The sequence below is a fragment of the Noviherbaspirillum sp. Root189 genome (genome assembly GCF_001428545.1).
Classification (GTDB): Bacteria; Pseudomonadota; Gammaproteobacteria; order Burkholderiales; family Burkholderiaceae_D; genus Noviherbaspirillum.
Map to the genome: position 1 here is coordinate 885 of NZ_LMHZ01000029.1, position 46,018 is coordinate 46,902.

A 46,018-nucleotide genomic window follows, 5' to 3' on the forward strand; every position below is an offset into this window, starting at 1 on the left:
AGACCCACATCACCCAGCTCACGCCTTACCTGACCAAGAACAAGGACGTCATCGCGCTGGTGCAAGCGGGCTTTGTCGGCGGCTGGGGCGAGTGGGCTTACAGCACMAGCTTTGGCAACAGCGCCAGCCTGAGCTCGCAGAACCTGGCCGACCGCAAGGCGGTGGTCGACAAGCTGCTGCAGGCAGTACCGGTTGATCGTACGGTGGCRGTGCGTACSCCATCGCTCAAGCGCACGTTCTACGGTTCGACCGCGYTGAGCGCCAGCGAAGCGTACAACGGCTCGGCAAGGGCGCGCGTGGCACACCATAACGACTGCTTCCTGGCSTCGGCAAGCGACTACGGCACGTACAACAATACCTCGGTCGAGTATCCGTACCTGGCTGCCGATACCAACTATGTGCCGACAGGTGGTGAGACCTGCAACCACAAATCCCGTCGTGCTGCCTGCCAGACCGCCTTACGTGAAATGGCCATGTTTCATTGGTCCTATCTGAATCAGGATTACAAGCCGGAAGTTCTGAACTTATGGCGGAGCGAAGGTTGCTTTACCCAGGTGGAACAGAAGCTGGGTTACCGCTTCGTGCTGCAGAACGGTTCGTACTCGTCGAGCGCCAAGCCGGGTGGCGGCTTCACGGTGAGCTTCACGGTAGCCAACCAGGGCTGGGCAGCACCGTTCAACAAGCGTGATGTGGAACTGGTATTGCGCAATACGGCCACCGGCGCGCTGTACCGCTTTGCATTGAACACGGATCCGCGCCAGTGGGCTCCGGGCAAGGCAACGACGGTGAGCCAGACGGTGAGCTTGCCGGCCGATATGCCCAANTTGCGCAATACGGCCACCGGCGCGCTGTACCGCTTTGCATTGAACACGGATCCGCGCCAGTGGGCTCCGGGCAAGGCAACGACGGTGAGCCAGACGGTGAGCTTGCCGGCCGATATGCCCAATGGTAACTATGCGGCGATGCTGAACCTGCCGGATCCGGAAAGCACACTGCGCAGCCGCCCCGAGTATGCCATCCAGCTGGCCAATACAGGTATATGGGAATCCAGTACAGGCTTGAATGATCTCTTTCACAGTGTCGACGTCGAGCGGCGCAGCCGGCATGACTTGGAGCGAGCAGCGCACGCAGAACAACAGGAGCTGCGATTGAGATAGGCATCTGAAAGCAACCCCAGATATCAGTCGGACAGACAGCAGGCAAAAGGGCGAATCAGATCATCACACATGCCGGCGCCAGTGTGCATCACAAATATGATGCATCAATGATGACCGGCTATTAATACCAATCCCAACCCATAACGCACCATGAGATCGCGTCTTTTTCCGCCTGCCTGCGTTGCACTCGTCGTCAATAGCCCGCTATTGACTCCTCCTGCGATCGATCTCATTTGTCACGTTACAGCTTGGGATTGATATAAGGGGCCATGCATGCTCACGCACACATTTCGGCAACCAACTATCCTTAGTCTCGCTGTCATATTGGTTCTGCAGGCCGGGCTTTACGGGTGCGGCGGTTCAGGAAGCTCAGGTAATCCGGATAATTTAAGTAGCGCAGGTAGCCCTGCGCAGCTTGCAACTAAAATCGCGCCGGAGGTCTTTCAAGGCATCGCCTATCGTCCCGCGGAAGGTCGCATTGCTAACCCGGAGCGGGGAATGTATCGCCAGGTCGACTGCAACGCACGCCTGGATGCCCCGACCTTGCAGGCATTGCGCCTTACTCAGGACGTTACTTTGGTTCTCTGTCTATTTAAGCTCAAGCCCTTCACGACCTCACCGATCACTCCGGATGCGCTCGCGCTATTTCAGCATCAGATGGATGCGATCCGCCTCGCGGGACTGAAAGCCATCGTACGCTTTGCCTACAGCGACACCGAATCCCCTGAAGATGCGGCGCCGGCACAAGTGATGTTGCACTTGGATCAACTCGCGTTCTACCTCGCGGCCAACAAGGATGTGATTGCAACGGTGCAGGCTGGATTTGTAGGAAGCTGGGGTGAATGGGACAATAGTACGCATTTCGGCATGAGCATCCGCGCTTCAGCGCAAAATTTTTTCGACAGGGCGGCACTGATAGACAAGCTCTTGAGCGTTCTTCCGGTCGAACGGATGGTGCAACTTCGCGCGCCGCAGATCAAGCGTTCCTATCTGTCGACAAGTCTCCCTCTCACGATTGCCGAATCCTACACCGGTTCCCCAAAAGCCCGCCTTGGTTATCACAACGATTGTTTTCTCGCGTCTTCCAGTGACCTCGGAACGTACGATGATATCAACATCGATTACCCCTATCTCGGTGCCGAATCATTACATGTTCCGGTCGGCGGTGAGACCTGCGCGTATGTGCAGCCGCGCGCGGATTGTCCGACTGCCCTGGCAGAACTCACCGCCTTTCACTGGTCTTATATAAGCCTTGACTATCATCCGTCTGTCATTGACGCCTGGAAGAAACAGGGCTGCTGGGCAAGCATCGAACAGCACCTCGGATACCGTTTTGTTCTCGAGGACGGTAGTTATGCCGTAACTGCGGAAGCTGGAGGCAACTTCGCCTTGACCCTTAACTTGCGCAATGATGGCTGGGCAGCACCGTACAACGGGCGGAACGTTGAACTGGTGTTGCGGCATACCCAGTCGGGAGCGCTATATCGCTTCAGGATTCCAGCGGATCCGCGTATGTGGCTTCCCGGACAACGTGTAAGTCTAGCTCAATCCCTCACCCTGCCGACCAACATGGAAGCAGGAAATTACCTGCTCCTTCTTAATCTGCCGGATCCTGAGGTGGAACTGAGTGACAGGCCGGAATATTCCGTCCGGTTTGCTAACGACGGTGTATTCGAAGCAGCAACCGGATTTAACAGTCTTCAGCACGAAGTTGCCATCGGACCAGCAAGTTGATGTTGTGTTGCAGCGGCGTATTGCCACGGGCCAGGGCAATACGCCGCTGCACGGAGGCAGCCGATCGGACTATGCTGGTTGACCCATGTGATCCAGCAATGAATACCTGGAGAGCAGATTCTGCATCTTCCGCAAGTCATTGAACATCAGCACATCAATGATCGACAGCAGTGGGACGAACTCATTGCCAAACTGCGAATAGCAGATATCGTCGATCTGATGAAACTTCAACACGATACCGTGTTCCAGAAAGCGTTCAGGAGAGTACAGCTTCATGCCGCCGATCAGGTTGATGTAAACGTCGCCACCCAGCTTTTTCTGCGTAAGGATCACACGCTCCTGCTTGTCGGCCACCTCGCCGATGACAAGATCCGACGCAACCAGGATCGGAGTCTCGATACGCATGTAATCGCACAGCCGCCGCAAAGATCTGATCGTAAACTTTGCCAGATTCTTTTCGTCATACATCAGTATGTCTTCGAGCAGCGGATAAACGCTTTCGAAGCAGGGCGCCTTACGATAAGAGGAAAAAATAATCCGCAGGAGATGTTCCATCTCCTGGATGAAGTTATCGGAAAAGTAGCGCTGGTTAATATTTAGATGATGGCTGTCCTTCTTGAGAGGAAAGGTCACGAGCTTATCTTTTCCATTTACCAGGATTCTGTTCCGATTGATCCAGGATTCCTTCACATACTGCAAATCGTCTCCGAGAACAAAGATATCTACTGCCGCCATCAACTGGAAATAACCCAGATAAGGAAACAGGTAAGGCTGCATCATTCCTATCTTCTTGCCCATATTCTTCACTTTTCACTGTCGCTTCCTGCGACAGGTGGTTCATCACCGCTTTACCTGTAATACCAATCCCAACCCATTACGCACCATGAGATCGCGTCTTTTTTCGGGGGCGCCGAGCCGCCTGCCGGCGTTGCACTCGTCGTCAATAGCTCGCTATTGACTCCTCCTGCGCCTTGTCATTTGTCACGTTATAGCTTGGGATTGGTATAACACAAGCCTGGAGGACATTAACAATGTTTAGCGTTCTTCCTGTTCCAGACTTTTTCCCTTCATCAGAATGATCGTACGCGCATTGGGATGCCATCCCTCCTTGCCCCACACGATCCGGTATCCAAAGCTCGTCATGACATCGAGGTCTACCGGGTTGTTGTAGACAATCACTGGTGCTATCGGATTGAGCGCAGCCATGACGCTTTGCAGAATTGCTGCACTGAAGGGGTTGTAAAGGTAGACGATAAGCTTGTTTCCATGCTCTCCGTAATTGAAGGTTCTTGCGTCGGCGTGCACGAAACGAATGGAAGGCGCACCCGGAACGTCAGAGCCTGCACCGATGATCTTTCGGTTGCGGATCGCACCCGTGATGCAAGGGCCATGCACGTCGATACCGATCATCGGCTGATCGAGGCCTGCACGCCTGAGGAGCTTGGTCCAGGCGAGCACGACCTTGCCCTTTCCGCAGCCGATGTCGACAAATGTGTATCGTTCAAAATCCCGTCCGAGTATTTGTCTGAGTGCTGCAAATGCCTTGTTCACTTCACCGGTCCAGGAGCAGCGGTAGGGCCGTTCATAGTCCTGAAGACCGAGTGGTTTGACTGTCGACCCTTCAATGATCGTAGCGGTATGGGTATCTGTGCCGTTAACCAGATCGAACAGATGCGCCTGCAAAAAATAATCAATTGGAAGGCGGATGCCCTTTGCCCGGAACATGCGCCAATAGTCCCCGATTCCAAAACCGTTTTCTCTTGTGATGACTTGCGTAGTATGCATGTTCAGATTTCCTTCCCTTGATTTTTCGACGTCCTTCATGGCGGCGCAATCGGCGCGGAGCCCGCATAGTTCCGTACCATTCTCGCGTTCTGGCTGTACAAGGGGTGTCATATCAGGGAAATTCATTTCAGCATCTGCATCAGGTAACGGCCATAATCGTTTTTAGCTAACGGTGCTGCAAGGCGCTCGACGTCATTCGCCGAAATCCATTTCTGGTGGTATGCGATCTCTTCCGGGCAGGCTACCATCAATCCCTGGCGCTTTTGCAATGTGGCAATCAGCTGTCCGGCTTCCAGAAGGGACTCATGGGTACCCGTGTCGAGCCAGGCGATGCCGCGCCCCAGGACTTTGACATTCAACATTTCCATCTCCATGTAAATCTTGTTCACGGTCGTGATCTCCAGTTCGCCGCGTGGTGATGGTTGTATGCTTGCCGCGATATCGCACACTTGGTGATCGTAGAAATACAACCCTGTGACTGCGTAGTTGGAACGCGGAACAGGCGGCTTTTCTTCAATCGACACTGCACGATAGTTCTCGTCGAAGCTCACCACGCCATAACGTTCCGGATCATGCACATGATAAGCAAAGATATGGGCGCCGCCGTCCTGCGCATTAATTTTTCGCAAAAGACTAAAGAGTTCGTGGCCGTAAAAAATATTATCTCCCAGGACCAGTGCGCTTGGGCCGCCATCGATAAAGTCTTTGCCGATCAGGAATGCCTGGGCGAGGCCTTCCGGCTTGGGCTGCACTGCGTATTGAATGTTCATGCCCCACTGATGTCCGTCACCCAGCAGGCCTTCAAAGCGCGGCGTGTCTTCCGGTGTCGAGATCAGCAGCACATCGCGTATGCCCGATAGCATCAGCGTCGACAGCGGATAGTAGACCATCGGTTTGTCATAGACCGGCAGCAGCTGTTTCGATATCATCCGCGTCATCGGATACAAGCGCGTGCCGGAGCCACCGGCCAGTATGATTCCCCTGCGCTGGGGTGTGTTCTTGATCATCGTTACATACCTGTCATTGGTGGTTGAATAGTCCTGAATGCGTTAGTCGCATTCAGGTGCCGTACTGCTGTTGCATCCAGTTCCGGTAGCCGCCGCTGGTGACGTTCTCTACCCAGTCTTTGTTGTCGAGGTACCAGCCCACTGTTTTCCTTATCGCGTTGTCGAAGGTTTCTACCGGCTCCCAGTCCAGTTCGCGCCGGATCTTGTCCGCGTCGATCGCATACCGGCGGTCGTGGCCGGGTCTGTCCTTTACAAAGCTGATTTGCGCGGTGTACGACTTGCCGTCCGGACGCGGGCGCAGTTCGTCCAGCACCTGGCAGATTGTGCTGACGACGTCCAGGTTCGCCATCTCGTTCCAGCCGCCCACGTTATAGGTTTCTCCGGGCTGGCCAGCCTGCAACACGCGCCTGAGGGCGCTACAGTGATCCTTCACGTAAAGCCAGTCACGTATCTGCATGCCGTCGCCGTATATGGGCAGGGACTTTCCGGCCAGTGCGTTCTGGATGCAGAGTGGAATCAGCTTTTCCGGGAACTGGTATGGGCCGTAGTTGTTGCTGCAGTTAGTGATCAGGATCGGCAACCCATAGGTGTGGTGCCAGGCGCGCACAAGGTGATCGCTTGCCGCCTTGCTGGCGCTGTAGGGACTGTTAGGCTGGTAGCGCGCAGATTCTGCAAAAGGCGGATCGGTTTCAGCGGCGGAACCGAAGACTTCGTCGGTAGAAACATGCAGAAACCGGAAACCATCGTGTGTCGGCTGTGGCAGCCCGGACCAATATATGCGGGCTGCTTCGAGAAGATGGAAGGTGCCGAGGATATTAGTACGAATGAAATCATCTGGCCCATGGATGGAACGGTCCACATGGGATTCGGCGGCAAAATGCACAATTGCTCGAGGGCGATAGTTTTGTAAAAGGTCGCTGACGAGTTTACGATCGCCGATGTCGCCTTGAATGAAGATATGGCGTAAGTCGTAACGGTGCGGGTGCAGTGAATCGATATTGCCGGCATAGGTCAGCTTGTCCACGTTGATGACGGGTTCGTCTCCGGCTGCCAGCCAGTCAAGTACAAAGTTCGCACCGATAAAGCCAGCACCGCCTGTTACTAGTATCACGACGTTCTCCTTAAGTCATTCGGTCTCGAAAGGGTTTCTGACTTCAAATTTCAATTTTTCAATTCATAGTCAATTTGCACCGGCACCTTCATTTCCGGCGCTGTGGCAGTACCTGTGGTCCAACGCCATGCGGCTCGGGGGCGATATGGATATCTGCCGTGCACTGCGCATAAATCTGCTGGGTCTGTTGCACCATTCTTTCTGCGCTGAAATGCGCGAGAAAGCGTTGCCTGGCGTGTATGCCCATCGCGCGACGCCTTGGCGGATCTGAAATCAGGCTACGCAATGCATCGGCAAGCGCACCGGCATCATTGCGTTCGAGTAGGATCCCGGTTACGCCGTCCTCCACCGCTTCGGGTACTCCGCCTACCCGGCTCGCAATGACAGGGAGTCCGGCGCGCATCGCTTCGAGGATGCTGATTGGCAAACCTTCCCAGCGGCTCAGCAGGACAAATATGTCGGCGTCCGACAGAAGGGCGGCAACGTCGCTTCTTGCGCCGTGAAAGATCACACGGTCTTCTACGCCGAGCTCCTTTGCAAGACTCCGGCTCGCAACAAGGTCGGGCCCGTCGCCAACGCATTCAACGCGTAAATCCTGCGGCTGGAAGAGCGCTGCTGCACGAAGCAGAGTCTCGTAGTCCTTTGGTGCGGCAAAGCGCGCGACCATGACGATGCGGGGAACCGCATTAAGTACTGGTGCTACCGGTGGGGCGATGTCCGGGATGCCATTGTGAACCGTAACCATCTGGGCGGCGTCGCCGACACCCTTGCGTAGCGCGAGCGATCGGTCATAGTCGGAGACACATATGATTTTCTTTGCAAGTGGAGCGACCATTTTTTCAACCACCGTTGCAATCTGCGCCTGCCGTCGGGACACACCTTCGGTAAAAGCCCAGCCATGTGCAGTAAACACGGCGGGTATCCCGGCGAGCGTGGCGGCGGCACGTCCAATGACACCTGCTTTCGAGGAATTTGCATGTACCAGGTCAGGCCGTTCGCGGCGAAGCAATGCATAAACGTCAGTGAGAGCGGCGAGGTCCTTGCGCGGACTGATCGGATGGACCAGGCTGTCGCATACGTGAACGCGGATATTCATGGATCCGGCAAATTCGGTCAGATACCCTCTGTCGCCTGTCACCAGCATGAATTGTGCATTTGCTATCTGTGACATCAGGATGCGAATATATTCCTGCCCGCCGCCAAACTCGGATTTGGTCACCATCATCGCGATTTTCTTCAATTTGCTTCCTCGCAGCCGTTTATCAACTTTGTGTGCTCCGCACACTTGCCTGCAAGTTGATGTGTTATTCGCTCGCGCGATTAATCCGAAGCAAAGTGAGCGGATTCTTCGCTTCCTGAAAAACGTCCCTGGTACATTTGCAGCCAACGCTCGACGACTGCTTCCATCGAATAGTGAGCAAGTACGCGCTCGCGGCCGATGCGTCCCTGGATTTCCCTGTCATGCCTGTCGAGGGATAAGGCGTGCAGCATGGCGTTTGCCAGGGCATTGGCATCCATCACAGGCACGATATGGCCAGCGTCGCCCAGCCATTCGCGTATTCCCCCCGCATCGGTGGATACCACTAAGCGCTCACAGGCAAGCGCTTCGCCAACGACGAGTGGCAAGCCTTCCCATGCCGAAGAAAGCACGAACAGGTCGGCGGCACTCATGAGATCGGGTATGTCTCTTCTCAGGCCGAGAAAGCGTACGCGTGAGGCAATACCCAGCGAGCGGGCCTGCGACTCATGGACCGATCTCAGTTCACCGTCACCTGCAATGCAAAGCATGCAATTCCGGCGTTGTGCAAGCACGTTCGACATGGCCTGGAGAAGATTGCCATAGTCCTTCGCCTCGGTCATGCGGCCGACGGCAAGTATCAACTGCATTCCTTCAGGCACATCGAGCGATTGCCGGATACGTTCACGTGCCGAAGCGCTGAAGCGAAACAACTGGCAATCGATACCGTTATGCACGGTACTGATCTTGTGCGGGCGGGCGGCGCGCTGCTGTATATAAATGTTCATGCCGATGTCGGAAACCGAGGTTGTCATGTCGGCCAGCCAATCGGTCAGCCTGTAGGCCAACATACGTGCGTTGCCGCCTTCGTTGATGCTGTGTGCGGTGCAAATCAGGCGAGGCATATCGGTCGTTAGTCGCAAAAGCCGTGCAAAGACATTGGCATGCACCATGTGGCTGTGGACCACGTCAGCCTTGAATTCACGCAGATAATGACGCGCGCAGCGATAGGCAGACACAAAACCCTTGACGGTCTTGGGCATGTCGAGCGACTGTATGCGGACCGCCGGGCTGCGAGGCAGGACGAAGCTGTTACCGGTCATGGAAATCACCAGCACACGGTGCCCAAGGGATGCGAAACGATCGGCCAGGCCGACCACCTGGTTTTCCGCCCCGCCCATGCCAAGACCGGTCACGATAAAAGCAATATTCATCATTCCCCCACAGCGAGTAATTCATGCAATTCCGTCTGCCTGTGCGATTGCTTCTCCAGCCATGCCTGGAACATGAGGACATCCCAGAGGTGGTATTCCCAATTGTGACTGCCGCTCAGGTGCTCGTTCCATTTGCTGCGGATGGCAGCAGCATGAAAGAATCCCTCGCTGCGCAAACGGGCAGGGTCGAGCAATTCTTCCGCCCACTCCCTGAGCGGGCCTCTGAGCCATGCGCCGACCGGAACGGCAAAGCCCATTTTGGGACGGTCGATCAGCGCGCGGGGCACGTAGCGGTACAGCACCTGTCGAAGCACCCATTTGCTTTGGCCATCGCATAATTTCAAGGTGTTGGGAAGTTGCCAGGCAAACTCGACGACGCGATGATCGAGGAAAGGTGCTCGGGTTTCCAGCGAAACTGCCATGGCGGCACGGTCGACCTTGACGAGGATATCGTCCGGCAGATAGCTCAGTGTATCCAGCGCCATCATCCGTTCAATGAGTCCGAGCCGGTCGAGTGACGGCGTGTCCGCGCTCAGGACGGTTGCCGGTTCGCGGCCATTAATCACGACAGCGGTGGGATCGTGCCAGTGTGACATCACACTGCGATACATGGCGTTGCTGGACGTGCTGGAAAGTACGCCGGCGCCCTTGTGCAATTTATGACCCAGATTTGCAGGTTGTGTGCGCCGCAAAAACGCCGTGGAGAGGACGCCGCCAATCCGGTCCCAAACCTGAGGCGACAGGCCCGTGATGCCGCGCGCCATCAGCTTGCGCAGCGGCAGCGGCGCAGGTGCGATCTTTGCCCACAGTGCAGCCATGCTGGCAGCGGCCTGATAACGCTCATATCCGCAGAACAGTTCGTCTCCGCCGTCTCCGCTGAGGGACACGGTGACATGGCGACGCGCCATGGCGGATACCAGGTAAGTAGGAATCTGCGACTGGTCCGAGAAGGGCTCGTCGTAGATATCCGGCAGGCGCGGAATCACATCCATGGCCTGGCTCGCCGAGACATAGAGCTCGGTATGGTCGGTGCCGAGATGGCGTGCCACCGCCTTGGCGTATTCAGCTTCGTTGTATGCCTGCTCTTCAAAGCCGATGGAGAAGGTTTTGACGGGGCGTGTGGACTGGGCCTGCATCAACGCAACGACCAGGGACGAATCAATGCCGCCTGAAAGAAATGCACCCAACGGTACATCAGCAACCATCTGACCGTGGACGGCTTGGCGCAGTACGGCATCCAGGCTGTCGATCGCATCGGGTGCATTTCCTGTAAAAGCCTGGGCCGCACCCGATCGAGCCACGTCCGCCGCGGACCAGTAGGTACGCACGGCTGGTTCAGTGCGTGTCAGCGACACTGTCAGGATGGTGCCGGGCATCAGTTTAAAAATGCCCTCATAGATCGAATGCGGCGCCGCAATCGCGTTATGCCGAAGCAGCAGGCAGATAGCGTCGCGGTTAATCCTTGCCTCGCATGCAGGATGTGCCCGCAACGCTTTGAGCTCGGATGCGAACAGGAAGGCGGCATTCCGGCCTTGTCCCTGCCAGCCATAGTAGAGCGGCTTTTCACCCAGGCGGTCACGCACCAGAGTCAGGGCCTGCGCATGGCGGTCCCATACGGCGAACGCGAACATGCCGACCGATTCTTTTACCGCGCATTCAATTCCCCACGCATCGAAGCAGGCTAGAAGCGTCTCGGTGTCCGAGTGGCCGCGCCAGCCGGCAGCCCGACCGGCGGCTTCGAGTCGCTTACGTAACGCCAGATGATTGTAGATCTCGCCATTGAAGACGAGGACATAACGACCACTTGCGGACTCCATCGGCTGGCGGCCTGCGTCGGAAAGATCGACAATGGCAAGACGTCGATGACCGAGCGCGATACGGCAATCGGCATCGTTCCAGCCGCCGCCGTCGTCTGGACCGCGATAGGCAATGGCATCGGTCATGCGTTTGAGCATGCGCTGCCGGGTGGATGCTTCGACGGATTCGCCGCCGAGAAAGCCTGCTATGCCGCACATAATTTGACTATCTTTCTCTCAGGACTTTGGAAGCCGACTGCAGATTCCCGCCAAATGCGGGAATAGCACCTACCGCTGCAAAGACCTCATCCCAGGCCGACAACACCGAATGCAGACTGTATCGCGCGAGTACAGACTGGCGCGCATACCCACCGAGCGACATGCGCAGCGGCGCATTGTCAACCAGGCTGCTCAGCGCTTCGATCATGGCCGCCCGGTTGCCGACCGGGACCAGCAAGGCATCTTTCCCATTGCGGGTCATCTCACGCGGACCGCTCTCGCAGTCTGCCGCGATACAGGGCAAGCCGGCTGCCATGGCTTCCAGCAGGGCATTGGGGAAACCTTCGTACTTCGACGCCATCATGAAGGCATCAGCGCCGGCCATTACCTTTGCGCTTTCTTTGGTCGCCCCCTTCAGGAACGCCCGGTCTTGCAATCCGAGTCGCCGGATTCTTGCGGCGAGTGCTGGCTTCTCCGGACCATCGCCGTAGATGTGCAAATCCCAGTCGCTTGCCTGGCCGGCAACCTCGGCGAACGCATCGATGATCTGGTCTACCTGCTTTTCAGGTGACAACCGCCCCAGGCTTAGAAGTATCTTGCGCGTACCGCCGCTCTTTCGAAGCGGGAGGATGGTCGGCGGTAGAGGATTGGGAATGCAGCGCACTGCGCGCAGGCCGGGATAGATGCCAGTCACCTTGCTTGCCACATTCTCTGTCTGAACGATCAGCATGTCCGCAAAGCGATATGTCGCCTTGCAGCACATTTCCCAGAAATCACGGGGCGAGCGTGCCGATGGATCGCTTCGCTCGCAAACCACTACTGGAATGCCCAGCATCGCGGTCGCTGCAATGGCTGCGACATTGACATTGGGAAGAAAAGATACGACGACATCCGGTTTTCTGGCGGCGATCAGTTTTCTGAGTGTCAGCAGGCGATGGAAATAACTTCCAATGTTCTTCTGCCTGCTGCCGACGACATCGGCGAGAAAGATCGTTTCGACGGAGGGCGATATGTCATAGAAGGCTTTGCCGCCACCGGAAAACGTGGCGATGAGGGATACTTCGTCTCCTCTTTCCGCCCATGCATTGCACAGAATCGAGGCGACCCGTTCCGCTCCGCCGCGACCGAGACAACTGGTAAGCATGACAATTTTCATAATGAAGATAATCCCTACTGAAGCCAGAAATACCATTGCACCGCCATATATCCGATGAACGCGAATATCATTGCGGGCCTGACAGTCCGGTTAAGACAAAAGATCGCAGAGGCGATAAACGGATACGTCGCGGCGATGAAACGCACGCCGTTGATGCCGAAGGCCGTGCTCGCCGCAAACGTGGCCAGTGCGGCGACGGCCAGGATATGTGCATCGATATCGTAGAAGGACAGCTTCTGCAGCGGAATGACGATCATCAGCAGTACCCAGAATGAGGCATACAACAGCGTCGCCGGCCGCATTTCATATTCGGCGCGCCTGTCGCCAATGGCGGAAAGAATTGCGTCGCGCAATGGTCCGATACACAACGCCACCGTAAATCCAATCCCGATGAGCACACCGCCGATGACTGCCGGCGACATGCGTTTTTGGGCCATGTGTCGCGCAATGAACCAGCCTGCCAGGTACATGCCCGCAAAGAGAATGGTCGCCGTATGGATATAGCAGGCGACAATGACAGGAATGATTGCCCACTTTTTGTTCTTTGCTTCGAACAGTGGCATCGTGATGGCCATCGCCAGGGCCAGCCGCAACTGGGAAAACGCAAAGTCAATCACCAGAGGATTGAACAGGAACAGCAGGGACACCATTCCGTGCCGTTTCACCAGAAAACGCGCAAAGCTGAAAAGACAAAGGAAGGAAACGACCGCAAGCACCGCAAGCACGGACATATCGAAAGTATGTGTAGCTTGCCGGACTAGAACGTCCCATAAAGCCTCGTTGAGAAAGAAATCCACGTGGCTGGTGATCTCTTTTTCATCAATGACCGATTCAAGTTCCAGAAAGCGTTCGAGATAGACTTCCTTATCTTCAAACTGTCGGCCGGCGACTTCTTCCCAGGGAATGGAAACCATCCCGAGTGAGAACAGTAACGCGGCGATGCTCGCGCCGAAACCTGAGATGCCGGTTCGCCTCGATTGATCTACGACGGCATGTTGTGTAATTGTATTCAAACCTGCACCTCAGCCGATCCGGCGTTATCAAAGGCAGTACGCAGCGTGGTGTTGCGGTTTGCCAGGAAGACCTTGAGGATCAAAGCGATATCCTTGGGCGAGGGAATGCTGCGGCAGGCCAGCAACGTCTTGAAATATTCCCATTTGAGTGGATAGCGCAGATACGTTCGCACCATCAGTTCAAGGATGCATTGGGCGGCGAAGTACTTGCGCAGTTCCGGGTTGGTCGGAATCAGGCTCTGCATCATATCGAGCGTGCCCATGCCGGTAATCACGCTTCCCTTGCATCGGGTCAGCGTGTTCTCATGCGCAAAGAACCGATAGACGCCGTAAGGTTCTTCGATGTAAGAGGCATAACCGCCATCCAGGACAAAGGACAATGAAAAGAAATAGTCGAGGGTCTCTTCCTTGCGCGCAAAAATCTTTCTCGCCGAGGCGCGGTACATGCTGCCTGAATGACAGCCGGTGATGCCATAGTATTTGGCAAGATCGGCGGCATTGAGCTTATTCGTAGGAATGAAATGGCTTATCGGCGTCACCGGCATCCCCACGGCGGTCTGACCACGTTCATTGATGATCAGCATGCGATGCCAGACAATTCTGCAATCCTCATGTGCGTCCAGAAAGGACGCCAGTGCGGTCAGTTTTCCGGGAAGGCAGTAGTCGTCGCCGTCGAGGTGCGCAATATAGGGTGCGCGTGCGAGATTGTGGACCTGCAGATAGTTCTGCGTAGGGCCGACGTTACGCCGCTGATGAAGCGGCCGCACAATATCAGGATATCTCTCGGCGAATTCCTGGACGATGTATGCGGTGTTGTCCGTTGAACAGTCATCACCGACAATGACTTCAAAATCGAAATCGGTCTGCTGGTCCACAATACTTTGCAGACACGCGCGAATGTACTTTTCCTGGTTGTATGTCACTACACATACCGAGACCTTAGGGGTTTTGCTATTTAGAGTCATTATCCTATCCCGCAAGTTGAGAATGTTTTTTCAGTCCGACCAGATCGCGCGCCCATGAAGAACCCGCCGCTGTCAAAGCAAGCAGGAAAAGACCCGACACGATGATGATTGCAGCTACCGACATGCGCGAGTGCGGCCATGAGATCCACCATTGCAACGCCGCCGCGCCGGCCAACCCGGTCACCGCAATCGCGCCGACGTCCCTTGTCATCCAATCCAGATGCAGGCCTCTCAGGAAGCGCCGATGCACCAGGGGCACCCACATGAAAAAGTACAAGGTATTGGCGGCGATCCAGGCATAGCCTGCACCGGTTGCACCATAGCGGAGAGTGGCCCAGAGCAGCCCAGGGATCAGGAGCAGCAGGAAGACCAGGCTGCCGAGCAAATGCAGCTTGAGATCGCCCTTGGCGACCTGCAGGTAATACGGAAAGGAACCAATCGCGAGAACACAATTACCGATCGCGTAAAGCCGGAGCACGGGAGCGGCCTGCCGGGAAAGTTCGGCATTTCCGGTCCATACCCACAGTACCTGTTCTGAGAATAACGCGAGCACCAGTGCAGCGGGTACCGCGATCACAGCCACCATCTGGGTAGCATTACGATAAAGATCGACCACGCCGGAGTCGTTGCCCGCTGCGACCAATCGGGTCAGCCTGGGCACCAGTGCGACACTGATTGGTCCAGCTACCAGCGTGACGGCACTGGCAACCAGAACCCCGAGTGTGAAATAACCATAATCGGTCAGGGGCAGGTATTTGGACAACACCAGCTTGTCGGTTTGCGTCAGCAAGACCCAGACCCAGTTGGTCAGAGCAACGCTGACGGCAAAGCCGAGGACCGTCCTCACTGGTGCCCATTCCCATGTGATTCCCGCCTTACCGCTTAAAGGCGGCAGCAGGCGATACGTTTTGATTACCAGGACACCGAGCTCAACGATGGCAACGCCGAACTGAAATAGGAAGAACTCGGTAGGGCTTGTGCCTACATAGACAAAGAAAGGAATCACCAGAATAAATCGAATGCTGGCGATGACTACATTGAAACCGCCCAGCCAGACCTGACGCTCAAAGGCACCGATGGCGCCGCGATACAAACCGCTTATCCAGCGTAAGGCGACAATCAATGCCATAAGCATGAGGGCATGATCTACTTCTTCCAGCGGGAGCTTCTGTACATTCAGCCAACTTCCTGCCACGGTATGTGAATTGATGATGAGTATGCCGGCGCCGACAAGGCCTATCGCACAAAATATTCCTTCAAGCGAACGCAGGAGTCGGCGCAAGGAATTTGCGTCGATTGCGCCGCCGCGAAACCGGGCGGTCTCACGTGCGAGAGTCGGCGTCATGCCCATGTCGAGTAGCTGGAACCACATCTGCAGCATCGTAAAGAAGCCGACCAGGCCAAATGCCTCCGCACCCATATAGGCGACATACTGTGGCAGAACGGCAATGCCGATCAGCGTCACATAGAGCTGACTGGCATAGTTTGCGGCGACGTTGTTTCTGAACGAGATGGCCATCGTTATCAACAGTGCCTCGCGTAATGAGCCTGATCGGAAACCGGCGGCTGGGCCGCGATCGTCAATTCCATCAGATAGCCTTGAGGTTCTTCCTGAACCACCCAGAATCCCAGGCTGCGATACAGCCGAAACGCACGGTCGTTACCGTGGTCGATGCGCAGTTGTAGAATCTTGAACCGCCGGCGCTGGAGATACTCGATGGCGGTCTGGATCAATCCTGATACCAAGCGTAACCGACGATACTCCGGCAAGGCGGCAGCGAGCGTCATGTACGCAATGCGACATGACGGATCGTTGCAATAGATTGCGGTCATCGCGACCATTTTCCCGGCGTCATAGCTCGCGAAGACGGCGGCATTTCGTGCCATCTTTTCAGCATATACAGCGAGATCCGTTCGCGCGGAGCCTGGCGGGGTGAAGTCATTATCTGTCTCTTCCAGGAACGTTTTGATTTGATGGATCAGGGATGTAGTCATGTCATCAAGCCTTCTCTGCGTACAGGTGGATGTTGATAAGCACGAAAATCCGGTTTGAGCATTTCCCTGACTTCTTCCCTGTCATGGAACATCAATACATCGATGATGGAAAGCGCAGGGTGAAAGGTCGGCGAAAACTGCTGATACTCCACCAGATTGGGTTCGACGAAGCACAACTCCACACCATGGCTCAAAAAGCTGGCTTCGTCGTAAAGATCCCGCCCGCCTGGTGCGTTGTAGTACTTTTTTGCCTTCTCGCGCAGGCATATATCGATCACTCTGGCTGGTCCGGCAAGGTCGGCATTGCCGTAAATGGCAGAAGATTCAACAAATTTGGTATCGAGTTCGAGATACTGGGAAATCAGCATTACGCTGCGTGCAGCGAGCGGCGCGATACGCTCATCTCCATACGACACTATTTCCCGTATCAACTGCAATACCGGGCTGAAATAGGGTGCCTTTGCATAGGCATAGCGTATGCTTTCAAGCAGACGGAATTCCCATTCTCCATCCTGGTGAATGCGGATCTCGTTAATCTTCGCAAACTGGCTCGCGTGGGAAAGCGGTACCGTCAGATAGTGTGGTCGCCCGTTCAGTAAAACGCGGTTGCGGTTGATCCATCCCCTCTTGATAAAGTTGACATCGTCATAGAAGACAAATTTGTCCGCGTTGGCGACGAGCTGGTAATAGCCCAGATAGGGGAAGAAATAGGGCTGCATGATTGCGAGCTTCATCTGGCGCAGTCCGCAATGACAGCCACGATGGTATTAAGCTGATCCATTTCAAGCCCGGGATAGATAGGAAGGCACAAAACACGGCGCGCCACGTCAGAAGCGACCGGCAGGTTGGCCGGGCTGGCAGAGGGCAGCCCGCGGTACATTGGGAATTCCGAAATCAGCGGGAAAAAGTAACGGCGAGCATAGATTTGCGATTCTCTCAGGCTTGCGTAAAGTGCATCCCGACTGATCGGGAAGTCGCCGTTCACCAGAATGGGAAAATACGAGTAGTTCGCGGTGGTCTCGCCTGCCATCTTCACACATTCAATGCCTCGAATGCCGGCGAGCATTTCACGGTAGGTATGGTCAATGCTCTTGCGACGCGTGAGCGCCTCGTCGATATATCGCAGTTGCAGCATGCCGAAGGCTGCGTTGACTTCACTCATTTTTCCATTGATGCCCGTTGCGACAACGGTCGTCTCATCGACAAACCCGAAGTTCTTCAGGTGGTCAATGCGCTGCTTTGTCTTGGCGTCAGGGCAGACGATGGCTCCGCCTTCAAAGGTATTGAAAACCTTGGTCGCATGGAAGCTTAAAACCGACAAGTCGCCGCAGCGCAACACGCTGCCGTTTTCGTTACGTACACCGAAGGCATGCGCGGCATCGTAAATAACCCTGAGGTTATAGTTGTCGGCAATGCGCTGGATCGCATCCACATCGCAGGGATGGCCATAACAATGCACCGGCATGATGGCGGTCGTCTGCGGCGTGATGGCGGCTTCGATACGTTCCGGGTCCAGGTTGAGGGTCTTCGGGTCGATGTCGACAAATACCGGTTTTATCCCGTTCCACAGCAGAGAGTGCGCGGTTGCCACAAAAGAATACGGCGTCGTGATGACTTCGCCTGTTATACGTAGCGACTGCAAGGCGGTCACCAATGCCAGCGTTCCGTTAGCAAACAGAGCGATATGGTCGACGTCAAGGTACTCGCAGAGCGCCTTTTCAAGCTGCTGATGAAACGATCCGCCATTGGTGAGAACCTTGCTTTCCCAAATCTCTTCGAGATAGGGAATGAATTCGGCGAGCGGCGGTAGATAAGGCTGGGTAACGTAAGTGGGTGACGCCGCCCGCGCACGCAGGGAATACAGTGGATCGCGCTTATTCATGAATTCCTCTTTGCTTTTATGGTGTTCGGTACTCGGTTTAATCGTCACTGATAATTGCAGTACGCCCTAAGCCGCGGGATTCCTCTGTGCCTTCTGCAGATACCACGGCATAGCTGCTTCCAATCCTTTGCGCAAATCATGGGTTGGCGTATATCCAAGCGCCGTAATTGCTTTTCCAATGTCAGCTTGCGAGTGCATGACGTCGCCTTTGCGAAAATCGATGTGAATGGGTCCGCGCTTAGTTGCCACGCGGTGCGCGGCGAGAATGTCCTTCAAGTGATCGAAAAGCTGGTTCAACGTGGTCGACCCGCCGACCGCTACGTTGTAGACCTCGTTTTTCTTGTCATCGGACACGGTGGCGGCCAGCAGATTGGCCTGCACCGCGTTATCGATGTAGCAGAAGTCGCGGCTGGTGGTGCCATCACCATTGATGGTCACCGTGTCGCCCCGGATCATCGAGGCAATCCATTTAGGAATAACCGCGGCATATGCGCCATCGGGATCCTGGCGTTTGCCAAAAACATTGAAATAGCGAAGCCCGATCGTCCTAAATCCATAGCATCGCGCAAACACATCGGCATAAAGTTCATCGACATACTTGGTGACGGCATAGGGCGACAAGGGCCGTCCGATCCTGCTCTCGATTTTTGGCAGGCCAGGATGATCGCCATAGGTGGAACTGGATGCCGCGTACACGAAAGAGGCAACTCCGGCGTCGCGCGCAGCGACCAGCATGTTCAGGAAACCGCCGACATTCACGGCATTTACCGTGATCGGATCTTCCACCGAACGGGGTACCGACCCCAGTGCTGCCTGGTGGAGCACATGTTCGACGCCATGAACCGCTTCCCGACAGGCGTTGATGTCACGGATGTCTGCGCGGACAAGCTGAAATCGTGAGAACCGCTCGCTGCCAACCGCCTCATGTACCTCATCGAGGTTGTGCTGGTGCCCCGTCGCAAAGTTGTCCAGGCCGACGACGGTCTGGTTGAGTCTCAGCAAAGCTTCCAGCAAGTTGGATCCGATAAATCCGGCACAGCCCGTCACAAGCCACTTCCGCGGGCGCACTTTCAGATCTTGCCTAACAAGAGAAATCAGCGATGTGTTCGGAGGGTTCACGTGGTTCGCCATGGCATAATGATTAAAGACGGAGATCGGCGTCCGCCTTTGGCAGGACGTATTTCAGATCGAACAACACATGTCTTTCCTTGCCAAAGCTGCGCAAGGTCGTCGTGCCCATCTGCTGGAATTCACGATGCGCGACCGCCAGCACGATGGCGTCATATGCCCCGGTTTCGGGATATTGAATCGGGGTAATCCCGTATTCGTGTTCGGCGCTTGCCGGGTCCGCCCAGGGGTCGTAGACATCCACCTGGATGTTGTAATCCTTTAAGGCATTAATGCTGTCGACAACCTTGGTATTACGCAGATCCGGGCAGTTTTCCTTAAATGCCAGGCCCATGATCAGCACCCGTGCATTCTCGATCGGCACATGGCTTTTGATCATTTTCTTGATCAGCTGACCAACCACATATCCGCCCATGTTGTCGTTGATTCTTCGTCCGGCCAGAATGACTTGCGGGTGATAGCCGATTTCTTCCGCCTTGTGCGTCAGGTAGTAAGGGTCGACCCCGATGCAATGGCCGCCGACGAGGCCTGGGCGAAATGGCAGAAAGTTCCATTTCGTGCCGGCAGCCATCAAGACGTCTTCCGTATCGATACCCAGCTTGCGGAAGATGATGCACAGCTCGTTCATCAGCGCAATGTTCAGGTCGCGCTGCGTGTTTTCGATCACCTTTGCCGCTTCCGCTACCTTGATCGATGCGGCACGGTGTGTGCCGGCTTCGATAATCGATCCGTACACGCTGTCGATAAACTCGGCTGATTCCGGTGTCGAGCCGGAAGTGACCTTGGTAATAGAGGACAAACGGTGTAGTTTGTCGCCCGGATTGATGCGTTCAGGACTGTAGCCTACAAAAAAATCCTCATTGAATTTCAGTCCTGAAGTTTTTTCGAGCAAGGGCACGCAATACTCTTCGGTCGCACCAGGATAAACGGTCGATTCATAGACGACGATGTCCCCCTTCTTAAGGACCATGCCGACAGTTTCGGATGCACCGCGCAGGGGACTCAGGTCCGGTTTCTTATGCCGGTCGACCGGGGTAGGTACAGCGACGATGTAAAACGTTGCACGCCGCAGGTCATCCAGACTGGTGGAAAAGCTGAGGCGCTCCGCAGCCGTCAATTCTTCCCGATCCACTTCGCGGGTGTAGTCGATACCATCACGCAGTTCCTGCACACGTTTTCTATTGATATCGAAACCCAAGGTCGGAAATTTTCTGCCGAAAGCAACAGCCAATGGAAGGCCGACATAACCGAGGCCGATTACCGCGATGCTGGTATTGATGGAGACTTTCATGATCGAGGTTTTAATGTAGGTAGTAATCGGTTAAGAAATCCGCGCGAGTTCTTTATCGTGCTTCCTTGACGGCTGAGTCGGGACGAATTCCAAGAGCAAGAACGGGATTCAGACGCCAGCGTCCGCGCACGAGGCGGGTATATACAGTGATATAGATAGCGACATTGGCAAGAACGACCAGGGCCGGTGCATCTGAACCGAAGATCACGGCAATGACTGTCATTCCGCCGATCCAGACGGCAGTCACACATGAGACAGCTGCGTTGCGAACCCAAGGCTTGCTGTCGTTACGAGGAATGAAGCGCCATACCAGGCGGCGATAGATCAGCATGTGCAAATGCAGGCGATCGGGAAGTCCGGGGCTCATCTTGCGGATCACCTTTTTCCGGTACATGCTGTACAGCACTTCGATGATCGGGTAGGAACAGATCGCCAGTACTTGCCATGCGTTGATCGACGGATTGCGGACAATGAGGAGCACGGCGACTTCGGCGACCCAGAAGCCGAGAAGATAGGCACCGCCATCACCCATGAACAGGCGGCCGGTCGGGAAATTAATCAGAAAGAAACCGAGCGTCGCGCCTATACCAACCGCAATGATCTTCAGGACGAAATAATCTCCCGCAGACCAGGAAAGCATTCCCAGACCACCAAGGATAATCACCACAGTTGTCGCGGCGAGGCCGTGGAAACCGTCGATGATATTAATGGAATTGGCTACGCCGGCGACCGCGAACGCGGTAAAGGCAACTGCTACGAAAGGCAGTGTTGCGAATACGTAGTCGATTGCACTGACGTCCACCCGCGGCAGCGATGCATCAACGAGCCAGCTTGCCAGGAGCGCGCTGGCAAAGGTGGCCGCCAGGCGCGATTTGACGGATGTGCGTTTGGTTATGTCCTCGATCAACCCGGTTATGAATGCGGGGACACCAGCAAGCAGCAGCAGCAGAATCTTGCCCGTGCCTCCTTCGGAAGGTGGCTTCGGATAATCGAGCGCTTGATACAGCAGGGCAGCCAGCAAGGCAATGGAGAGGGCCATGCCGCCAATCCGGGGCACCGGCGTCTTATGAAATTTCTGTGCACCACTCAGGTCTACATCTAGCGAAAGACGTCCATGCAGTTTCTGCGTGAGAACGATCAGTATGCTTAGGAAGAAACTCACGCAGGCAGCAACTACTCCGGCGCTTAGCACACCAGTTGAAGACATCATGTTTGCACCTCGATCAGTTCACGGGATAGTAAAGAGATGGCGCAGTGACAGCCCTTTACTCATTAGCACGTGAAGCGCCCACACAAACGGTCTTGAGCAGTGTTTTCTCCTGCCCAGTCATATAGGTCAATAAGCGTCGCTACAGGCCGATACATGAATGGCCCGCCAAGCAAGTTCATACCTATTTTTCTACCAATGCATAAGCGACTTCCCGGCGTCGCGGCTTTGTCTCCGCTCCAAGACACTCTAAGAGTTAATGAACAAAAAAATAAGTATGAAATTTCGCTTGATCGATATGTTCTATGCATTAATTCATCACTTTTTTTAATCGATGAATCGAACCTGGTGACGGGATGATATTTATCATTGACGCGGATGCGCCTTGGAGGGACGGAGACGTTAATCCTATGCGCGCATGACAGAAAAGTTAGATCGATTTTGGAGGCTGGTGTCGATACACATCGCGCATCTTGATAGAACGTTCGATTGTCCTTGCCAAGCTTCTCGCTAAAGGCATGAGCGGTAGTAGTTCCAACAGACTGAAAAATGAACCCTGATGCAGTGCGAACAGATCAGGAAAGTGCCATCAAAACCGAAATGCGGAAAAATCGATTACGGCAAGGTGCGCAGGCCCTAAATGCGCTTTTAATAGCGCCTGTCAAAATGCCGCTTGTGATGCCGCTTGGGGCCGCCGAGATCTCCTTGCCATTGTCATTTTTTTCATTTTGACAGAGGCTTTAAGAAAGCATGTACGACGTTAGATCGAGGGCGCGCGTTTAACCTTTTGTCAGCGGTAGCGGAAAGAGCAATCGACCCGGATATGGGTAGGCGAAAAGCGTTGCGAAAAATCGACGCATACCCGAAAACTGCATGAAAGTGATGAAGGTGTAGATGAGGAGGCAGTACGACGCTCAATGCAGGACTCCCTTCTGACGTCCATAATTGCCTGGTACATCAGTAGGGATTCCTTTCGAACCAATCGAATCAATGTTGCTTATCGGGTTTGATCATGCATAGGCACCACCATATCCGTAGCGGCTATGCCGTGCTTTCGAATCATTCAGGACCAATCCCGTCACCGTATGCCCGGCTTGATTGAGATATTTTGTTGCCTCTTCGACTTCATGCGCAGTGCTCTTTCCTCCCCTGACGATGTTGTAGATGGCGCCGGCATGTGGCGCAACCGATAAGGCATCCGATACCTCAAGTATCGGTGCCGTATCAATCAAGACATAATCGTAACGTGTGGACAGGAGTTGAAGCAGCTTGCCATAGTTTTCGTTAGCGAGAAGTTCAGCCGGCTTGTCGGTCGGGCTGCCGTTGGCGATGAAGTCGACGTTCTCTGCCACGTCATGATGGATCGCATGATTCAGCATGGTTTTGCCGGTAACGACATCGGCCAGGCCACCTTCCCGTCGAACACCAAAATAATGATGCAGATGTCCGGATCTCAGGTCGGAATCGACCACGAGCACCTTTTTGCCGATCGACGCCAGCACTACGGCAAAGTTGGCAGAGACGAAGGATTTGCCAACGCCGGACGTTGCTCCCGTGATCATGATGATGTTGGACTTGGCGTTCACCATGGAATGCTGCAGGAAGTTACGGAAGCGGCGAAGGCTTTCGGCGGTATCGTTGGCCGCATCGTTCAACGGAAGGATCGGAGGCCTGGAGTTGGACCTTCCAATCAGTTTCGGTGAAACCATACTATGTGGAATATTGGCAGCAACGGGCATGCCTAACAGCTGTTCTATATCCTGCGGCGCATCGATTTGACGATAGAGGGTCTTCCTGCCGATTGCGGCAAGAATACCAAGCAGGATTCCGCCTATCCCCGCAGCGCCAAGAATAAGTGCTCCCTTCGGTTTCACTGGCTTATGTGGAACAACTGCCGAATCGAGAAGACGAGCAGTACCGACTTTGCTTTCCGATGCGACGCGCAATTGTTGTGCGGTGCTGAGCAGTGAGGTATAAAGTTCTGTATTGATCCGGACGTCCCGGTTAAGACGAACTACGTTCTGCTCTACCTCGGGCAGGCGCTTGATGCGTGCGTCGACCGTGGCCAGATCGCGCTTCAGTTCGCGCATCTGCTGATTGATTGTTTCAACGGCAGGGTGCGTTTCTTCAAATCTGTTGAGCAGTTCTTCCTTGCGCTGACGCAATTCAACCATCTTGGTTTGGGTATAGACGGATTGCTGCAGCATGGACTTTGCCTCTTCTCCCAGATCGACCGTGCCTCGGCTGTTACGCAGGCTGTTGTACTTGGATTCTGATTGTTCCAAGTCCTGCTTAAGTTGAGGCAGCTGGGTATTGAGGAAGGCAAGCATCTTCTCGGCTTCTTCTGATTTCTGGTACACGTTCTGACGGACATATTCGCGGCTGACACCATCAAGAATCCGCATGGTAAGGTGCGGGTTGGGCCCGTCCAGGGTGGCTTCAATAATGCCTGATTGCTTTCCTTTTTCAGAAATCTTTAATCCTTCCTGCAGCCGCTCTATAGTATCGGCCCTGGTATAGCGTATGGCAGTGAACTCGGCTTCAGGCCTGGCGTTGAGCTGGTCTACCATCAGAACAATCGATTTGTCGCCGAAAGGAAAGCGCTGAGATACGCCGACTCGTCCACTTCCAATGACGCCGTGGTCGGGTGACGTAAGTTCATACTTGCCATCCGCAAGCGCCTTTAGCGTAAATGCGTGACCTTCCAGTTCCTCCGGGACGTCAAACTGTGAAACGGTTGCCTCTTCTTTTCCCCATACATAGCCGCCGTATCCGAGTAACCCGGGCTCGGAAAGCCCCTTGTTTCGCTTCGCGAGCCATCTGCCAAAAACCGGCAAATATTTTGGACGCACATCGATATAAAACTTGCCGGCATCCACCGCCTTCGATACGACTGCTCTGGATCTCAATACCTCCATCTCAGCGGCGACGGCTGATTTAATATCGAAGTTCATGTCCGACGGACTGGCGAGATCGCCGAGAACGTTCTTGGCACGACCGGTCCCAGGATCGACCTTGATCAGGATATTGGCTCGATAGATTGGCGTAGCTGAAATCGTGTAAACAAGTCCTGCGATAATGGCGAGACATGTGCAGGCAATGATAAGCCAGCGGCTGTCATAGAGGACGGATAAGTATTTTGCGACGTCCAGTGTTTCCTTTTCTTTCGGACTCGAAGAGGTAAGTTGCAGGGTAGCTTGATTCATGGGCTTCACTGAAATAAGAAAACAAAATGATCTTGACGGACGCTTTCCCGTGCCACGTTATACAGACTGCGTCACAGGTAGCTTTAATGTACTATTCACTTTCCTAAAGAATAAGTACGGAATTTCGATAGAAATTCGATTTATCGAGCTTTTGCGCACAGATTTTTAGATCACTAATGAATTGGTGACCGCGACACTGCACTAACACGATAAAAATTCGATGATTTGGTGTCCGCTTTGCGGCGCTGAGCATTAATTAAGTTGGGATGGCTTGTCTCCTTCTGCCCGGGCGATCTTTGAGAGACCTAATTGTCTGGATCTTGAAAGATACGCTCTCTGCACTGACGTTAATTTCCTCTTGGAATATTTTCTGCGCTTAAGCATCGCGCTTGAATGCATGCCAACGCTTGCTTGCCTATGCTTTGATTAATGCGGATATCTTCGACGGGTTATTGCGGTACGCTCGTGCCCTGCATAGTTATAGTTATAGGAAGAATGCGAATGCCGCTTGTCAGACTACTGATTGACGACCGATACCACAGGCTGCGCTTTATCGCCGCTTTGCTTATCTATCTGGCCGTACTGGTTTTCGGATCGATCCCTGGAGCCCGTGCGGAGATAGGTGAATTCGCCTCGGGTCTTATTCTTCATTTCATTACGTATTCGGTGATCGCATTTCTTTTGTTCACGGGTTTCCATAACGCGTATTCGGCAAAGGGCCTCACTACCGTGGTGATGATTGCGTTAATGGGGGCGCTGGACGAGTATGTCCAAACTTTTTTTCCGTATCGACGAGGAGCAATAGGGGACTGGTATGTCGACGCGAGTGCCGGCATACTCATGTCAAGCCTGCTATGGGTATGTCTGGAGACGAAGCGGCGCCGCATTCGGACGCCATAATGAAAGCCGGGCCAAGCCCGGCTTCTGCAAGACGAATGGTCTTGTATCTTGAGGAGGGTTCTTCGTTCAGTTATTCAAAACGTTTAAGCCGGTCCGGACTTCTGCCTAGCCATGTCCGGGCGGGCATGCACAACTCTGCGGCGCTGGTATCGTCGTCATTGAGACGATACATTTTCGCCCAGATGTTAATGCATCGAGATACATCCTCACGCGTTAGCTTTTCAGGACGATTCGACTTGTCAGTATCGAACAAGGCAGGAGTGCTGGAAGAAATATCGCCGACAGGGATTGCCTTGAGCGGCGACGAACGAGAAACGAATTTTTGCATGTTGACCTCGCTACAGTGCAGTGCACAAGAATCAGTATATGCCTGCGCAGGGTCGGTGTAAAACGCGTTGTGCAGATTTTTCTTGTGCGGCGTGGTAGCCGTTGGCATAGCGAGACAAAGCTGTTTAAACCGTCCTGCGGGGCAATAAAAATCAACGCAAATTTCCCCAGATTTCGCTCTGGGGAAACAAATCATCGACTGGGGCGCCAATACCAAACTCGCGATAACCATAACGGCATATCGCTGCGCCGATTTCTATAAAGCGCTCAAGTTCGGATGGACCAAGTTTGGAAGAGATCTCTTCAAGCCGCTCCGCAAGTAATGCAGCAATGCAATAGAGATCGGTATCGACTGCGTCGTCCCGGTCCCTCATCATGCGTTCAAGAATCCGGTACTTATCCACGTCTACCTCCGTAACTACAATGAGCACAGTATAAGCTTCTGACAGCCGCGAACAAGTCGCAGTGCAGTATGGATGCAAGTCAATATGCGGTCTTGTATCGGAAGTTTTCTCAAAAAATAGATTACGTTTGAAGGCTACCTTATGTCACGGCTAAGTTGCCGGCTAAGAGTGGCGCATTCAGCCGGATGACCCGTGCGGTGTGCTTCCGGTAGACGACTACTGTGGAAAAAATAGATGAAAAATAACGATGGTGATAACGATGGGTGTACAGCGCTTAGAGGATGTGGCTTAACACGTCACCTGGATATTCGGGTGAATATTCCGGCAGGAAAGTCCGTTCAAGAATACTTGCCGCCAATTCCACTTTGTGGCGACGAGTACTTATTATCGGTGTCAGAGAGCATTGATGAAGCTTAACAAGCCAGCTTGACTGGCTTGTTAAGCTTTACAGGATTTATTTATTAAAAGTGTCTTTCACATTGCCGACTGTTTTTTGCACCTGACCTTCGGCCTGCTTTTCAATACCCTTTTCCTGCTGCTTTTCATTGTGCATCATTTCACCGGCTTTCTGCTGCACCTTGCCTGCGGCGTCCTTGACGCTGCCTTTGACTTGATCCTGGTTCATGATGTGTCCTTTCCGTTGTCAACAATGATTCAGTTAACAATAAGAGCCGTTCGGTTTGAGAAAGTTTCATCAGGCGGCTGGGTATCCGGTGGAACGAGAAGCACCTGTTCCCAAGCAATCATTACTGTGCAATTACTGCGTGTTCAAACTCAGGTTCTGAAAGCATTTATGGAAGAACACGCAAAACACGCCTTGTTTGCGCACGCTCAACCGGCACCCAAAAAACGCAGACGGTGAACATTGACATGCACTGGCCACACGCCAACACTGAAGCGCGTGGCATGAATACGCATAGGGCCGTGAGCAATCAGATTATTCTGCAAACCTCCTTAACGCCTTCGCCAACGCGCCTATCCATTTACGCTCTAGTCCAACACGAGTTCCTTCCCATCAAGGAGAAAAAATCATGGCCGATACAGCCGGGATGACACCCGATATGGAAGCACTGAAGACACGCCTGAAGGCAACATGGATGTCGGGCGACTACGGACATTTCGCCAAATACCTTGAGCCTGGCGCCCTTGAGTTTTACCAGCGGCTTGAAGTAGCCCCTGAAACGCGCATGCTTGATGTTGCGTGCGGTGCAGGCCAGATTGCCATTCCAGCTGCCCGTGCCGGAGTGAAGGTCACAGGCATTGACCTTGCGACGAATCTTGTGGAGCAGGCAAGGGCGCGCGCCAAGGCGGAAAACGTCAATGCACGCTTTGATGAGGGAGATGCCGAAATGCTGCCGTATCCGGATGCCTCTTTCGACCTGGTAGTCAGCTTGATCGGCGCCATGTTTGCTCCACGCCCTACGCATGTGGCCGCCGAGTTGATACGTGTCTGCCGTCCGGGCGGTCGGGTGGCGATGGCCAACTGGACACCCGAGGGGCACGTAGGACAAATGTTTAAGATCATTGGCAAGCATGTTCCACCCCCGCCCATCATGCCGTCGCCTTTGCAATGGGGCGACGACGCCATCGTGCGCGAACGTTTGCGGAATGGCAGTTCGAGCATGAAAACGGCGCGACGCATGTATCCCATGCACTATCCATTTCCTCCTGCCGAGGTTGTGGAATTTTTCTTCAGCTTTTATGGGCCGACACTACGCGCCAAGGCGGCGCTGGGCACTACTGAACAGGAGGCGTTGCGGCGTGATCTGGAAGAGCTTTGGGAAGCAAATAATCGCGCAACGGATGGAACAACCAAGGTCGATGCAGAATATCTGGAGGTTATTGCAGTCCGTGGGTAAACGTACCGGTTCCTGGTGAATACAGGGACAGGCGCTTTCAGGCAATCAATCCGGCTGCGGCCCGTGGCCCGGCATCGTTCGGGCTTGCGAAGTGCAATTCCTGTCTGTGTCGTAAACGCAAAATCGCACAGGTTCACGGCCGTGAGCCGAGCCTCTTTCCGAGATAAACGCTAAACACCACCGCTGCGCCAAAGCCCATGGTAAGCGGATCGAGTTTCTCGCCTAGCAATGGCACTGAGAAAGCCATTGCAAAGAAAGGCTGCAGTAATTGGACCTGGCTGACGCGCACCGACCCACCAAGCGCGAGCGCACGGTACCAGGCAAAGAATGCAACCCACATTGAGAATAGACCGACGTACGCAAAACCTAGCCAGGCAGTGCCTGTGACGGACGTGGCTGGCCAGGTCAGCAAAGCTCCGGGAAGCGTGACAGGGAGAGAAATAACAGTCACCCAGCAGATCACGCGCTCCGCGCCCAATGCAGGAGTCACCAGTGCGCCCTGAACATAGCCGATTGATGCAGCCACTACTGCTGCCACCAGAAGCAGGTCGGCCATGTCGAGCTGGAAGCCGCTGCCGGAACTTGAAGAACGAAGCAGTGAGTACACAACCACCAGGGCAGTACCAGCACATGCACAGAGCCAGAAGCCAACGCCGACCCGTTGACGCAAGGTCCATGCGGCGGCTACCGCCGTAACAAGCGGCAGCAAAGCGGTTATCACGGCTGCATGGCTTGCGGTAACGCTGCGCAATGCGAATGCAAGCAGCAGGGGATAACCGATCGCGTTTCCCAGCGCAGCGATAATTAGTGCCCGCCACTGCTTTCGGTCCGGCCATGGAGAACGCGTAAAGATAAGTAGCGCAATCGACAGAATCGCGGCGACAACCGCACGCCCAAAGGTCACAAACCATGGAGACAGCTGAGGTGCCGCATTTGATCCGATTGCAAGTCGGGTCATCGGCAAAGTCAGCCCGAACAAGGCCATCGCGCACAAGCCCAGCCACATGCCCTTGGTCGAAGGCGTCAGTGCATCGAAGCGTTGCACAAGTGAACTGGCCATCAAATTAGAACGCATTGCAACTTAATGCGTTGCGCCCACGATCACAGGGATTTCCGTGGCAGGCGGCGTATTGCGGCTACGTCCGCAACGCACGATGCCATCGATCATCACCATACCGACGCCCGGGATATCGCCGAGTTGCACGCTGTCGAGCAGATCCCTTCCCGCCGAATGCTGCGCCTTGTCCATGAACACGAAATCCGCTGCCCGACCCACTTCAATGAGGCCACAGTTAAGCTTGCGTATCCGTGCGGTGTTACCGGTTGCGAAGCAGAACACAAGCTCTGCGGGAATGCGGGCGATACTGGACAGCAGCGCAACCATACGCAGAATTCCCAGGGGTTGTACGCCGGAGCCTGCCGGACCGTCCGTGCCAAGGATGACGCGATGCGGACACTTGAGCTGCATCGCCGTCTGGGCGGCCGCAATTGCCACACGCTCATTGCCGTTGTGGACAATCTCGATGGCGCGGCGCGACTTTTCGCAAAGCTCGCAGACGTGGGCTTCCGGCAATGCCGTGTGTCCGCCATTGATGTGGCCGATCACGTCGGCGTCGGCTTCGAGGACGACATCCTTGTCGATCAGCCCGGAGCCGGGAATCGACGGGCCGCCGGTATGGATAGTGCTCTGGATACCGTACTTGCGCGCCCAGGCCACCATCTTTTGCGCTTCTTCGCCAGCCTTCACCGATCCGAGACCGACTTCGCCCAGCAGTGAAACCCCGGCCTCGGCCAACTCCTTGAAGTCCTGTTCCGTCATCCCTTTTTCGATGACGGGCGCGCCGGCGAGGACTTTGACGCCACCCGGGCGGAAATTATCAAAGGCGCGCTGCGCGGTAATCGCGAGCGCCTTGAGGCCGACGATATCTTTCGGCCGGCCAGGAAGATGCACTTCACCGGCTGAGATCATGGTGGTGACGCCGCCATTCATCGTGGAATCGATCCAGCCGAGCTGGCCCTGTCGTGGCGTCCAGTCACCAAATACCGGATGAACGTGACTGTCAATCAGGCCGGGCGCGACGCAGGTCTTGCGTGCGTCAATGACCACGTCGGCCTGGTCAGTATCGCAATCGGAAGCGGATCCGACGGCGGTAATCAAACCGTCGTTGACCACGATCGTATCGGCCGACAGCACCGGGTTATCGATGTCACCCGAGAGTAATAGTCCAATGTTCCTGATGACGACTTTTCCGGATGTCTGTGCGCTACCTGCATCTGCCATGTCCTGCCTCCTGTTTCAGTTAAACGCTACCCGCCGCAAGCGGGATGGATTCAATGACAACAATTCGCAATCTTTCGCTTCACCCCGTCGACATGATGGGAAGCGACACATCCTGAGAGGCAAGGCCGTCAGGATTGACACATACCTGGCGGATCACCGCCGATGTGATGAACTCTTCCCAGTAGGCAAGCGCGTCTGCCGCACCAAGGTCTTCGCCAAGGAAGGCCGACAGCGTGAAGCGATTGGATAGATAGAAATAGGCGAGAGCAGCACTCATCAGATAGATATCCCGTGCCCTCAGGTCGGCGCGAAACACGCCGGTTTCGGCGCCTTTCGCGAGCACCCGGCCCATCAGGGAAATCGCTGGCGAAGAATACTCGCGTGCGCGCATCGATTTGGAGATGTGCTTGCCGCGATGCAGGTTCTCGCTGTTGAGCAGGGTAATGAACTCGGGATGCTGCTGGTAATAGGTCCACATGAAACGCACCAGCGTTTGCATGTCTTCGATCGGGTCGTCAAGCTTGAGGGCAAGCCTGGATTCCGCCTCGTTGAAACGGCGGTAGGCATCCTCGATTACGGCAATAAAGAGCTCTTCCTTATTGCCGAAATAGTAATAAATCATCCGGTCATGCGAGTTGGCCGCCTTCGATATCTGCTCGATGCGGCCCCCGGCGAAACCATGTTTTGCAAATACCTTGGTCGCTGCGCGCAGGATACTTTCCTGCGTCGACTGGGCCGCCAGCTCCCGCTGGCGCGGACGCTTTGCGGAGGCCGCAGTGGCAGTGGTGCGCCGGGGGGAGGAAGTCGCCATGTCGGATGTTATTGAAAAACCGTCAGCCTTGCGGACATAACAATGTCATTCAAGGCCATGGCGTTTATTGCTCCGCGAACGCGCGTTCGATCACGAAATCGCCGGGTGTCGAGGTGTTGCCTTCGACGAAGCTGCGTTCTTCCAGCATGCGCTTCAGATCACGCAGCATTGCCGGGCTGCCGCAGATCATGACACGGTCGGTTTCGCGATTGAGAGCGGGCACGCCGAGGTCGGAAAACAGCTTGCCGTTCTCGATCAGGTCGGTAATGCGGCCCATGTTCTTGTACTGCTCTCGCGTTACCGTCGGGTAATAGCGCAGCTTGCTGGTGACCAGGTCACCCAGGAATTCATGATTTGGCAGGTGCTCGACCAGCAGATCGTGATATGCCAGTTCGTCAGTTGTGCGGACGCCATGCACCAGGACGACCTGATCGAATTTTTCATAGGTTTCCGGATCGCGGATGATGCTCATGAAGGGCGCGAGTCCGGTGCCGGTCGACAGCAGGTAGAGGCGTTTGCCGGGTAACAAATAGTCGATTACCAGCGTGCCGGTCGGCTTGCGGCCGACAATGACCGTGTCGCCGACCTGGATATTCTGCAGGCGCGATGTCAGGGGGCCGTCCGGTACCTTGATACTGAGGAATTCGAGGTGTTCTTCGTAGTTGGCGCTGACGATACTGTAGGCACGCAGCAGTGGTTTGTTGTTGACACGCAGGCCGATCATCGTGAAATGGCCGTTGCTGAACCGCAGCGACGGGTCGCGGGTTGTGGTGAACGTGAACAGGCTTCCATTCCAGTGATGGACGCTCAAGACACGTTCTTCGTTAAAGGCGCTCATGCTTTCTCCGTTGCGAAAATAAAAATCAGGCGTGGTCAACGCTCAAGGTGCATGAGTTTACCTGTTTGTTCCCGACAAGTCTCCGGATCGGGCAGTGCATCAAGCGAATTTGAGATGCCGGAGCAGGCCGCGAGGCACTGCGCAGTGCGCCTTGTGAATCGCCGTAGTCGTTCCGGCAGGTACTCGCGCCCATAAATTGCCTTCGCAATGCAAGCCATGTAATCGGTGCATGCCATCTATTAAGAGCGATGCAGGCCTCTGCAAGGACATGAGTCATCTCAGTTTTCCCTTTCCGCATCCCGCTATCTACAAGGCTTCAACGCACATTGGGCTGATGCTGATGGAGTGATTTCTACATGAAGATGTAGTGTACACTAAACGAAAATGTAGTGTACACTACATTTAATCGAATCTAAAACGTGTCGAGCTAAACGGAGACATCCAGCATGACCGAGCACACGAAGACAGACGGATTGCCCGGGATGGAACCCCAGGTGCTGGAACGGGCCAAGCCCCGCAGCGAACGCATGGCAGGTGACAAGATCGAATGCAATGCCTGTCCAGTGCTGTGCCAGATTACGGTAGGGCGCTCCGGGGCCTGCGACCGCTATGCCAACGTTGACGGCACCCTGGTGCGCGTCGATCCGGTGATCCTGCTTCGAAAGGCTGTCGATGGCGGCGAGCAGGTTCTGGTGCCGTTTGCGGGGCGAACGTTAACAAACGACATCGAGTCCGTCGCTCCGGTGGCAGAGTCGGCTGGTGGTAATGCAAGTAATGCAAATGCGCCGGCCGCATGGAATGGCGACCTGCTCCATGCCGACGACGTATTTGTTACCGGAGTCGGATCCTCGACCACCTATCCCGACTACAAACCTGCTCCTTTCATCGTTTCGTCCCAGTCCGATGGTGTCGATATGGTGACCGTTGTCACCGAAGGCATCTTCAGTTACTGCAGCTTCAAGGTAAAAATCGACACTGACCGCTACCTTGGTCCTGAACAGGCCAACATTCGCTACAAGGGCGAAGTCGTCGGTCATGTCACCACGGCCGAATACGGATCGCAGATGCTGTCATTGGGTGGCGTCCACCACCTGACGGGCGGCAGCAAAAAAGAGGGCCGCCTGACCGCCGAAATCATGCAATTGCTTGGCAACAAGCAGGCTGCGGAGGTCATGATTGACGGCGGCTCCCAGATCGTCATCCAGGCCGGTCGCGCGCCGATTGTGAACGGCATCGAAGAACAGCGTATGCGGGTCGGCTGCGGGTCGGCCACCATTGGAATCTTCGCCAAGCAATTATTCGGCAAGGTCGACGAAGTGATTGTCGTCGACGACCATATCACTGGCGTGCTGACCGAGCACCAGGCCGGCCGTTGTCTCGATATGCCGCTGTCCGGCGTCAAGATCCGTGGGCGCAAGTCCACCCCGGGCCGCTACTTTCAGGTCGCCAATCCCGGTACCGGGTGGGGCGGCACCGACATCGCCGATCCACTCAGCATTCTCGAAGGTTGGGATGCCAGTATCGCCAGACCGGGAATGCGCCTCCTGATGACGTCGACGACAGGCGAACATGCTGCATGGTTCGTTCTCGATGAAAACCTGACGCCGGTCGAAATGCCGATGCCGCCTGAAGTGCGCAGCGTCGTCGAGCGTATTGGCGAAAACTGCGAACCGTCGCTCACCACCGTGCTGTTCCTTGGCGGCGCCGGTGGCAGTCTGCGTGCCGGTGTGACAGAAAATCCGGTCCTGCTGACACGCGCCATCAAGAATGCACTCGTCAATGTCACCTGTGGCGGGGCGCCAGCCTATGTCTGGCCAGGCGGTGGCATCACGGTGATGACCGATGTGACGCGCATGCCGGACAATAGCTTCGGCACCGTGCCGACACCCGCGATCGTTGCGCCGATTGAATTCACGATGCGCCTTGCCGACTATCAGGCGCTTGGCGGACATATGGAATATGTACGTCCGCTATCCTCTGTCCTTCAAAGTGGCGCATGGCATAACGAGGGCGCACCGCAACGGCGAAAATGGCTGCAGCAACCCGATGTCAATGCCTGGCCATCCGCGGTCGGGCCAATGCTCGGTTAGGCGGGTGCGAGAGATGGTCGCTCAACGTGCTTCGCTACCCGACGGACGTCTCCACTTTTCGCATGGACCCATCGACCTGATCATTCAGGCCGACGGACTACCTGACAGCATCCGCGCCGCCCATGCACACGCATGGCAACGCTTCGAAACGCTGTTATCCGAGCTGGTTGACGAATTGCCCGCCCTACGCTCACCGCTTGGTGAGCAACGCCTGCTGAAGGGCAGCGTGGCCCAACGCATGTGGGAAGCGTGTTATCCCTTTCGCTCTGGCTTTATTACTCCGATGGCTGCAGTGGCCGGATCGGTCGCACAGGAGATCATCGCCTGTTATGCGCGCCGCAATATCACTCGTGCGTCGGTCAACAATGGTGGCGACATCGCGCTCTACCTTAGTGCAGGCAGTTCATATCGGGTCGGCATATGCACCGACATAGACGCGGCAACCGAAAAAGCGGCACAAGGACTGGCACTGCCAGCGGACCTGCAACTTCGCATTGATGCGGCGATGCCTGTGCGTGGCATCGCCACCAGCGGTTGGCGTGGACGCAGTTTTTCGCTCGGCATCGCGGACAGCGTTACGGTGCTTGCGGCCAGCGCAGCCCAAGCGGACGCCGCAGCCACGGTGATCGCCAATGCCGTCAATATCGACGATGCGCGTATCAAGCGAGTGCCTGCCTGCTTACTCAAGGACGAGACTGATCTTGGAGAAATACCGGTTACCGTAGATGTGCCCCAACTCGATCACGCGCGCGTTCATGCTGCGCTGCAGGCGGGTTTGTTACAGGCACGGCAATTGCAGGAACAAGGGCTGATCTGGAACGCGATACTTGCATGCCAGGGACAGGTGATGCATTTGCATGATCATGGGCTGAGCGTCGAGCCACGCTCCACGCAAAGAATCGCGTACGATATTGGCAAGAGTCGGTATTCAGCGGTACTCTAGAAAAAATGAAAGGGAAGGGCTGGGCACATGATTCAATCCATGATGCAATCAACACCTGCGAGGGCATTTCCATGATCGAGATACGTCGGGTTTTCTGGCATGTGGAAGACATTTACCACGAGTTCGGGCCCGTGGCCGAGCACCCGCTGAGACGCGGATATATCGCAGGCGTTCTGACCAACCCGTATGCTGGCCGCTATGAACCCGATATTCTGCCGATGATGGAAGAACTTAATCCGCTCGGCGTCCGGCTGGCTCACGAACTGCTGGAGCATCTTGCCGTGCCGGCCGAACATATCGAGGGTTATGGCAAGGGCGCAATGATCGGTTCCGCAGGCGAACTCGAACATGGTGCGCTTTGGCACGTGCCCGGAGGGTATGCGATGCGGGAATTGCTGGGATGGAAGGGCAACCCGGCAGACTATGCCGCCGGCAAAGGGGGAGGCGTTAAAGGGCAACCCGGCAATGGCTTGTCGATCGTTCCTTCCACCAAGAAAGTCACGGCTCCCGGCGGCACGCTCGATGTCCCCCTGACGCACATCAACGCCGCCTATGTGCGCAGCCATTTCGATGCAATCGAAGTACGGGTGCCAGGAACGCCGCGCCCCGAGGAACTGGTCGTCATCCTCGCCATGAGTACCGGGCCGCGCATACACGCGAGGGTTGGCGGGCTGAAGGCAGCCGACATTTCACAGTGGGACGGACTGCGCTAATGCCGGTGAACCATGCAGTCGAACAGGCTTTGACACATCACATACGGAAGGACACGCAATGCCAGCAAAGATCCGCAAACTGATTGTGCAGGTGGAAGAAACCCACGTCGAAATGGACCGCGCGATTACACCGCCGACACGCAAGGCATTGGCCATGGCGGTCATCGACAATCCCTATGCCGGACGCTATGCCGAATCGCTCGATGAATTGATTGCCATTGGCGAAGAGCTCGGCGGCTTGCTGGGCAAGCGCTGCGTCGAGGCATTGGGCATTGCACCAGAACAGGCACAAAGTTATGGCAAGGCCGCTATTGTGGGTGAGGCGGGCGAGCTGGAACACGCGGCCGCGATTCTGCATCCCAAGCTTGGTGCGCCGCTGCGCATCGCTGTGAGTAAAGGCGCAGCTCTGGTGCCTTCCAGCAAGAAGCGCGGCGGGTTGGGTACGGCGATCGATGTGCCGCTCGGTCACAAGGATGCGGCTTTCGTGCGCAGTCATTTCGACGCCATGGAAGCGCGGGTCGCCGATGCGCCGCGATCCAACGAGATTGTCGTTGCTGTTGTCGTCACCGACAGTGGCCGGCCGTTGCCCCGCGTGGGAGGGCTCCAGTCCCACGAAATCAAAGGCGAGGATGGCTTGCGCTAGCCACTGCATTGCGCGAACGATCGCATCGATTGGTCCACAAATAAGGAGATCACCATGAACAAGACTACCAGTTGGCTCGCAGCGTCTGCTGTCCTTTGGGCAGCGTCCAGCGCCGTTGGCGCCTATGCGCAAAACGTCATCAAGATCGGCGAGATCAACAGCTACAAGGCTCAGCCGGCTTTTCTCGAGCCCTACCGCAAGGGACTGGAGCTAGCCGTGGAAGAGGTCAATGCTTCGGGCGGCGTCAACGGCAAGAAGCTCGAGCTGATCACGCGCGACGACAACGGTAATCCCGGCGAGGCGGTGCGCGCCGCCGAAGACCTGATGTCCCGTGAAAAGGTGGATGTGCTGACCGGCTCCTTCCTGTCTCATATCGGACTGGCGCTGACCGATTTCGCCAAGCAACGCAAATTCTTTTTCCTGGCAGCCGAACCGCTGACCGACAAGATCGTCTGGGAAAACGGCAACCGCTATACCTATCGTCTCCGTCCATCGACCTACATGCAGGTGGCGATGCTGGTGCCGGAAGCCGCTGCGCTGAAGAAGAAGCGTTGGGCATTGGTTTATCCCAATTATGAATATGGCCAGTCCGCCGTCGCGACCTTCAAGGAATTGCTGAAGGCCGCACAGCCGGACGTCGAGTTCGTCACCGAACAGGCAACGCCGCTGGGCAAGGTTGACTCCGGAAGTGTGGCCCAGGCGCTTGCCGATGCCAAGCCGGACGCAATATTCAATGTCCTGTTCGGCGCCGACCTGTCGAAATTTGTGCGTGAAGGCAATACACGTGGCTTGTTCAAGGGTCGTGAAGTCGTGAGCCTGCTGACCGGCGAACCGGAATATATGGACCCGCTGAAAGACGAAAGTCCGAATGGCTGGATCGTCACCGGCTACCCGTGGTACGGCATCCAGACGCCGGAGCACACTGCCTTCCGCAAAGCCTATGAAGCAAAGTACAAAGACTATCCGCGTTTAGGCTCGATCGTCGGTTACAGCGCGATCATGTCATTGGCCACCGGCATGAAAAAAGCGCAGTCCACGGAAACCGACAAGCTGGTCAAGGCGTTTGAAGGCCTGGTTGTCAAGACGCCGTTTGGACCCATCACCTATCGCGCCGAAGACCATCAGTCGACCATGGGTGCCTATGTCGGCCGCACCAAGAATGAAGGCGGCAAGGGTGTCATGGTGGACTACCGCTATCTGGACGGCGCGAAGTACTTGCCGTCTGCCGAAGTGGTTGCCAAGCGCCGGCCAGCCGACTGAAGCACAAGGCAAGGGAGAGTGACGCGCATGTGGACCTTGCTCTCCCCGCATGATGCTGGTCCACGGATCGGCAGGCAGTATTCTCGTTTCGGATCGTCATGGATTCATCCAGCTGAAAGAAAGAACGTGTCATGAGTTTTTCCGGCTTCGCGGTGCAGTTGCTGAATGGTTTGGCGGGAGCGTCTTCCCTGTTTCTCGTTGCGGCCGGCCTGTCGCTAATCTTTGGCGTGACGCGCATCGTGAACTTTGCGCATGGTTCGTTTTACATGCTGGGCATTTATATCGCCTATACGCTCGTCGAGCGTCTCGGCGGCAGCCTGGGTTTCTGGCCCTCGCTTTTGCTCGCGGCGCTTGCCGTCGGCATCCTTGGCGCGTTGGTGGAAATGATCTTGCTGCGGCGGATTTATCATGCGCCCGAATTGTTTCAGTTACTCGCCACATTTGCGCTGGTCCTTGTCATCAAGGATGCGGCCCTGTGGTTCTGGGGCCCGGATGAACTGCTCGGCCCACGCGCGCCGGGCCTGAAAGGGGCGGTGGAAATTTTCGGTAGACAGTTCCCCACGTATGACTTGTTCCTCATTGTGATCGGCCCGGTCGTGCTCGGACTGCTCTGGCTGCTGCTGACGCGTACCCGATGGGGCACGCTAGTGCGCGCGGCGACGCAGGACCGCGAGATGGTCAGCGCTCTTGGGGTCAATGAAGCCTGGCTGTTCACCAGTGTCTTTGCGCTTGGGGCGATGCTCGCAGGCCTGGGCGGGGCATTGCAATTACCGCGTGAACCGGCCAACCTTGAAATGGACCTCGTTACCATCGGCGCTGCTTTCGTCGTCGTTGTGGTGGGTGGCATGGGTTCGATTACGGGTGCCTATGTTGCGGCTCTCCTGATTGCCGAGTTGAAAGCAATTTGCATCTGGCTCGGGCTGGTCGACATATTCGGCATCAGCGTGTCTTTCTCCAAGCTGACACTGGTTGTAGAGTTCCTTGTCATGGCAGTCGTGCTGGTCGCACGCCCCAGTGGCTTGTTGGGACGACCGCAGGCGCCGACGCGCAACGCGGGCATCGTGGAAGCACCATTGCGCGCAGCGAGGCCATCGTATAAGTTCGGTGTCATCGCGCTGATTGCAGTGCTGGCCGTGGTCCCATTGGTGATGCGCGACTCGCCTTATGTCACGGTACTTGCCATTGACCTGATGGTCGCAGCCCTATTTGCCACCGGCCTGCACTTCATCATGGGCCCTGCGGGCATGCATTCATTCGGTCACGCGGCCTACTTCGGACTTGGCGCCTATGGCGCAGCCTTGCTGGTGCGTACTGCAGGATTGCCGATGGAGGCCGCACTTGTCCTTGCCCCTCTCGTTGCGGCGCTTGGTGCATTGCTGTTCGGCTGGTTTTGTGTGCGGTTGTCTGGCGTCTACCTTGCGATGCTGACACTCGCATTCGCGCAGATTACCTGGGCGATCACTTACCAATGGGACACCGTCACCGGCGGAAGCAATGGACTGACCGGCGTCTGGCCCGCAACATGGTTGTCAGACAAAACCGCGTATTACTATCTGACCCTCGTGATCGTCGCAGGCGGCGTATTGCTGCTGTGGCGCATCCTGTATTCACCGTTTGGCTATGCGATGCGTGCCAGCCGCGACTCTGCCTTGCGTGCGGACGCAATCGGCATCAACGTCAAGCACATCCAATGGACAGCCTTCATTCTCGCCGGCACGGCAGCCGGTGCGGCGGGGGCGCTCTATGCATTCTCAAAAGGCAGTATCTCGCCTGAATCACTGTATGTCGGCAAATCGGTCGACGGTATCGTCATGGTGATGCTGGGCGGCATACAGACACTGATCGGTCCGGTAGTCGGCGCAGTCACTTTCAACTGGTTGCATGACACGGTGGCGCGCAATACCGATTACTGGCGCGCGATGCTGGGCGGTATCATACTTCTGCTGGTGTTACTCTTCCCGCAGGGGATCGCGGGCTTTGCCCGGCAACTGTTCGACCGCAAGCGCGAAGCCAAGGAGGCACATTGATGAGCCTGATGACAGTAAGTAATCTCGGGAAGTCCTTTGGCGGCGTGAAGGCGGTGGATGGCATCAGTTTTGAACTGCATGCCGGCGAATTGCTCGCCCTGATCGGTCCCAACGGCGCAGGAAAATCGACAACCTTTAACATGGTGAACGGTCAGCTGAAGGCTGATGCCGGCTCCATCCTGTTTGACGGCAAGGAACTGGTCGGACTCAAGCCACGTGAGATATGGCGTCTCAGTGTCAGCCGCACCTTTCAGATTGCGGAAACCTTTGCCTCGCTGACCGTGGTCGAAAACGTGCAGATGGCGTTGCTGTCTGCTGACGGCAAGCTGTTTTCAATGTGGCGTAAAGCCGCGGCCTACAAACGCGACCAGGCGCTCGATCTGCTGGAGCAGGTTGGCATGAAGGCACAGGCCGATCGCCCGTGCAGCGTACTTGCCTACGGCGATGTCAAACGCGTGGAGCTGGCGATCGCCATGGCGAACCAGCCCAAACTGCTGTTGATGGACGAGCCTACCGCAGGCATGGCTCCCAAGGAGCGCAATGAACTAATGGCGCTGACCAAAAAGCTGGTAACCGAGCGCAATATGGCGGTGCTGTTTACCGAGCACAGTATGGATGTGGTCTTTGCCTATGCCGACCGGATGATCGTGCTGGCACGGGGACGTCTGATTGCCGAGGGCAAGCCGGATGAAATTCGCGATGATCCTAAAGTTCAGGAAGTCTACTTTGGCACCGGCAAGACTTTCGAAAAGCTGAAATTGTCCAGGGAGGTGGCGTAATGCAGGCGGTTGTCGAAAACCCGGTGCGAACTCCGTCCAATGGCGTTGTGGGCGAGGCGCTTCTCAGCGTAAAGGCGCTCAACGCCTGGTACGGCGCAGCGCAGATCCTGTTCAATGTCGATCTTGATGTGCGCCGTGGCGAAGTCGTCGCGTTGATGGGACGCAATGGCGCTGGCAAATCAACCTCGCTCAAGGCCATCATGGGGCTGATACCCAAGCGGAGAGGGCAGCTCAGCTTCATGGGGCATGATATTACCACTGCGGAGCCGCATGAGACGGCGGTTCGCGGTCTTGGATTCGTGCCGGAAGACCGCCGCGTGTTTACCGATCTCACCGTGATGGAAAACCTCGATGTCGGACGTCAGCCTAAACGGACCTGGCCCGATGGCACGCCTGCGCCCTTATGGACGCCGGAGCGCCTGTTCAAGCTTTTTCCGAACCTCGGCGAAATGCCCAACCGTCCCGGCGGTCGCATGAGCGGCGGCGAACAACAGATGCTGACGGTCGCGCGTACGTTAATGGGCAATCCCTACCTTGTGCTCCTTGATGAGCCATCCGAAGGCGTGGCGCCGGTCATCGTCGAACAAATGGCGCAGATGATCCTGGAACTCAAAGCCGAAGGCGTCAGTATCCTGCTCTCCGAACAGAATATGCATTTCGCGGAGCTCGTGTCGGACCGCGCCTATGTATTGGAAAAGGGGCAGATCCGGTTCGACGGAACGATGGACGAACTTGCGTCCAATGAGGCGGTGCGGCAGGCTTACCTCAGCGTCTGAGGAGTCGGCCTATGAGCATCAAGCCGCCACCAATCCCGCTGTACGTCAATGGCAAGGATTACGCCCTCGATGTGCCCGGAGATGCGCCGCTGCTTTACATCCTTCGCAACGACCTCGAACTCAACGGCCCCAAGTACGGCTGTGGCCTGGGGCAGTGTGGCGCATGCACGGTGCTGATCGATGGCAGGCCAGCACGCTCCTGCGTGATCCCGGTGAAAGGCGTGGCGGGTCGACGCGTGACAACGCTGGAAGGACTTGGCCGCAAGGGTGCTCTGCACGTCGTCCAGCGCGCATTCATTGAAGAACAGGCAGCCCAGTGCGGCTACTGCCTCAACGGGATGATCATGGCCACAGTTGCACTTTTGCGGATTAATCCAAATCCGGATGATGAACAGATCAGGGACGCTTTGTCGCACAACTTATGCCGGTGCGGAACACATGTTGAGATCATGCAGGCGGTCCATCGTGCGGCAAAACTGATGACCGAAACCATGGAGGAGTCCGAATGACGCGGCGCGCAGACCTGCCGAAGACCAGGCGCGATTTCCACGATGCGACCGGCGTATTACTCGTTACCCGCGATCCGCCGCCACCGCCGCCGCCAGTCAAGGGTCAACCAGCCGCCGTCCCCGGTAATCCCGCCGAAGGCGTCGAAATTCTGGTCGCCGTGTGGGACGATGGCAGTGTCACCGCATTGAACGGCCACGTCGACCTCGGTACCGGCATCCGCACCGCCTTGTCACAGATCGTTGCGGAAGAACTCGATATCCGGCTCGACTGCGTGAACATGGTTCTCGGCGACACGACACGCGCGCCGAATCAGGGAGCCACAATCGCCAGTGCATCGCTGCAGATTCACGCCGTGCCGTTGCGCGCAGCCGCCGCGCAGGCGCGCGCATGGTTGCTGTCGCGGGCTGCAGAACGACTCGGCGTGACGTCGCAGCAGCTGACTGTTCACAAGGGCATTGTTGCCGTCGATGGTATGCGGGAAAGGTCTGTCGCCTATGCCGACCTGGTGGCAGGCGAGCATGTCGAGTTGCGCCTTGATCTCAACACCCCGGTCAAATCGCCGACGGACTATCGCCTGGTGGGCCAGAGCATGCCCCGCGTCGACATTCCCGACAAAGCCACCGGTGAACTGACTTATGTGCATGACCTCCGTGTGCCGGGCATGTTGCATGGTCGCGTGATCCGGCCGCCGTATGCGGGCGCCGATCATGGCGATTTCATTGGCAATACGCTTGAATCCGTCGATGAACATTCGATCGCGCATATTCCCGGCATCGCCGGTGTCGTGGTGATCGGTGATTTCGTCGGCGTGGTTGCCGCGCGCGAGGAGCACGCGGAACAGGCGATGCGTGAGCTTGTCGTCAAGTGGAAAAACTTCCCGGCGCTGCCCGCGTTGGACGACGTAGCTGCCGCAATCCGGGCCAATCCTTCGACAAGCCGTGTCGTCGCCAATCAGGGTGACGTCGATGCAGGCTTGGAAGCCGCAGCCAAACGCATCGATAGAACGTACCTCTGGCCGTACCAGCTACATGGATCCATCGGTCCTTCCTGCGCCGTGGCTGACTGGCGCCAGGACCGCATGACAGTATGGGCCGGTTCACAGAATCCACATGTGCTGCGCGCCGACCTTGCCAAACTGATGGATTTGCCGGACACCGCCATCGACGTGATTCGCATGGAAGCCGCCGGTTGCTATGGCCGCAACTGCGCGGATGACGTGGCTGCCGATGCCGCGTTGCTGTCACGCGCGGTGGGCAATCCGGTCCGCGTCCAACTGACGCGCGCGCAGGAGCATCAGTGGGAGCCAAAAGGCGCGGCGCAGCTAATGGAAGTGCGCGGCGGCCTGGATGCCGACGGCGGCGTTGCCGCTTACGATTTCCAGACTTCGTACCCGTCCAACGGCGCGGTGACATTGGCCCTCCTATTAACCGGCAAGGTCGCACCGGGGCCCATCGCCTATGAAATGGGTGACCGTACGTCGGTGCCTCCCTATGACTACAAGAACTTGCGTGTCACGATCAATGACATGGCGCCGATCCTGCGCGCATCCTGGCTACGTGGCGTGTCGGCCTTGCCGAACTCTTTTGCGCATGAGAGCTACATTGATGAACTGGCGACCGAAGCTGGCGTCGATCCGGTCGAGTTCCGGCTGCGTTACCTGAAGGATGACAGGGCCGCCGAACTGGTCAAGGCCACCGCTGAACGTGCAGGTTGGGTGTCGCATACCATGCCGCAACAGCAAGAAGCCGACGGCGATTTCCTGAAAGGGCAGGGTTTTGCTTATGCCCGTTATGTGCATAGCAAGTTTCCTGGTTTCGGCGCGGCATGGTCCGCATGGGTGGCTGATGTGGAAGTCAACCGCAATACCGGTGAAGTCCATGTGCGTCGCGTCGTAGTCGGTCATGACGCCGGCCTGATGGTTAACCCGGCCGGCGTGAAACATCAGATTCACGGCAACGTGGTGCAGACGACCAGCCGCGCGCTGAAGGAAAAGGTGCAGGTCGAGCCACAGACCAACACCGTTGTGAATCGGGAATGGGGCAGTTATCCCATCCTCAACTTCCGCGAAGTACCGGTTATCGATGTGATGATGATGCCTCGACCCGACCAGCCTCCTCTAGGCGCGGGAGAGTCGTCATCCGTTCCCGGTACCGCGGCGATAGCCAATGCAATTTTCGATGCTACCGGTGTGCGTTTTCGGGAGCCGCCTTTTACGCCGGAGGTGGTCAGGGCCGCGCTTGAGCCGCCGCAGCCTACACCCGCCACACCGCCGCGCACTCGACGCGCCTGGTGGGCACTACCCGGCGCACTGATTGCCGGCACTGCCGGGCTGATCGCCGCGATGGCAGGCTGGAAATCCAGCATTCCCGAAATTTCCAGGATCGATCCCGGGATCTATACGGCCAATGTCATCGAACGGGGCCGCTTGCTCGCCGCGGCGGGTGACTGCGCGGTCTGCCATACCGCGCCCGGCGGCATGCGGAATGCAGGCGGCCGTGCGATGGAGACACCGTTCGGGCAAATTTTTACGACCAATCTGACGCCGGACCCGGAAACCGGCATCGGTAAATGGTCATTCACGGCATTTCAGCGTGCGATGCGGGAAGGGATTTCGCGTGATGGACGGCATCTGTATCCGGCCTTCCCATACACGTCATTTACCAGGATGAACGACGACGACCTGATGGCGTTGTACGCTTATCTGATGACGCAGCCGTCCGTGCGCTCCGATGTACCCGAGTCGACACTGAAGTTTCCCTTTGGCTTTCGTCCTTTGATGAACGTCTGGAATGCGCTGTACCTGCAACCGGGTCCCGAAATCGCGGATGCATCCCGTTCACCGCAATGGAACCGGGGCGCTTACCTGGTCAATGGGGTTGGCCACTGTACGGCATGCCACAGCCCGCGCAATGCAATGGGCGCCGAGAAGTCCGGGCCAGATTTTCTGGCTGGCGCCATGATTGACGGTTGGGAAGCGCCGCCTCTCACGTCACGCACGCATGCGCCGGTACCGTGGACGGAAAAAGAACTTTATCGCTATCTGCGGCAGGGGCATACCGAGCATCATGGTGTAGCGGCGGGGCCGATGGCTCCAGTGGTCCGGGAGTTGTCGCAGCTCCCGGATGAGGATGTCCAGGCGATGGCGCATTACCTTGCTTCGTTCAACGCGCCAGTTTCACAGCAACAGGCCGAGATGGCGGCCGCGGAAGTCATCGTCAGCGCCAAGGCGCGCGCGGACCAGATCCGCAATGAAAGCAGCCGGCTGTTCTCATCTGCTTGCGGCAGTTGCCATCATGAAGGTAAAGGGTCGGTTCAGCTAGGCATGAACAAACCCCTTGCGCTCAATAGTAATCTGCACAGCAACACACCAGACAATCTGGTGCAGGTGATCCTGCATGGCATTCAGGAAACCGCGAGCGGAGAGATGGGATTCATGCCGGCATTCCGGGATAATCTCACTGATGCGCAAGTTGCACGGATCGCCGCTTACATGCGGCAGGTGTATGCGCCCGATAAACCGGCGTGGAGCCATATCGAGCAAACGGTTGCAAGGTTGCGCACTACGCCTCACGGCGGTCATTAACGATAAACCGCCGGTATGAAAACTGATAAACAAAAGGAAAACAACATGAGTGCATCGAAGGCAAAAGCCAGCTTTCACTGGGACGATCCGCTGCTCTTGGACCAGCAGCTGACGAACGACGAACGCATGGTGCGCGACGCCGCCAATGCGTATTGCCAGGACAAGCTGCAA

At 56.1% G+C, this 46,018-nt stretch carries 40 protein-coding genes; 16 read left to right on the forward strand and 24 right to left on the reverse strand.

The annotated features are described in order from the left end of the window. Window positions 1–8 precede the first annotated feature (8 nt). The 3 genes from ASE07_RS30730 to ASE07_RS17340 all read left to right on the forward strand — a co-directional run. A partial coding sequence (locus ASE07_RS30730) for a DUF4832 domain-containing protein (RefSeq protein WP_442946090.1) occupies window positions 9–823 on the forward strand: 815 nt, incomplete at its 3' end. A gap of 1 nt (window position 824) precedes the next feature. After that, entirely contained in the window at window positions 825–1,157 is a 333-nt protein-coding gene (locus tag ASE07_RS30735) for a DUF4832 domain-containing protein (protein WP_442946088.1), read from the forward strand. A 324-nt stretch (window positions 1,158–1,481) separates the two neighbouring features. Continuing rightward, a complete protein-coding gene (locus tag ASE07_RS17340) occupies window positions 1,482–2,891 on the forward strand; it encodes a DUF4832 domain-containing protein (RefSeq protein ID WP_162256899.1) in 1,410 nt (469 codons plus the stop codon). A gap of 69 nt (window positions 2,892–2,960) precedes the next feature. Here the strand turns inward: ASE07_RS17340 and ASE07_RS17345 are convergent, their stop codons facing one another. The 18 genes from ASE07_RS17345 to ASE07_RS17435 all read right to left on the reverse strand — a co-directional run bounded on the left by ASE07_RS17345 (window position 2,961) and on the right by ASE07_RS17435 (window position 25,103). Then, window positions 2,961–3,671 (reverse strand): WbqC family protein, encoded by a 711-nt coding sequence (locus ASE07_RS17345; protein WP_200960963.1) that lies wholly within the window; start codon window positions 3,669–3,671, stop codon window positions 2,961–2,963. A gap of 255 nt (window positions 3,672–3,926) precedes the next feature. Next, the gene (locus tag ASE07_RS17350) at window positions 3,927–4,676 is read right to left on the reverse strand and encodes a class I SAM-dependent methyltransferase (RefSeq protein ID WP_156396717.1); all 750 of its coding nucleotides are present in this window, start codon (window positions 4,674–4,676) and stop codon (window positions 3,927–3,929) included. Window positions 4,677–4,798: 122 nt separating this feature from the next. Continuing rightward, window positions 4,799–5,683: a glucose-1-phosphate thymidylyltransferase RfbA gene (rfbA, locus tag ASE07_RS17355; protein WP_057292098.1), complete on the reverse strand. Its 885-nt coding sequence runs from the start codon at window positions 5,681–5,683 to the stop codon at window positions 4,799–4,801. Window positions 5,684–5,735: 52 nt separating this feature from the next. Continuing rightward, window positions 5,736–6,794: a dTDP-glucose 4,6-dehydratase gene (gene rfbB / locus ASE07_RS17360; protein ID WP_057292099.1), complete on the reverse strand. Its 1,059-nt coding sequence runs from the start codon at window positions 6,792–6,794 to the stop codon at window positions 5,736–5,738. A gap of 88 nt (window positions 6,795–6,882) precedes the next feature. After that, window positions 6,883–8,034: a glycosyltransferase family 4 protein gene (locus ASE07_RS17365; protein WP_057292100.1), complete on the reverse strand. Its 1,152-nt coding sequence runs from the start codon at window positions 8,032–8,034 to the stop codon at window positions 6,883–6,885. 80 nt (window positions 8,035–8,114) lie between these two features. Beyond that, on the reverse strand, window positions 8,115–9,248 hold the full coding sequence (locus ASE07_RS17370; RefSeq protein WP_200960964.1) for a glycosyltransferase: 1,134 nt from the start codon (window positions 9,246–9,248) through the stop codon (window positions 8,115–8,117). Continuing rightward, window positions 9,245–11,260 carry an asparagine synthase (glutamine-hydrolyzing) gene (gene asnB, locus ASE07_RS17375; protein WP_057292101.1) on the reverse strand — a complete coding sequence of 672 codons (2,016 nt, stop codon included), beginning with the start codon at window positions 11,258–11,260 and terminating at the stop codon, window positions 9,245–9,247. The genes ASE07_RS17370 and asnB overlap by 4 nt, the downstream gene beginning before the upstream one ends. Window positions 11,261–11,267: 7 nt before the next feature. Then, the gene (locus ASE07_RS17380) at window positions 11,268–12,404 is read right to left on the reverse strand and encodes a glycosyltransferase family 4 protein (RefSeq protein ID WP_235548509.1); all 1,137 of its coding nucleotides are present in this window, start codon (window positions 12,402–12,404) and stop codon (window positions 11,268–11,270) included. A 26-nt stretch (window positions 12,405–12,430) separates the two neighbouring features. Continuing rightward, entirely contained in the window at window positions 12,431–13,429 is a 999-nt protein-coding gene (locus ASE07_RS17385; RefSeq protein WP_156396719.1) for an EpsG family protein, read from the reverse strand. After that, window positions 13,426–14,394, reverse strand: a complete 969-nt coding sequence (locus ASE07_RS17390) for a glycosyltransferase family 2 protein (RefSeq protein WP_082584230.1) — start codon at window positions 14,392–14,394, stop codon at window positions 13,426–13,428. Before ASE07_RS17390 ends, ASE07_RS17385 begins: the two co-directional genes overlap by 4 nt. Before the next feature lie 4 nt (window positions 14,395–14,398). Further along, window positions 14,399–15,913, reverse strand: coding sequence for an oligosaccharide flippase family protein (locus ASE07_RS17395; RefSeq protein WP_235548510.1), 1,515 nt, complete (start codon window positions 15,911–15,913; stop codon window positions 14,399–14,401). Between the two features lie 5 nt (window positions 15,914–15,918). Further along, window positions 15,919–16,389, reverse strand: coding sequence for a GNAT family N-acetyltransferase (locus ASE07_RS17400; protein ID WP_057292104.1), 471 nt, complete (start codon window positions 16,387–16,389; stop codon window positions 15,919–15,921). Continuing rightward, window positions 16,386–17,123: a WbqC family protein gene (locus ASE07_RS17405; RefSeq protein ID WP_057292105.1), complete on the reverse strand. Its 738-nt coding sequence runs from the start codon at window positions 17,121–17,123 to the stop codon at window positions 16,386–16,388. The genes ASE07_RS17400 and ASE07_RS17405 overlap by 4 nt, the downstream gene beginning before the upstream one ends. Continuing rightward, complete coding sequence (locus ASE07_RS17410) at window positions 17,120–18,271, reverse strand: DegT/DnrJ/EryC1/StrS family aminotransferase (protein WP_057292106.1); 1,152 nt, start codon at window positions 18,269–18,271, stop codon at window positions 17,120–17,122. Before ASE07_RS17410 ends, ASE07_RS17405 begins: the two co-directional genes overlap by 4 nt. A gap of 66 nt (window positions 18,272–18,337) precedes the next feature. Continuing rightward, window positions 18,338–19,402, reverse strand: a complete 1,065-nt coding sequence (locus ASE07_RS17415; protein WP_057292107.1) for an SDR family oxidoreductase — start codon at window positions 19,400–19,402, stop codon at window positions 18,338–18,340. A 10-nt stretch (window positions 19,403–19,412) separates the two neighbouring features. Continuing rightward, window positions 19,413–20,690, reverse strand: coding sequence for a Vi polysaccharide biosynthesis UDP-N-acetylglucosamine C-6 dehydrogenase TviB (gene tviB / locus ASE07_RS17420; protein ID WP_057292108.1), 1,278 nt, complete (start codon window positions 20,688–20,690; stop codon window positions 19,413–19,415). Window positions 20,691–20,742: 52 nt separating this feature from the next. Then, complete coding sequence (locus ASE07_RS17425; protein WP_082584231.1) at window positions 20,743–21,900, reverse strand: MraY family glycosyltransferase; 1,158 nt, start codon at window positions 21,898–21,900, stop codon at window positions 20,743–20,745. Between the two features lie 1,007 nt (window positions 21,901–22,907). Next, on the reverse strand, window positions 22,908–25,103 hold the full coding sequence (locus ASE07_RS17435) for a polysaccharide biosynthesis tyrosine autokinase (protein WP_057292111.1): 2,196 nt from the start codon (window positions 25,101–25,103) through the stop codon (window positions 22,908–22,910). Between the two features lie 501 nt (window positions 25,104–25,604). Between ASE07_RS17435 and ASE07_RS17440 the strand changes: the two genes are divergently transcribed. After that, window positions 25,605–26,003: a VanZ family protein gene (locus tag ASE07_RS17440; protein WP_235548511.1), complete on the forward strand. Its 399-nt coding sequence runs from the start codon at window positions 25,605–25,607 to the stop codon at window positions 26,001–26,003. A 479-nt stretch (window positions 26,004–26,482) separates the two neighbouring features. Here the strand turns inward: ASE07_RS17440 and ASE07_RS17450 are convergent, their stop codons facing one another. Next, entirely contained in the window at window positions 26,483–26,734 is a 252-nt protein-coding gene (locus ASE07_RS17450; RefSeq protein ID WP_057292114.1) for a hypothetical protein, read from the reverse strand. Between the two features lie 234 nt (window positions 26,735–26,968). Here ASE07_RS17450 and ASE07_RS28900 point away from each other — a divergent pair, with 234 nt between their 5' ends. Then, on the forward strand, window positions 26,969–27,151 hold the full coding sequence (locus ASE07_RS28900; RefSeq protein ID WP_156396723.1) for a hypothetical protein: 183 nt from the start codon (window positions 26,969–26,971) through the stop codon (window positions 27,149–27,151). A gap of 37 nt (window positions 27,152–27,188) precedes the next feature. Here the strand turns inward: ASE07_RS28900 and ASE07_RS17455 are convergent, their stop codons facing one another. Then, entirely contained in the window at window positions 27,189–27,359 is a 171-nt protein-coding gene (locus ASE07_RS17455) for a CsbD family protein (protein ID WP_057292115.1), read from the reverse strand. A gap of 406 nt (window positions 27,360–27,765) precedes the next feature. Here ASE07_RS17455 and ASE07_RS17460 point away from each other — a divergent pair, with 406 nt between their 5' ends. Further along, a complete protein-coding gene (locus ASE07_RS17460; RefSeq protein WP_057292116.1) occupies window positions 27,766–28,593 on the forward strand; it encodes a class I SAM-dependent methyltransferase in 828 nt (275 codons plus the stop codon). 133 nt (window positions 28,594–28,726) lie between these two features. Here ASE07_RS17460 and ASE07_RS17465 read toward each other — a convergent pair whose 3' ends face one another. The 4 genes from ASE07_RS17465 to ASE07_RS17480 form a co-directional block, all read right to left on the reverse strand. After that, window positions 28,727–29,653: a DMT family transporter gene (locus ASE07_RS17465; protein WP_057292117.1), complete on the reverse strand. Its 927-nt coding sequence runs from the start codon at window positions 29,651–29,653 to the stop codon at window positions 28,727–28,729. A gap of 21 nt (window positions 29,654–29,674) precedes the next feature. Beyond that, window positions 29,675–30,874 carry an amidohydrolase family protein gene (locus tag ASE07_RS17470; protein WP_057292118.1) on the reverse strand — a complete coding sequence of 400 codons (1,200 nt, stop codon included), beginning with the start codon at window positions 30,872–30,874 and terminating at the stop codon, window positions 29,675–29,677. A 79-nt stretch (window positions 30,875–30,953) separates the two neighbouring features. Further along, window positions 30,954–31,685 (reverse strand): TetR/AcrR family transcriptional regulator, encoded by a 732-nt coding sequence (locus ASE07_RS17475; protein WP_057292119.1) that lies wholly within the window; start codon window positions 31,683–31,685, stop codon window positions 30,954–30,956. A gap of 64 nt (window positions 31,686–31,749) precedes the next feature. After that, window positions 31,750–32,523, reverse strand: coding sequence for a ferredoxin--NADP reductase (locus tag ASE07_RS17480; protein ID WP_057292120.1), 774 nt, complete (start codon window positions 32,521–32,523; stop codon window positions 31,750–31,752). Between the two features lie 446 nt (window positions 32,524–32,969). Here ASE07_RS17480 and ASE07_RS17485 point away from each other — a divergent pair, with 446 nt between their 5' ends. The 10 genes from ASE07_RS17485 to ASE07_RS17530 all read left to right on the forward strand — a co-directional run bounded on the left by ASE07_RS17485 (window position 32,970) and on the right by ASE07_RS17530 (window position 45,847). Continuing rightward, complete coding sequence (locus tag ASE07_RS17485) at window positions 32,970–34,613, forward strand: hypothetical protein (protein WP_057292121.1); 1,644 nt, start codon at window positions 32,970–32,972, stop codon at window positions 34,611–34,613. 13 nt (window positions 34,614–34,626) lie between these two features. Further along, complete coding sequence (locus tag ASE07_RS17490; protein ID WP_057292122.1) at window positions 34,627–35,556, forward strand: UPF0280 family protein; 930 nt, start codon at window positions 34,627–34,629, stop codon at window positions 35,554–35,556. Window positions 35,557–35,627: 71 nt separating this feature from the next. Continuing rightward, window positions 35,628–36,269, forward strand: coding sequence for an amino acid synthesis family protein (locus ASE07_RS17495; protein ID WP_057292132.1), 642 nt, complete (start codon window positions 35,628–35,630; stop codon window positions 36,267–36,269). A gap of 58 nt (window positions 36,270–36,327) precedes the next feature. Beyond that, window positions 36,328–36,912 carry an amino acid synthesis family protein gene (locus ASE07_RS17500; RefSeq protein WP_057292123.1) on the forward strand — a complete coding sequence of 195 codons (585 nt, stop codon included), beginning with the start codon at window positions 36,328–36,330 and terminating at the stop codon, window positions 36,910–36,912. 54 nt (window positions 36,913–36,966) lie between these two features. Beyond that, a complete protein-coding gene (locus ASE07_RS17505; RefSeq protein WP_057292124.1) occupies window positions 36,967–38,172 on the forward strand; it encodes an ABC transporter substrate-binding protein in 1,206 nt (401 codons plus the stop codon). Window positions 38,173–38,303: 131 nt separating this feature from the next. Further along, complete coding sequence (locus ASE07_RS17510; RefSeq protein WP_057292125.1) at window positions 38,304–40,199, forward strand: ABC transporter permease; 1,896 nt, start codon at window positions 38,304–38,306, stop codon at window positions 40,197–40,199. Next, window positions 40,199–40,978, forward strand: a complete 780-nt coding sequence (locus tag ASE07_RS17515; protein ID WP_057292126.1) for an ABC transporter ATP-binding protein — start codon at window positions 40,199–40,201, stop codon at window positions 40,976–40,978. Before ASE07_RS17510 ends, ASE07_RS17515 begins: the two co-directional genes overlap by 1 nt. After that, entirely contained in the window at window positions 40,978–41,754 is a 777-nt protein-coding gene (locus ASE07_RS17520; protein WP_057292127.1) for an ABC transporter ATP-binding protein, read from the forward strand. The genes ASE07_RS17515 and ASE07_RS17520 overlap by 1 nt, the downstream gene beginning before the upstream one ends. Window positions 41,755–41,765: 11 nt before the next feature. Next, on the forward strand, window positions 41,766–42,263 hold the full coding sequence (locus ASE07_RS17525; protein ID WP_057292128.1) for a (2Fe-2S)-binding protein: 498 nt from the start codon (window positions 41,766–41,768) through the stop codon (window positions 42,261–42,263). Further along, on the forward strand, window positions 42,260–45,847 hold the full coding sequence (locus tag ASE07_RS17530; protein ID WP_057292129.1) for a molybdopterin cofactor-binding domain-containing protein: 3,588 nt from the start codon (window positions 42,260–42,262) through the stop codon (window positions 45,845–45,847). Before ASE07_RS17525 ends, ASE07_RS17530 begins: the two co-directional genes overlap by 4 nt. Window positions 45,848–46,018 lie beyond the last annotated feature (171 nt).

Excerpts from the sequence above, each read along its gene's own strand:
- ASE07_RS17345 (WP_200960963.1), bottom strand. The coding sequence starts at position 3,671 with ATGATGCAGCCTTACCTGTTTCCTTATCTGGGTTATTTCCAGTTGATG.
- ASE07_RS17350 (WP_156396717.1), bottom strand. The coding sequence starts at position 4,676 with ATGCATACTACGCAAGTCATCACAAGAGAAAACGGTTTTGGAATCGGG.
- rfbA (WP_057292098.1), bottom strand. The coding sequence starts at position 5,683 with ATGATCAAGAACACACCCCAGCGCAGGGGAATCATACTGGCCGGTGGC.
- ASE07_RS17370 (WP_200960964.1), bottom strand. The coding sequence starts at position 9,248 with ATGATGAATATTGCTTTTATCGTGACCGGTCTTGGCATGGGCGGGGCG.
- asnB (WP_057292101.1), bottom strand. The coding sequence starts at position 11,260 with ATGTGCGGCATAGCAGGCTTTCTCGGCGGCGAATCCGTCGAAGCATCC.
- ASE07_RS17380 (WP_235548509.1), bottom strand. The coding sequence starts at position 12,404 with ATGCTTACCAGTTGTCTCGGTCGCGGCGGAGCGGAACGGGTCGCCTCG.
- ASE07_RS17390 (WP_082584230.1), bottom strand. The coding sequence starts at position 14,394 with ATGACTCTAAATAGCAAAACCCCTAAGGTCTCGGTATGTGTAGTGACA.
- ASE07_RS17395 (WP_235548510.1), bottom strand. The coding sequence starts at position 15,913 with ATGGCCATCTCGTTCAGAAACAACGTCGCCGCAAACTATGCCAGTCAG.
- ASE07_RS17400 (WP_057292104.1), bottom strand. The coding sequence starts at position 16,389 with ATGACTACATCCCTGATCCATCAAATCAAAACGTTCCTGGAAGAGACA.
- ASE07_RS17405 (WP_057292105.1), bottom strand. The coding sequence starts at position 17,123 with ATGAAGCTCGCAATCATGCAGCCCTATTTCTTCCCCTATCTGGGCTAT.
- ASE07_RS17410 (WP_057292106.1), bottom strand. The coding sequence starts at position 18,271 with ATGAATAAGCGCGATCCACTGTATTCCCTGCGTGCGCGGGCGGCGTCA.
- ASE07_RS17415 (WP_057292107.1), bottom strand. The coding sequence starts at position 19,402 with ATGGCGAACCACGTGAACCCTCCGAACACATCGCTGATTTCTCTTGTT.
- tviB (WP_057292108.1), bottom strand. The coding sequence starts at position 20,690 with ATGAAAGTCTCCATCAATACCAGCATCGCGGTAATCGGCCTCGGTTAT.
- ASE07_RS17425 (WP_082584231.1), bottom strand. The coding sequence starts at position 21,900 with ATGATGTCTTCAACTGGTGTGCTAAGCGCCGGAGTAGTTGCTGCCTGC.
- ASE07_RS17435 (WP_057292111.1), bottom strand. The coding sequence starts at position 25,103 with ATGAATCAAGCTACCCTGCAACTTACCTCTTCGAGTCCGAAAGAAAAG.
- ASE07_RS17440 (WP_235548511.1), top strand. The coding sequence starts at position 25,605 with ATGCCGCTTGTCAGACTACTGATTGACGACCGATACCACAGGCTGCGC.
- ASE07_RS28900 (WP_156396723.1), top strand. The coding sequence starts at position 26,969 with ATGAAAAATAACGATGGTGATAACGATGGGTGTACAGCGCTTAGAGGA.
- ASE07_RS17455 (WP_057292115.1), bottom strand. The coding sequence starts at position 27,359 with ATGAACCAGGATCAAGTCAAAGGCAGCGTCAAGGACGCCGCAGGCAAG.
- ASE07_RS17460 (WP_057292116.1), top strand. The coding sequence starts at position 27,766 with ATGGCCGATACAGCCGGGATGACACCCGATATGGAAGCACTGAAGACA.
- ASE07_RS17465 (WP_057292117.1), bottom strand. The coding sequence starts at position 29,653 with ATGGCCAGTTCACTTGTGCAACGCTTCGATGCACTGACGCCTTCGACC.
- ASE07_RS17470 (WP_057292118.1), bottom strand. The coding sequence starts at position 30,874 with ATGGCAGATGCAGGTAGCGCACAGACATCCGGAAAAGTCGTCATCAGG.
- ASE07_RS17475 (WP_057292119.1), bottom strand. The coding sequence starts at position 31,685 with ATGGCGACTTCCTCCCCCCGGCGCACCACTGCCACTGCGGCCTCCGCA.
- ASE07_RS17480 (WP_057292120.1), bottom strand. The coding sequence starts at position 32,523 with ATGAGCGCCTTTAACGAAGAACGTGTCTTGAGCGTCCATCACTGGAAT.
- ASE07_RS17485 (WP_057292121.1), top strand. The coding sequence starts at position 32,970 with ATGACCGAGCACACGAAGACAGACGGATTGCCCGGGATGGAACCCCAG.
- ASE07_RS17490 (WP_057292122.1), top strand. The coding sequence starts at position 34,627 with ATGGTCGCTCAACGTGCTTCGCTACCCGACGGACGTCTCCACTTTTCG.
- ASE07_RS17495 (WP_057292132.1), top strand. The coding sequence starts at position 35,628 with ATGATCGAGATACGTCGGGTTTTCTGGCATGTGGAAGACATTTACCAC.
- ASE07_RS17500 (WP_057292123.1), top strand. The coding sequence starts at position 36,328 with ATGCCAGCAAAGATCCGCAAACTGATTGTGCAGGTGGAAGAAACCCAC.
- ASE07_RS17505 (WP_057292124.1), top strand. The coding sequence starts at position 36,967 with ATGAACAAGACTACCAGTTGGCTCGCAGCGTCTGCTGTCCTTTGGGCA.
- ASE07_RS17510 (WP_057292125.1), top strand. The coding sequence starts at position 38,304 with ATGAGTTTTTCCGGCTTCGCGGTGCAGTTGCTGAATGGTTTGGCGGGA.
- ASE07_RS17515 (WP_057292126.1), top strand. The coding sequence starts at position 40,199 with ATGAGCCTGATGACAGTAAGTAATCTCGGGAAGTCCTTTGGCGGCGTG.
- ASE07_RS17520 (WP_057292127.1), top strand. The coding sequence starts at position 40,978 with ATGCAGGCGGTTGTCGAAAACCCGGTGCGAACTCCGTCCAATGGCGTT.
- ASE07_RS17525 (WP_057292128.1), top strand. The coding sequence starts at position 41,766 with ATGAGCATCAAGCCGCCACCAATCCCGCTGTACGTCAATGGCAAGGAT.
- ASE07_RS17530 (WP_057292129.1), top strand. The coding sequence starts at position 42,260 with ATGACGCGGCGCGCAGACCTGCCGAAGACCAGGCGCGATTTCCACGAT.